The sequence below is a fragment of the Mucilaginibacter gossypii genome (assembly GCF_900100945.1).
Classification (GTDB): Bacteria; Bacteroidota; Bacteroidia; order Sphingobacteriales; family Sphingobacteriaceae; genus Mucilaginibacter; species Mucilaginibacter gossypii.
Window position 1 is genome coordinate 1 of record NZ_FNCG01000002.1, and the last position, 57,671, is coordinate 57,671.

Genomic DNA, 57,671 nt, shown 5'->3' on the forward strand with positions numbered 1-57,671 from the left:
GTTCACATTTAAATATAACAATAGAGGCAATAACCAGGTGTTTAACTTTTTAATTAACAAAATGGCTACTGCCTCTTGATGGGCTATTACTCTCTCAAGAGGGGAGCTTTGGAAACCTCAGGACCCTCTCCGAGAGACCCTGAGGGGACGAAAAATGAATGGAATGTAAGCGTGGACGCTTACTTCGGTTATAGTTCAAGGGAAGGACGCTTGAACTGGTGATATTTTAATTAAAAGAAATTGTCATTTCGATAAAGCAGAGGGGGTTGAGCGCAGGGGCGAAAGAGAAATCTTATACGGCATCCAGATTTGTAATGGATGTTGTAAAGTAGGGCGTATAAGATTTCTCCTCACGCAACCGCACATTCCCAATTGTTCGTCGAAATGACAGCCGGTTTTTGATTTTTACTATATTATGCTTAAAAAATCTATCATACTAATTGCCATAGCCTGTTTGTTCTTCGCATTTAAAAGCAATGAAACAACCATTCCGCGTTTAAGCATATCTACCAACCACCGCTATTTCATGGCCGGGCATAAGCCATTTTTTTGGCTGGGTGATACCGGCTGGTTACTGTTCTCTAAGCTGAAAAGGGAAGAGGCCGAGCAATACCTTGATGTCCGCAGCAAACAGGGTTTTAATGTGATTCAGGTAATGGTAGTGCACAGCATTAAAGAAACCAACGCCTACGGCGATTCAGCCTTAAGTAATAAAAATATCGCGTTACCAAAAACAACTCCCGGCAATACCTTTGGCAAAGGAAACGAATATGATTATTGGGACCATATTGATTGGATCATCACCAAAGCCGCCGAAAAAGGTTTATACGTAGCCCTGGTGCCGGTTTGGGGATCTGTTGTAAAAGAGAGTCATATCGGTGCGGAAAAGGCAAAAATTTACGCTGAGTTTTTAGCCAAAAGATACCGCGACAGTCCAAATGTGATCTGGATGAATGGCGGCGACATAGCAGGTTCTGATTCGTTGAATACCTGGAAGGCTATTGGTAATACTTTACATGATGTTGATGGCACACATCTGATAACTTACCATCCGCGCGGCCGCACACAATCATCAAAATGGTTTCATAATGAAAACTGGTTAAGCTTCAATTGCTTTCAATCCGGCCATCGTACTTATGCGCAGGATACTTCTAAAAAAGATTTAAGATACGGCGAAGATAACTGGCGTTATGTAGAAACAGACTATAATCTATCACCCATAAAACCAACGCTTGATGCGGAGCCATCGTATGAAAAAATCCCTTACGGATTACACGATACCAAGCTACCCCGTTGGGCAGCTGCCGATGTGAGGCGTTACGGCTACTGGTCGGTTTTTGCTGGAGGTTGCGGATATACGTATGGCGATAATGACGTGATGCAAATGCATAAGCCCACCGATAAAGACAGCGCTTATGGTTCCAAAGGATATTGGTATAATTCAATTAATGATCCGGGAGCAAAGCAGATGATTTATTTGAAAAAGCTGATGCTGTCACGCCCGTACCTTGATCGTGTACCTGATCAATCATTGATCGCCGGTAACAACGGCGTAAAGTACAACAGGCTGATCGCAACCCGCGGAAAAAGCTATGCTTTTGTTTATACCTATTCCGGCCGCGAGATCAATATCAACGCTGATAAACTGGAGGGCACGAAGCTGAAAGCATCATGGTTTAACCCGCGCAACGGGCAAACTACGGCTATCGGAACCTTCGCGAAAGCTAAAACAATAAAATTTAAGCCACCCGGCAAAGTATCAAATGGTAACGACTGGGTGCTCATTATTGACGCGATATAACAGTGAACAAAGGAATTAAACATATCACTTTACTATTTGCCATTGCGCTGGTGTTTTCATGCAAGGCCGGTAAAAGCGTGTACCTTTTTACGTCGTTTCACGAGCCGGCCAATGAAGGTTTGCGCTTTTTGTACAGTAATGATGCTTACCACTGGAATGCTATCGACCACATTTTCATTAAACCGGAAGTTGGCGATGCTAAGATCATGCGCGACCCATCCATAGTCCAGGGCCCCGACGGGGTTTACCATTTGGTGTGGACAACCGGCTGGAAAAACGACAAAGGCATAGGCTATGCCAGCTCGAGCGATCTGATCCATTGGTCGGCCGAAGAGCACATTGAGGTGATGGCTAATGAGCCCACCGCGGTGAATGCCTGGGCACCGGAGTTGTTTTATGACGAGGATAACAAATATTTCATCATTGTTTGGGCTTCAACCGTACCATTCCGCTTCCCGAAAGGGCACGAGGATGAAAATAACAATCACCGACTGTATTACACCACAACTAAAGATTTTAAAACTTTCAGCCCCTCACAGCTTTTCCTTGATCCGGGTTTTAGCGTAATTGATGCTGAGATCGTAAAGCGGGCCAAAAATGATTATGCACTGGTGATGAAGGATAATACCCGGCCTAACCGTAATATCCTCGTGGCCTTTAGTAATAATCCTCTGGGGCCTTATAGCAATTATACTCCGCGATTTACCGAACCTTTCAGTGAAGGCCCCAGCATGACCAAAGCCGGTGATAACTGGCTGATTTATTATGATTCGTACCGTTTAAAAAGATATGGCGCCATGCGTACAACCGACTTTAAAACTTTTACCGACCTGGCCGATAGCGTGAGCATACCGGTAGGGCACAAGCACGGCACCATATTTAAGGTTACCAAAAAACAGCTTGCGCAGCTTTTACAGGCAGCCGGGCAAACCAAAGCAGCTAAACATGAATAAGTTCATCAGCATATTGTTTTTTATATCGATGGCCGGGATAGCCAGTGCACAGGATACCGTGCATTACAGCGGCAATACGGTGGTCAATGTCGATTATCATCACGGGCAGTTAAGCCCGGTGATAGGCGTGCACAGCAAGCAGATATTCAGGGCTAACCGTGAACATCCGGAGCTTGCCGATGGGTTTGGTTTTACCTACAACCATGCGCCTATGCTGGCCTACTGGAACAATACTTTTTATGTAGAATACCTGAGCGATAAGGTAGGCGAAAGCCTGCCGCCAGGCCAAACCCTGCTCATGACCTCGAAAGATGGTGACGCATGGTCAAAACCTACAGTAGTTTTTCCTAAATATAAAATACCTGATGGCACTACCAAAGAAGGACACCCAGGTATGGCGAAGGACCTGTATTCGGTAATGCACCAGCGTATGGGTTTTTATACTTCCAAATCAAAACGCTTACTGGTACTGGGCTTTTATGGGATTTGTTTGGATGGCCGTGATGATCCGAATGATGGCTTAGGTATTGGCCGTGTAGTGCGTGAAGTATTGCCAAACGGCGAATTCGGGCCGATTTATTTTATCCATTACAATCTAAAATGGAACGAAAATAATACCTCATTTCCTTTTTACAAAACCAGTAAGGATAAAGGTTTTGTACAGGCCTGCGATGAGCTGATGGCCAACCCACTGATGATGATGCAATGGGTGGAGGAAACCGACAGGAAAGATCCCTTAATTCCGCTGCATAAAGATTATAAAGCATTTAACTTTTATCACTTACCCGATGGCCGCGTGGTTGGCTTATGGAAATACGCGCTTACCGCTATCAGTACTGATAACGGCAAAACCTGGCCAGCAAATGCCGCCCGCGCGCCGCGTTTTGTAACCGCCAACGCCAAGATCTGGGGACAGCGCACATCCGACGGTAAATACGCTACGGTTTATAATCCTTCGGAGTTTCGCTGGCCGCTGGCTCTGTCAGTTAGTAAAGACGGATTGGATTATACTAATCTGTTGTTAGTTAACGGCGAGATCACCACCATGCGTTATGGCGGCGCTTATAAATCATACGGGCCACAATATACACGCGGCATTGAAGAGGGGAATGGCACCCCGCCCGATGGTAAGCTTTGGGTTACTTACAGCATGAACAAGGAGGATATCTGGGTATCGTCCATCCCGGTGCCGGTTACCGAAAAAGCGGATGCGCATGCCAATGAGGTCTTTAACGAACTGCCAGTTGGTAAGGAATTGGAAAAATGGAATACTTACAGCCCGCAATGGGCTCCTGCCGCTATCGACAAGTCACCTGATGGCGAACGAGCCCTAACCCTAAAAGACAGCGACCCATTTGATTTTGCCAAAGCAGAACGTGTTGTGCCTGTTTCTAAAAAATTAATGACCGATTTCACCATCACTGCAGGGCAAAACAATGCAGGTATGCTGGATATTGAATTTCAGGATGAAAAAGGTATTGCTGCTATCAGGCTTACGCTTGATTCTGCCGGTCAGTTCAGGACCAAGGCCGGCTATCGCAACAAAAATTTCATGAAATATGAGGCCGGTACGCAATATCATATTGTGATAAAGCTAAATACTGATACCCGCTTTTACACCGTGAATGTTAACGGCAAAGATGTGCTTACAGGCCTGTTTTTTGCCCCGGTGCTAAGCGTAAACCGGATAGTGTTCCGTACCGGGGATATCAGAAGGTTCCCGGATGCTGATACGCCTACCGATCAGGATTTCGACCGGCCAAACGCCGGGGAAGCCGCGAAACAAGCTGTTTTCTATATCAAATCATTTAAAACAAGTAATTACTAATGCTACTGCGCCTGATAAAATATTGTTGGTTGACGATCTGCCTGCTTAGTTCTGGGATTGCCGGCGCGCAGGTTGTTTTGCCTAAAATATTGGGCAACAATATGGTATTGCAGCGTAATGCACCTGTGCCTGTTTGGGGTACCGCATTGCCGGGTGAAAAGGTTACTGTAAAGTTTAATAGCCAAACAAAAACAACTATAGTCGATGCCTCAGGCAAATGGATAGTAAAGCTTGATGCGATGCCCGCATCAGCCAAACCCGCAACGCTGACCATATCAGGAAAAAACACTATCCAACTGCAAAATATACTGGTTGGCGAGGTATGGCTTTGTTCGGGCCAATCAAACATGCAGTATGAAATGCGCAAGAATAGCAAAGTGAAAAAGCCGGATACCAGTACGACAAATTCGCCTGTTGATGAGCTGGACCGCGCGCATAACCCACAGATCAGGATCTTCCTGGTTACGCAGAAAAATATGTTGAAGCCAGATTCTACCCATTCGGGATGGAGTGTGGCCGAAGATTCGGCTTTGAGGGCTTTTTCGGCGGCGGGGTATTTCTTCGCTAAAAACCTGCAGCATGATCTGAAAGTGCCGGTAGGTATTATTTCATCGGCAGTAAGCGGCAGCAGGATTGAGCCCTGGGTATCGCAGGAAGGTTTTGATGCCATCCCATATTTCAAGGCCAACAATATTAAGATTGATGGCGATCCAGGTAAGTTTTATGCCAAAATGATTGAGCCTGTCGCTCCGTTTGCGCTAAAAGGTTTTTTATGGTACCAGGGTGAAAGTGCCTGTTTTTTAGGCGAAACCATCAGCTATACTTACAAAATGGAAGCGCTGATCAATAACTGGCGTAAGCTTTGGGGCGATAAAACATTGCCGTTTTATTACGTGCAGATAGCGCCCTATTACTATACCCATGGAAAAGGCCCTGTAACCTATACTCAGTTTACAGAGCCCGAATTGCGCGAGGCCCAGGCTGCAGCCCTGCAGATCCCGCATACAGGCATGATCATCACTACCGATCTGAACGATGACCTTAAAAATATTCACCCGCCATTTAAATGGGAGGTAGGCAGGAGGCTTGAACTACAGGCGCTTGCCAATACCTACAAACAACGGGTAGTTTTTTCGGGCCCCGTGTATAAAAACATGAAAATAAATGGCGACAAGATCATCCTTGAGTTTGATCACGTAGGTGCCGGCTTGGTAAGCCATGACGGTAAACCACTTACTGATTTCACCATTGCCGGTGCCGACGGAAATTTTGTCGCGGCAAATGCAGCAATAAAAGGGAATACGGTTGAAGTATCGGCCGAATCGGTTGCTAAACCTGCAGCCGCACGTTTTGCCTGGTCAGAGGCTGCTCAACCTAATTTTTATAATAAAGATGGTTTGCCTGCTGTTCCCTTCCGCACGGATAACCCGTTGAAATTTACTTTAACTGCTAACTGAATATACTAATGAGATCTGCCTGCTTTAAAATATGGATTGCTTTGCTGTTTGTCATCAACTGGTCGGTAAGCCATGCCCAGGAAACACAAAAGCTATTCCTGTCGGGTACAGGGAGCGACCATACTGTAAACTGGCAGTTTTATTGCACCGCGGGCAACAATTCAGGCAAATGGACAACCATTCCGGTGCCGTCAAACTGGGAGTTTCAGGGTTTTGGTATGTACAATTACGGTCTTGCTAAGGATAGTTTAAGAGGCAAGGAGCAAGGGCTTTATAAATACGAGTTTAACATGCCGACATCATGGCAGGGCAAGGCTGTCAATATTGTTTTTGATGGCTCCATGACCGACACCGAGGTGAAGCTGAACGGCAAATCCGCCGGGGCAATTCACCAGGGATCATTTTACCGTTTCAAATATGATGTAAGCGCTTTGCTTAACTACGGCAAATCCAATCTGCTGGAAGTAACGGTATCTAAACACTCTGCCAATGCATCAGTAAACGCAGCCGAACGTAAAGGTGATTTCTGGATCTTCGGCGGCATTTTTAGGCCGGTGTTCTTGGAGGCTGCCCCTAAATCGCATATCAGCTATTTTGCTGTTGATGCCAAAGCTAACGGTAATTTAAAAGCACAATTGCGATTGGCATCTGTAAAAAGCGGCACGGTAACAGGGCAGGTGTATACCATGGCAGGGCAAAAGTTTGGTGTTCCTTTTTCCGTAAAAGTTAATGGAGGCGATACCGTTGCTAATATCAGCACGAATATTGTTTCACCAAAATTATGGTCGCCGGAGTTTCCTAACCTGTACAATGTGGTATTTACGCTGAATGAAAATGGTAAGCCCGTTCATATCGTAAAGCAACGCATCGGCTTCCGTACGGTTGAGCTGAGGGAACACGATGGCATTTATGTAAATAACGCTAAGATCAAATTTAAGGGCGTAAACCGTCATTCGTTTTGGCCAACTACGGGCAGGGCCTTAAATAAAAAAGTAAGTATCGGGGATGTTCAACTCATGAAAGATATGAACATGAACGCGGTGCGGATGTCGCACTACCCGCCCGATGATCATTTCCTGGACGTATGCGATTCATTAGGTCTTTTTGTACTGGACGAGCTTACCGGCTGGCACCACGCCTATGACGACGTGGTTGGTTCGAAATTAACTAAAGAAATGATCGAAAAAGATATCAATCATCCATCCATTGTGATCTGGGATAATGGTAACGAAGGTGGTTTTAATTTCAACCTCGATCATTGGTTTGATGAATTGGATATTCAAAAACGTCCCTTGATCCATCCCTGGGGCATCTTCCGCGGAACAAATACACAACACTATATTAATTATGACTACGGCACCAATACAGGTATCAACGGTCACGATATATTTTTCCCGACCGAGTTTTTACACGGCTTGTACGATGGCGGCGGCGGTGCTGGGCTGGATGATTTCTGGAAACAGATGTGGCACACCCCGATTTCGGCAGGTGGTTTTATCTGGGATTTTGCTGATGAAGCTGTGGTTCGCACAGATAAAAACGGCGAGTTGGACAGCGATGGTGACCATGGCCCCGACGGCATTGTAGGCCCTTACCACGAAAAGGAAGGCAGCTATTATGCTATTAAAGAAATCTGGAGCCCGGTTTACCTCGAACCCCGCGAAATAACGCCCGCGTTCAACGGTACACTGCGTTTAGAGAATAGATATTCCTATACAAATCTTAAACAATGTACATTCAGCTATAAGCTGACAACGCTCAATGGCACTGCTTCAACAAGTAAAACCGGTACTATAGCTTCGCCGGATGTTGAGCCCGGACAGTATGGGAACCTGCAGTTACAGTTGCCTAAAGACTGGCAAAATTATGATGTGCTATATGTTTCAGCTTTTGACGTAAATAAGCATGAGCTGTTTACCTGGAGTTTTCCGGTAAGTAACCATGATAAGATCACAAACCGAATTATTACAAAAACAGGTGGAAGTAAAGCTGTAATTACCGAGACCGATTCGCTGTACAAAGTAAAAACCGGCAACGGGATCGAGCTGGCGTTTAACCGTAATTCGGGCATATTGGTTAGTGTGAAAAATGCTAAAGGTGATATTCGTTTTAACAACGGGCCTGTTTTGATTGAAGGGCAAGATCAAACGGGTTTTGAAAAGCTCACCTATCATTATGAATTTGATAATCTGGTGGTTGAAGCAGTATTCCCGCCCAAAAAATCTGAACCGTTATTGAAGTGGACTATCTACCCATCGGGCTGGGTGCAGCTTGATGTTAAATACTGGCCAATAGGGGAGGATGCTACATTAATGGGCATTAATTTCTCCTTCCCCGAAAAAGATATTAAAGGCATTACCTATATGGGTGATGGCCCTTACCGGGTGTGGAAAAACCGCATGAAAGGTACATCACTGGGCGTATGGGATAAAACCTACAATAATACTATAACCGGGCAGGGTAAAGTTGTTTACCCGGAATTTAAGGGCTATTACTCCAACCTGTACTGGATGAAACTGCAAACTACCGGGCAGCCGGTAACTATTGTATGCAATAGCCGGGATGTGTTTATGCGCCTGTTTACTCCGGCTAATCCCAAAAATGTATACAACACGGCCCCGGCTTTCCCATCGGGTGATATCTCGTTTATGCATGGCATAACGCCGATAGGCACCAAATCACAAAAGCCTGAAAAACTGGGTCCGGGTGGACAAAAGAACCAATATTTTAATTACGACAGGAATATAGAAGACGCGCTTTCGCTGAACCTGTATTTCGACTTTTCGGGTAAATAATTGATGAAAGGGTTAGTCACACATATCGGTTTGGCTGTGGTGGTTATTCTAACTTGCCTGGGCAATTGCTATGCAGACGCGCGTATCGGTTTACAAAACCTGAAATGCGAAATGCTGAACAATCCTTTGGGGATTGGCACCGCTAAACCCCGGCTAAGCTGGCAGATTACCAGCGATACACGGAATACCAACCAGGTAGCCTATCAAATTTTAGTAGCCTCAACTCCCGAAAAACTAACAGCAAACCAAGGTGACCTGTGGGATTCGCACAAAGTGAATTCAACTGAAACCATCATGGTCAACTATGCGGGCAAACCGTTGAGCAGTCGCGCCGAATGTTATTGGAAGGTTAGGGTATGGACAAATAACGGTACAAGCATATGGAGCCAATCGGCTAAATGGAGCGTGGGCCTTTTGAACCCGGCAGATTGGAAAGCAAAATGGATAGGTTATGACCGTGGGTTTGCCTGGGATAGTGTTTCCAAATTTTCCCGGCTTTCGGCAAGGTATTATCGCCGTGGGTTTAGTTTAAATAAAACGATCAAACGCGGCACTGCTTATATAGTTGGTTTGGGTCATTATGAGTTATATATTAACGGACATGCTATCGGCGATCAGGTTTTGGCTGAAGCACCTACTGACTATACGCAGTCAGTTAAGTACAACACCTTTGATGTTACAGATCGTCTGAAACAGGGCGATAATGCCATTGGAACGGTATTGGGCAACGGCCGCTATTTTACCATGCGACCAAAATATAAGCCTAAAAAGATCAAAGAATTTGGGTTCCCCAAAATGTTGCTACAACTGGAAGTTGAGTATACCGACGGATCAAAGCAAACTATCATAAGCGATAACAACTGGCATTTTACAGCCGATGGCCCCATCCGCACCAATAACGAGTACGATGGCGAGGAATATGACGCCACCAAAGAGTTTCCGGGATGGAACAGTGCGGGTTTTGACGACAGCCAATGGCTTATAGCCGAGCTGGTGCCGGCTCCCGGTGGCAAGCTTGACGCGCAGATGAATGAACCGATCAGTGTGATGGATACCATTAAACCTGTCAGTATCAGTCAGCTTAAAAAAGATGTATGGATATTGGATCTGGGCCAAAATATGGCAGGCTGGTTGCAGATGCGGGTAAAAGGAAACCGGGGGGATAAAGTAACACTTCGTTATGCAGAGACACTGCAGCCCAATAATGAACTTTATGTAGCTAACCTACGTGATGCCAAAGTAACCGATGTGTATACGCTTAAAGGCGGGGCGGAAGAATTATGGCACCCGGTATTTGTGTATCATGGTTTCAGATATGTGGAGATCAGCGGTTATCCAGGTAAGCCCGAGTTGGCTGATTTTGAAGGACAGGTGGTTTACGATGCCTTGCCAACCATCGGCCATTTTGAAACATCTAACGCTATCGTCAATAAGATTTATCATAACGCTTATTGGGGGATCCTGAGCAATTACAAAGGGATGCCGGTTGATTGCCCGCAGCGTAACGAGCGGATGCCATGGCTTGGCGACAGGGCGGTGGGCTCGCTTGGTGAAAGCTTTGTATTTGCTAATAGTAATTTCTACGTCAAATGGCTGGATGATATCGCACAGTCGCAAAGGCCGGATGGAGCCATCCCCGATGTAGCGCCCGCTTACTGGAATTATTACAGCGATAACATGACCTGGCCCGGTACTTATATCCTGGTGGCCGATATGCTTTACCGTCAGTTTGCCGATAAAGCGCCGATTGAAAAGCATTACGCCTCCATGAAAAAATGGATGGATTACATGAGGGTCAAATACATGAAAAATACCATCGTCACCAAAGATAAATATGGCGACTGGTGTGTACCGCCCGAATCGTTAGAGCTGATCCACGCCAAAGATTCATCATTGAATACTGATGGACAACTGATTGCCACAGCCTATTATTATCATTTATGCGGGTTGATGGAAAAGTTCGCGACAATGCTGCATAAACCTGCTGATGCGCAGTTTTTTGCTGCCGCTAAGCAGACTGTAGGCAAGGCATTTAACGATAAGTACTTTGATAAAACCACATCAAAATACGGCAACAATACAGTCACCGCCAACCTGCTGCCATTGTATTTCGGGATCACGCTATCTGCCAATAAACAAGCTGTATTTAAAAATGTAGTAGCTAAGATCAACGAGGCCCATGACCATATCAGCACCGGCGTTATCGGTACACAATGGCTTATGCGTGGCCTTACCGAATTTGGCCGCCCAGATCTGGCCTGGAAAATTGCATCTAACACCACTTACCCAAGTTGGGGCTACATGGCCGAAAGGGGCGCTACTACCATCTGGGAGTTATGGAACGGCGACACCGCTAACCCGGCAATGAATTCCCGTAACCATATCATGCTTCTGGGCGATCTGATTGCCTGGTTTTATCAGGACATAGCGGGGATAAAAACAGTTAATGCCGGTTTTAAGCAACTGGTGATGCAACCGGCGGTTATCAAAGGGCTGGATAGAGTCAATGCCTCGTACCAAACAGCTTATGGTCTTGTGAAAAGCAGTTATAACAATACTACGAGCAGTTTTAACTGGCATGTTGCCATACCGCCAAACAGTTCGGCACTGGTTTATGTGCCTGCAAAAGCTATGGATGAAGTAACCGAGGGCGGGAAGAAAATATCCATTATAAAATATATTAAACCGGTTAAAATAGAAAACGGGAAAGTGGTGCTCAGCATTGGTTCTGGCGATTATGATTTTGAAGTAAAATATTAAAGCAACATTGATATGAAAAAATTAAATAGGACGGGTGCAATGCTGATAGCTTTACTATCGCTGTCGGGCACATTGAAAGCCCAGGAACAACAGGCAGCTAAAGCAGTTGCATCTCCCGAAGCACAGGCCAAAGCCGATGCCGAAGTGGAAAAAAAAGCTACGGATTGGGTTGCCTCATTATCGCTTACTGATACTGCAAAGGCTACCCGCGTAAAAAATGTAATAGCAACGCATCTCAAAGCCATCCGCGACTGGAATAACAGTCATTCGTACGAGTCAGTACCGGCAGGTATTGATCCGGCTACGGGTAAAACTTTGAGCACCATGGACAGGCAGGTCATCATAAACTCTTCGCTGCCAAAATCGGTACACGAAAACCTGATGACCGGTTTGCGTAAAGACCTCACCGAAGAACAGGTTGAAGCCGTACTTGATAAATACACCATCGGCAAAGTGGCCTTTACGCTGGCGGGTTATAAATCTATCATCCCCGACCTGACTCCTGTTGAAGAAGCGACAATCCTCGCTAATCTGAAGCAAGCCCGTGAACAGGCTGTCGACTTTAAAAATATCAAACAGGTATCGGCCATTTTTGAGATCTACAAAACCAAAAACGAGCAATACCTCAACAGTAACGGCCGTAACTGGCACAAGCTATACGGCGATTATACCAAAGCCATCATCGCAAAAAAAGCTGCTGATAAAGCAGCAAAGGATAAGGCTGCCACTCAAAAATAATTGTACTATGCTAAGAAAGATCTTGTTCGCCGGTGCAGTAAGCTGCTTATTTATAATCAACGCCTTTGCCCAAAATCCATGGCGCAAGGGGATTGTGAAGGATGAGTTTATATACGATAAAGCGCCATACCCGGAATGCCATGCAGCAACTATAGCCGAAACCCCGACCGGCCTTGTTGCCTCATGGTTTGGGGGCACCAAAGAGCGCAATCCCGATGTATGTATCTGGGTGAGCCGTTTTGTTAATGGCAAATGGACAGAGGGTATCAACGTAGCCAACGGCATCCAGAACGATACTTTACGCTATGCCTGCTGGAACCCGGTGTTGTACCAGGTGCCCAAAGGCGAATTACAGCTTTACTACAAAATAGGCCCAAGCCCGGCAAAATGGAAGGGTTTTATAAAAACATCTAAAGATGGCGGCATCACCTGGTCGGAGCAAAAGGCTTTGCCCGATGGCTTTTTAGGGCCGATCAAAAACAAACCGGTACTGCTTAAAAACGGCACGCTGTTAAGTCCGGTAAGTACCGAAGGCAAAGCCTGGCAGGTGCATTTTGAAGCCACCAAAGATTTCGGCAAAAACTGGACAATGATAGGCCCAATCAGCGATGGTAAAGATTTGAAAGCCATACAACCCAGTATTTTAACTTATAAAGATGGCCGGCTGCAGGCCCTTTGCCGCAGTCAGAACAGGGCGATATTAAGCACATGGTCTAAGGATGGCGGACAAACCTGGTCGCCTTTGGAAAAGACCAGTCTGCCCAATAACAATTCCGGTACCGATGCTGTGACTTTGAAAGATGGCCGTCAGTTATTGGTTTATAACCACGTTTTGCCGCCAGGAAACCTGGCTAAAGGAGCCCGTACGCCTTTGAACGTAGCTGTTTCTAAAGATGGTGTGACCTGGTACGCAGCGTCGATCCTGGAGGATTCACCTATCAGCCAGTATTCTTATCCATCGGTCATCCAAACTTCGGATGGGATGGTGCATGTGGTTTATACCTGGCGCAGGCAAAAGATAAAACATGTGGTTATTGATCCTTCAAAATTAGAGATGGAGGAAATAAAGGATGGTATTTGGCCAAAGGTGGATGGTTATACGCCGCCGGTACCGGTTGGGGAGACTAAGGATTTGTAAGTGAAATAGACTCTGAGGGGCAAAAAAAGCGTCATGCCGAACTTGTTTCGGCACCCCACAGGACAGGTAGTCGATTTGCTTAGCATGATCGCTTAGCGAGTGGGGTGCTGAAACAAGTTACCCATGACCATGATTTGGTTAATTGTTTCAATGTAGAGACGCATAATTGCGTCTCTCGTAGGACAAGCCGGCTAAAAGGGGGGAACGCTTGATTTGCATGCGGGAGACGCAATTATGCGTCTCTACAAAATAAATAAAACAATGAAAAAACTGATCTATATACTGGTAACCTGCCTCATCGCCATGAGTTTCACTGCCCATGCGCAGCAAACTACCGATGCCATGTACAGGAAAACCCTGAAGGAGGTGCTTGATGAAGTGCAGGACAAATATCATGTAAAGATCAAATACACCGCTGCTCAGGTTGAGGGTAAATGGGTTAACTATGCCCAATGGCGTTTCAGGCCCAATGTGGATACGACCCTGGCCAACGTTCTTACCCCGCTTGATCTGAAGGTGAATAAAGAAGCTCCCGGCAGGTATAAGCTCAAAGAATATGAATACTTCCGCTGGTCGGTAAGCGACGGCTGGAAGGAGCTTGACAGGATAACCTCCCAATACCACGACCGTGATACCTGGGAACAACGCAAAGCCATGTTAAAACCTGAGCTTTATAAAGCTTTAGAATTATCGCCTCTGCCTGCTAAACCAGCTTCAAAACCAATCATCACCCCCAAAAGGGTTTTTGACGGTTATACAGTTGAAAATATCGCCATTGAAATACTGCCCGGTTTGTACATCAATGGTTCGTTGTATAAACCGCTGAAAATTAAAGGTAAGATCCCGGTGGTACTAAGTCCGGATGGGCATTGGGAGCACCAGCGTTACCGTGCCGATTGCCAGATCCGTTGTGCATCGCTTGCGCGGATGGGGACGATGGCTTACAGTTACGACCTTTTTGCCTGGGGCGAATCTTTGCTGCAATTTAAGGATGAGGATCACCGCCGCAGCCTGGCGCAAACTATCCAGGCACTTGGCGCTATCCGGATCCTGGATTATGTGCTTTCGCTTAAGGAAACCGACCCTGAGCGGGTAGGGATCAGCGGCGGATCGGGTGGAGGGAGCCATACCGTTTTAATGACCGCCATGGATGACCGGATCAAGCTTAGCGCTCCGGTGGTGTCGGTGTCGTCATATTTTTATGGAGGATGCCCTTGCGAAAGCGGAATGCCTATCCATCAATGCGGCAACGGAACAGATAATGTAGAATTGGCCGCTATGGCTGCACCGCGGCCGCAATTGCTGATCTCCGACGGGCAGGACTGGACCGCTAATATGCCCGAGCATGATTTTCCTTACCTACAAAAGATCTATGGCTATTATGGGGTTACAAACAAAGTAGAGAATGTACACTTGCCCAATGAAGGCCATGATTTCGGTCCGTCAAAAAGGGCTGCGTTGTATGCTTTCGTAGCTAAAAATTTCCACTTGGATCTTAATAAAATTAAAGACAGCAGCGGCAATTTCGATGATAATAAAGTCACCATTGAAAAAGAACCTGCCATGTATGTATTTGGCAATAAGGGCGAAAAACTCCCTGCCAATGCCATAAAAGGTTTTGATCAGTTAGAGAAAGTATTTGAGCAGGCCACAAAAAAATAAGTTATGAAAAATAGGTTGATATTAAGTTTATGGATAGTGATAATGGTATGCACCCTCTTTATTCCTGCAATGGCTCAAACCTCATCAAAGCAGCGCTACAAAGTAGCGGTAGTTGATTTGATGATCCTTAAACGGCAAAAGTTGGGTGCATTTCAACTGGCTAAGGAGATTGGTGCAGATGGCGTAGAAGTAGATATGGGGGGGCTTGGTGATCGCGAAACTTTTGATAACCAGCTGGCTAATGATTCAATCAGAAAAGTGTTTTTAAGCAAGGCGAAAGAACTAAGACTGGAAATTCCGTCCATGGGCATGACCGGCTTTTTCGCCCAATCATTTGCCGAACGGCCAACCGCAATTAAAGCGGCTACCGATTGTATCAACACCATGAAACAAATGGGTGTTAAAATTGGCTTTTTACCGATGGGGATCAAAGGCGATCTCGTGAAATTTCCTGAATTGCGCCCGGCTATTGTTTCCCGCCTGAAAGAGGTAGCTAAAATAGCCGAAAAGGCAGGTGTAATAATAGGTATTGAAACGGCGCTGGATGCCAAAAGTGAATTGCAGCTATTGAAAGATATAGGCTCGCCGGCCATCAAAAGCTATTTCAATTTTGAAAACGCCATCAGAAACGGCCGCGACCTGGATAAGGAGCTTCAAATATTGGGTAAAAAATACATCATTCAGATCCATTGTACAAATGATGATGGCGTTTGGCTGCAAAATGACCCTAAAATCAATTTGGAACATGTAAAAGCCACTTTAGATAAAATGGGTTGGACAGGCTGGTTAGTGATTGAACGCTCGCGCGATGCCAAAGACCCACGGAACGTTAAGTGGAATTTCAGCGCCAATACCTCATACGTAAAATCAATTTTTCAGGCTAAGTAATTAACGTAAATGAATATCCGCCGCATAGTTGTTTTGATATTGCTGTTAAATGTTATTTTGACAGGTAGCCTCTTTGCGGCCGAAATCTGGGTAGCACCTAAAGGCTCCGATACCAACACGGGCACCCGCGAGCAACCGCTGGCAACCTTAGCGATGGCCATCAGGAAAGCCCGTGAACTGAGGCGGTTAAACGATCCATCAATAAAAAGCGGTATTCATATCAAAGTCGCGGCCGGACTTTACAGGTTAGATGAACCATTATTTATCCGCCCGGAAGATTCAGGTACTGCTGATAGTCCAACCATTATAGAGGGTGAGGGCATTGGTAAAACTGTTTTAAGTGGTGGCATTAAGGTAAGTGGATGGCGTAAAGTAAATTATGCCATCCCCGGTTTGCCGGCAGAAGCTAAAGGCAATGTTTGGGTTGCCGACGGGCCCATTATAGGCGATGAGCCATTACAATTCAGACAACTATGGGTGAATGATGAAAAGGCTGTTCGCACCCGGGATACCGAAGCTCCGCTCATGAACCGCATCCTTTCCTGGGATCATAAAACCCAAACCTGTGTAATCCCATGGTCTGCTTCAGCCGATACCGCTCACCTTAAGGGTTTGGAGATGTTTATTCACCAGTGGTGGGCTATAGCCATTTTGAGGGTTAAAGCAGTTAAGGTAATGGGGGACAGCGCGAGCTTATCATTTTATCAACCCGAAAGCCGCATCCAGTCAGAGCACCCCTGGCCAGCGCCCTGGATCTCCAAAAAAAAGGGTAACTCAGCGTTTTATCTCAGCAATGCTATCAGCTTTTTGAACAAGCCCGGCGAGTGGTTTCACGACCGGAAGGCTAATAAAATTTATTACATCTCTCGCAAAGGCGAAGATCTGCAAACAGCTACGGTAACCGTTCCGCAATTGGAAACCCTGGTTAAAATGCAGGGCTCTATCGATGCAACGGTTAGCTACTTCAGCTTTAAAAATATCAGCTTTGAACACAGCAGCTGGCTTCACCCGTCAAAAGAAGGTTTGGTGCCGCATCAGGCCGGGATGTACATGGTGGATGCCTACAAATTGAAAACTCCCGGCACACCGGATAAAAAGGGATTGGAAAACCAGGCATGGGTAGGTAGACCAAAGGCAGCGGTTGAGGTGGCTTACGCGTCGCATATTACCTTCGATGGTTGCGGTTTTGAACATATGGCTTCGACTGGCTTGGATTTTCAGCGCAGTACACACCATGATGTGGTTAAAGGCAGCCTCTTTAAAGACATTGGGGGGACTGCTGTACTTGACGGCGTTTATTCCGACGAGGCACAGGAAGTTCATCTGCCCTACAATCCAACTGATAAACGGGAGATCTGTACCAACGATACCATCACCAATAATTTAATTACCGATGCAACCAATGAAGACTGGGGTTGTGTTGGCATAGGCGCGGGCTATGTTAAAGGTATCAGCATAACACATAATGAGGTTTGCGAAGTAAACTACTCCGGCATCAGTATGGGCTGGGGATGGACTAAGACTATTAACGCCATGAGCGATAACCGCATCATAGCCAATAAAATCCACCATTACGCCCGCAATATGTATGATGTGGCGGCCATCTACACGCTATCGGCACAGCCCGGCTCGGTTATCAGCAATAATTACGTGGATAGCATTTACAAAGCACCTTACGCACATGACCCACAGCATTGGTTTTACCTGTATACCGATGAGGGATCGTCATACATAACCATCAAAAATAACTGGTGCCCGGCAGATAAATTCCTGAAAAATGCCAACGGTCCCGGTAATGTTTGGGAAAATAACGGTCCGCAGGTTGATGCAGCCGTAAAGCAATCAGCAGGTATAGAACGGCCTTATCAGTATCTGTTTCAATATCGTCATGTAAACCGGGGTAACTGGCCCATCAATCATAAAACAGAATGAAAATATATAAAGCATATATAGTTTGGTTTACGGTGATTTTATTATTGCCTGCATTTCATGTAAAGGCAGCTTCAAATCCTTATACTATTGTTGAAGTGACTGGTCCGCAGGGTAAGCAACTCGACTACGCCCCGTTGTTGCATATTGCCCGCAAGCAGGGATTACCGGCTTCGGCGGTTTACGGTTGGGGTAACCATCTCATTGTTTATGGCAAGCATTTAAATTCAGCATCTATCCAAAAAAGCGCTCGGGCAGCATACCCTTCGTGCCAGATTACGGTTTATAGTAATCCATTTTATGATTTCGACCGCAGGCTTCGTTGTGGTGGTAAGAGCATTGCCAAACAATGGGACAACATTATACTAACAGCAAACCTTGTTGCCGATGAGCACCTGCAACAGGAATATATCGATTATCACGCCACGCAGTTTAAAAACTGGCCCGAAGTTTCTAAAGGTTTCTGCAATGCCGGCTTTCAGCAATTACTGGTGTTCAGAAACGGGCGCCGCCTGATGCTGGTGATCAGTATCCCGAAAGGAAAAAAGCTTGAGGAACTCAATCCTAAAACTATCGAAAATAATCCGCGGGTAAACGATTGGAACAGGCTGATGAAGAAATACCAGGAAGGTGTTCCCGGTACCCGGAAAGGTGAGGTATGGGTATTTTTTAAACAGGTAACGGACAATAGCGACATTAAAAGATCATTATAAAATGAAAATAGGAATATTAGGATTAGGCGAAGGGCGCAGCACCATGTCGGCAGTATTGAAAAGCGATATGCTTGAACTAAAAATGGTATGCGATATGAATATTGAAATGTGCAAACACCGCGCGGAGGAGTTTAACTTTCATAACTATACCACCAGCTACCAGGATATGCTCAATGATGCCGAAATAGATATCATTGCCATTTATACGCCCGATCACTTGCATGCTGAACACGTTAAGCTGGCTTTATTGCACGGCAAACATGTGGTATGTACCAAGCCTTTTATCGATGATTTGAGTAAAGCTGCCGAACTGCTCGAACTGGTTGAGCAAAGCGGTAAGAAAGTATTTGTAGGTCAAAGCTCGCGCTTTTTTGAGCCGATGAAAAAGCAGCGTAAAGATTACGAGGCTGGTTTAATAGGGGATTTGATTACTGTGGAGGCCTATTACCATGCCGATCATCGCTGGTTTTTAGAGAAACCATGGTCGCTACAACAAGCCTTTAAGTGGCTATACGGCGGCTTAAGTCACCCGGTTGATTTTATTCGCTGGTATTTGCCGGAGATCGAGGAGGTGATGGGCTATGGCATGCTAAGTGCTAACGGTGCCAAAGGCGGTTTGAAGAACCCGGATACCATGCACTTTATTTTCAAAGCTAAGGACGGCCGCATTGCCCGGGTAAGTGGTTGTTACACTGGTCCGGTGCAACCCGCTACCCGCGACAGCGAAATGAGCTGTATTTTACGCGGTACTGAAGGATGCAGCCAGGGCGATTACATGGACCTGCGTTATGCAATTACCGATAATACCGGCGAAGAACGCATCATTACCTGGGAACATAAACTGAAACACTATTTCAGGTTTGAGGGCAAAAGCCATCATGCCGGGGAGTATCAAAATTACCTCGAATACTTTGCCGATAGCATCACCGAAGGCTATACCGCTTATCCCGATATTAAAGAAGGTATTGGAACTATCGCCTTGCTTCAGGCTATGGATCGGTCATTACAAAGCGGTAAACCCGTAAAAGTTGATGAGATCCTGACCGAGTTTAATTTAACCGTAAATGAGTTAAGCGCATGATATTGAGCATGAGCAATATCGTATCACGCCTCACACTGTTGGATTACTCGGTGGTTGCCGTGTACCTTGTTATTTTAATGATAATTGGGTTCCGGGCCAGCTTTAGTAATAAAAACAAAACAGACGAAACCCTTTTCCTCGCCAATAAATCTTTAGGATGGGCCAGTATTGGCTTCAATATGTGGGGCACCAATGTGGGGCCTTCCATGTTGCTGGCCTTTGCCAGTATAGGCTATAGTACGGGTATAGTGGCGGTCAATTTTGACTGGTATGCCTTTGTTTTCCTGATGCTGCTTGCCATGGTTTTTGCGCCTAAATACATAGCGGCCAAGGTATCAACCATGCCCGAGTTTATGGGTAACCGTTACGGCGATTCAACCCGTAATATTTTGGCCTGGTACGCGCTTATCAAAATGCTCATCTCGTGGTTGTCGTTAGGTTTGTTTGCCGGTGGATTTTTAGTAAGACAGATCCTTGGCATCCCCATGTGGCAATCTGTTATTGTGCTGGTGTCATTTGCTGGCTTATTCGCATTTACAGGTGGCTTAAAGGCTATCGCCAAAGTAAATGTTTTCCAGATGTTGCTGCTCATCGGCGTATCGCTCACATTAACCGTTTTAGGTGTAAGCAGGGTCGGCGGGTTATCAGCGGTATTCCATCAAACGCCTGCAAATTACTGGAACCTCATCCATCCGGCAAGCGATGTTAAATACCCATGGTATGCTATATTATTGGGCTACCCGGTATCGGCTGTGGCCTTTTTCTGTACAGATCAGGCTATGGTACAATCGGTATTAGGTGCTAAAAACCTGGAGCAGGGACAGCTTGGTGTTAACTTTATTGGCTGGCTTAAAATATTATCGCTGCCCTTATTTATCCTCACGGGTATTTTGTGTTTCATCCTGTTCCCGCATCTGAGTGATCCTGCATTAGCTTACATGACTATGGTTACCAATCTTTTCCCTCCGGGAATGAATGGGTTAATTATTGTGGTATTGATAGCGGTTTTGATAGGTACCGTCGGCTCGTCCTTAAACTCGCTGAGCACAGTGTTCACCATGGATATCTATGCCGAAAAGATCAACCCTAACGCCACTAATAAAGATCTCATCAGGGTAGGGCGTTACACCGTAATTGGCGGTTGTCTGTTTGCAATAGGTATGGCCCTGGCTATCGATAGTATCAAAGGCCTTAATTTGTTCGATGTATTTCAATCGGTATTGGGTTTTATTGCGCCGCCATTGGCCGTAGTTTTTTTGCTTACTGTTTATTGGAAACGTACTACCCGAAAAGCGGTAAATATTATTCTTTCGGCGGGTTCTGCTTTTAGTTTGGGTACCGGTGTGGTATACCTGTGGGTATTACCGCCCGATAAGTATAGCTTTTGGCCGCATTACCTGATGCTGTCGTTTTTCATATTTGTTTTCCTGGCGGTATCTGCTGTTTTGATCTCGCTGCTTGATAAAACACCGGCTGTTTACGTGGCCGAAGAATCGGAAACAGAAAATACTGCAAAACCTACCCGGCGTGTAAAAATAGCCTGGCTGCTGCTCTCGATAGTCATGATTGCTTTATACCTCATTTTCAACGGACATTAAAAATGAATAAAATCACTACTCATATAAGATTCAATAAGGCTCGTGTATTTATCGCGCTGCTAAGCTTTATGTTTTGTGCTGATATGGCCAAAGCACAGCAAGCAACCTGGATCTGGTACCCCGGCGATTACGAGGTATGGTTAAGTAACCGGATGCAAAACCGCCGTACCGAGCGCGGGGCATTCTTTCCGCCATTCTGGAAACTGGACAGTCATTACGTATTGGTTGATTTTCACAAGGATTTTACGCTTGCCAATTCCGAAACCGTTGAACTGGCGGTTGAGGGGCAATACAACGTAAAGCTTGATGGTAAGGCATTGGCAGGTTATCCAAAAAATATACATGTGCCGGCTGGCAGGCACAGGCTTAGTCTCAAAGTTTATAACCAGGCTGCTGCTCCGGCCATTTTTGTGAAGGGGCAGCAACTGGTGTCAGATACCTCGTGGCTGGTAACTTATGAGGACAAAGAATGGATTGATGAGTCGGGTAAAACTTCGGATGTATCGGCCACCAAATATGTGAACGCCGGTAACTGGAACTTTGATTCGGCGGATAAGTTGCCTTCTGCATTTCGTTTGCCTACGGAGGAGCATAAGCCAGCAAAAGCCGAACGAAAAGAACATTCCATTTTGGTTGATTTTGGCAAGGAAACATTTGGCTACGCCAAGCTTATCGGCCTAAAAGGCAAGGGCAATATTAAATTCTGTTACGGAGAATCAAAAGAAGAAGCTTTATCTCTAACCAATTGCGAACTGTTGGATAGTGTTTATATCGATCAGCTTCAGAAAGCCGATTATACTATGGATGGTTCGCGTGCTTTCCGATACATTAATGTATTGTTTGATGATCATGTGAGTGCCGATGATGTGTCCATGCTTTACGAATATTCGCCGGTTGAGCAGCGGGGGAGTTTCAAATGTTCGGATGAGTTGATCAACAAGATCTGGGATGTTTCGGCCTATACCCTGCACCTGAATACCCGCGAATTTTTTATCGATGGCATTAAGAGGGACAGGTGGATCTGGTCGGGCGATGCTTATCAAAGCTACCTCATGAATTATTACCTGTACTTTGATTCGCCAACAGTAACCCGCACCCTGTACGCCCTTCGCGGTAAAGACCCTGTAACCAGCCATATCAATACCATTATGGATTATACTTTTTACTGGTTTATGGGTATTTATGATTACTACCAATATACCGGCGATAAAAGTTTCATTAAACAAATGTACCCGCGCATGCAAAGCCTGATGAGCTATTGCCTGCAACGCCGTGATAAAAATGGCCTCATGGAAGGCTTGCCAGGTGACTGGGTATTTATTGACTGGGCCGATAAACTCAGCAAAAAAGGTGAAGTAAGCTTTGAACAGTTACTGCTCTGCCGCAGCCTGGAAACCATGGCTTTATGCGCCAATATTATGGATGATAAAAAGGGCAACGATCAATATCAAAAACTGTCCGCCGATCTGAAATCCAAGATCTTTTCCCTGTACTGGAATAGCGATAAACATGCCTTTGTGCACAGCCTCGTTGATGGTAAGCAAAGCGATAACGTGACCCGCTATACCAATATGTTCTCGATATTTTTCAACTACCTCAACCCAGGTCAGCAGCAGGAAATAAAAAAGTACGTGCTGCTGAACGATAATATACAGAAGATAACCACCCCATACATGCGCTTTTATGAACTGGAAGCCCTTTGCGCCATGGGCGAGCAAAGCTATGTACTCAAAGAGATGAAGGATTATTGGGGCGGGATGCTCAATTTAGGCGCAACCTCTTTTTGGGAAGAATACAATCCGGCTAAAACAGGCACCGACCGCTACGCCATGTACGGGCGACCATTTGGTAAAAGCCTTTGCCATGCCTGGGGCGCCAGCCCGATATACCTGTTGGGTAAATATTATCTCGGCGTAAAACCAACTGCGCCGGGTTATCAGCAATATGTCATCGAACCTAAATTGGGTGGTCTGCAATGGATGGAAGGCAGCGTGCCAACTGTTGATGGGGATATCAAGGTATCATGCAGTACCAAACAAATTAAAGTGAGCAGCAATACCGGAACTGGCCTGTTGCGATTTACCAGCACCTCCAAACCGGTTTGTAAGGAGGGTGAAATAACCGCTAAAGGAAACGGAACCTATGAACTTACCATCCAAAAACAAAAACAGTACACCATAAACTATAGCGCAAAAAAATGATGAAACGGCTCTTATCTATCCTGCTTTTAACAGCATTTTCATCAACAGGGCTTTACGCGCAACTGGTTGATAAAACGCCCGCGCCCATCCCTAACGTGCCTACGGTTTATGATGCCGAACCTTGGGAAAATCCTTTGGTTGATGGCATAAACCGGGATGCGGCACGCGCTACAGCATATTCATACAGCAGTATCAAAGATGCATTGGCTGGCGATAGGGAAAAATCAGGCAGGATGTTATCCCTGAATGGTTACTGGGATTTTAGCTATGCCGCCAAACCTGCCGATGCGCCGAAAGATTTTTATAAAAGCCGGGTAAGCGGTTGGAAAAAGATCATCGTTCCCTCAAGTATTGAAATGCAGGGTTATGATAAACCCATTTATAAAAGTGCGGTTTACCCGTTTCGCCCGGTTAACCCGCCTCATGTGCCGAAGGATTATAACGGCGTTGGCAGTTATCAGCGTACGTTTACATTGCCCGCCGGTTGGAAAGATATGAACATTACCCTGCATTTCGGCGGGGTAAGTTCGGGCTTTAAGGTTTGGCTCAATGGTAAGTTTTTAGGTTATGGCGAGGATAGTTTTTTGCCGTCAGAGTTTAATATTACCCCATACCTGCAAGCGGGCGAGAACGTGATATCGGTGCAATTGATCCGATGGAGCGATGGTTATTTTTTGGAAGACCAGGATCAGTGGCGCATGAGTGGCATCCATCGCGAAGTAATGCTTTTGGCCGAGCCGAAATTACGGATTGCTGATTTTCAATGGCAGGCCAAACTGGATAAGCAATATAAAGACGCCATTTTCAGTATTCGTCCACGGATCGAAAACCTGACAGGTAAGGCTGTACCCGGATATAAAATTGAAGCAAGGCTTTTCGACAGCAATAATAAAGAGGTATTGCAAAAGCCTTTGGAAAGAAGCGTTGAAAGTATCATCAACGAGATTTATCCAAGGTTGGATAACGTGAAATTCGGCTTACTGGAAACTACACTGAAAAACCCCGAAAAATGGAGCGATGAAAAACCAAACCTCTATACGCTCACTTTATCTTTAGTTGACAGCACTGGCCAAACGCTGGAAGTTAAAAGCTGCAAGGTGGGCATCAGGAGCATTGAGTTTAGTAAGGAAGATAGTAAGCTGCTCATCAACGGCAAAGTAACCTATTTGTACGGCGTAAATCGTCCCGATCATGACCCGGTAAAAGGAAAGGCGCTATCCCGCGAAGATATCCTGAATGATGTGCGTACCATCAAACGTTTCAATTTTAACTGTATCCGCACCAGCCATTACCCGATGGATCCGTACCTGTATGATCTGTGCGATGAGTATGGGATACTGGTCATAGACGAAGCCAACCTGGAAACCCATGGTCTTGGTTCAAAGCTAAGCAATGACCCCATGTGGACCGGCGCTTACCTCGACAGGGCTACCCGTATGGTAATGCGCGATAAAAATCATCCGAGCATTATTATTTGGAGTTTGGGGAATGAGGCCGGCAGAGGGCCAAACCATGCGGCAATGGCCGGCTGGATCCATGATTTTGATATTACCCGTCCGGTACATTATGAGCCTGCACAAGGTACGCCACAAGCCGAAGGATATATCGACCCGACCGATCCGCGCTATCCTAAAACCAATGATCATTCGCACAGATTACAGAACCCTATAGATCAGCCTTATGTAGATATTGTAAGCCGGATGTATCCCGGCATTTATACTGCGCCCTTGCTGGCCAATCAGCAGAATGGCGATAACCGCCCGATATTTTTTGTAGAGTATTCGCACGCGATGGGTAACTCCAATGGAAACTTAAAGGAGTTTTGGGATCAATGGCGTTCAACCAAACGGGTTATTGGCGGTGCCATCTGGGAGTTTAAAGACCAGGGACTATTAAAACATGATTCGACAGGTAAGGCATACTATGCCTATGGCGGTGATTATGGTGAACGTTATTTTGACAATTTCACCATCAAAGGCATTGTAGCATCTGATGGTCGCCCTAAACCTGCTATTTACGAATGCAAGCATGTTTTTCAGCCGGCGGTTTGTGAATTGGTTGATGCCGATAAAGCAACTATCCACATCAAAAACTGGCATAGTGTAGCTTCACTGGCCGATTATAATGTTAGCCTGCAGTTGAGGGAAGACGGCAATATCATCCTTAAAAAACAAATTCCCCGTATCAGCCTTGCAGCCGGGCATGATACCACAATCAGCATTAAACAATGTCTGCCCGGTTTAAAACCCAACCATGAATATCTTGCCGATATTCACTTTACCCTTGCCGAAGATAAGCCTTGGGCAAGCAAAGGTTACGGAATAGCAAGTGATCAGTTTCAACTAACGGCGCTTAAAACATCCACTGCAAACGCTGAACGTAAGCACTATCCGGAAACAAAACTGGTTGAAGATGATAAAGCTTATCATATCAGCGGGAAAGATTTTGAGATTGGCATCAGTAAAAGTAACGGTGCTTTAAGCTCATACCTGTACAAAGGTAATCAGCAGATATTTGCGCCTTTATTGCCACATTTCACCCGACCGGTTACCGATAATGATCATCGCGGCTGGAAGATGGAAAAGAAACTGGCGGCCTGGTTTAAAGCGTCACCTGTTTTGAAAAAACTCTCGAGCCAAAAAACTGAAGATGGTGCGGTTGTAATAACAAGTATTTATTCCATGCTTAATGATAGTGCTTCGGTACAGGTGAACTACACCATTTGCGGCGATGGCTTGCTAAAAGTTGCGTATGTGTTTGATGCTAAACCGGGTTTGCCAAACCTGCCAAAGGTTGGTATGCAAATGGGTATTGCGCAGGCCGATAGCAATGTCAGTTATTATGGCCGCGGTCCTTATGAAAACTATATCGACAGGCGTACAGGCTCGGAAGCGGGCGTATATTCGCGAAGCATTAACCAATTCATGGAACCTTACGTAGTTCCCCAGGAAAACGGCAACCGTACCGATGTACGCTGGATGCTGCTGCACCATACAACAGGTGGTTTGCTGATCACCGCCGATAGCCTGCTGAGCATGAGTGCCTGGCCTTATACCGAAGAGAATATTCAAAAGGCGAAGCATACCAACAAGCTAAAGGATGCAGGTTTTATTACGCTGAATATCGACCTGATACAGATGGGCGTAGGCGGCAACGATAGCTGGTCGGAAGTGGCTGAGCCTTTGGAACAATACCGTATTCCGGCCAAAAAATATCAATATAGTTTTTACCTGAAACCTTACGAAGGTAAACCCGACGCTGCAGGTAATACGGCATACCAGATTAAATTTAACAGGAAGCCATGAGGAAATACGTTTTTATAATTTGCTTTTGCTGCCTGTTGTTACCGGGGATAGCCCAACAGCGTAAACTATCTCTTAAAAATGATGATTTGAAGGAGGCCTTCCTGCATCCGCCCGAATCTGCAAAGCCCTGGGTTTTTTGGTACTGGATGCAGGGTGCAGTAAGCCGAGAGGGCATCACTGCTGATCTGCAGGCTATGAAGCAGGCCGGAATAGCAGGGGCTTATTTAATGCCCATTAAAGGCCCGGCTAATCCGCCGTTTATCACTCCCTCAATTAATCAGTTAAGCCCGGAGTGGTGGGCAATGGTAAAATTTACCATGCAGGAAGCCGACAGGATAGGCCTAAAACTGGCTATGCACGACAGCGATGGTTTTGCGCTGGCTGGTGGGCCGTGGATAACACCGGAGCTTTCCATGCAAAAGGTGGTATGGTCAAAAATTGAGGTTGAAGATGGCAAAGTTTACCATGATACTTTGCCTATCCCCAAACACTATAAAAACTATTATAAGGATATCGAAATATTGGCCTATCCATCGCTTCCGGGCGAAGGGATAAGCAGTTACGACGAGCATCCGAAGGTAACTGCCAGCTTGCCTAATACCGACGTACAATATCTTGCTGAAAAAGGAAATCCCAAAAGCTTTACAAGCAACGAACAGTGCTGGCTGCAGCTTGAATTTGAAAAGCCCTTTACCTGCCGCTCGCTTGTTATACATACTTCGGCAAGTAATTATCAGTCGCAACGGCTGTTGCTTGAAGTGAGCGATGATGGTAAAAGTTTTCGCTCATTAGGTAGGTTGGAATCTCCACGCCACGGCTGGCAGGATGGCGATGCGGAGATCACCCACGCCATCGCACCTACAACAGCAAAATATTTCAGGTTTACTTATGATAAAGAAGGTTCTGAACCGGGAGCCGAAGACCTTGATTTTGCAAAATGGAAGCCAACGCTAAAACTATCGCGCATTGAGTTGTTGGGTGAGCCCCGCATCCATCAATATGAAAGTAAAACTGGCGAGGTTTGGCGTTTAAGCAAGCAAACTACAGATGTTCAATTACCGGCTGATCTTTGCGTAGATAAAAGCAAGGTTATCAACCTTACTGATAAATTAGGAGTAGATGGTAAACTGAACTGGCAGGCACCTGCCGGTAAATGGACTATCATTCGGATCGGTCACACTTCAACCGGGCATACTAATGCTACAGGCGGTGGCGGCATCGGTTTGGAGTGCGATAAGTTCAATCCCGAAGCGGCTAAACTACAATTTGATAACTGGTTTGGCGAAGCGATAAAACAGGTTGGCCCGGACCTGGCTAAACGGGTTTTAAAGATTTTTCATGTGGATAGTTGGGAGTGCGGAAGTCAGAACTGGTCGCCGGTTTTTGCTGCTGAATTTCAGAAGCGGAGGGGATATGACCTGCTACCATATCTTCCATTAATGGCCGGTATACCAATGGAAAGTGCTGAAAAATCTGAAAAAGTACTGGCCGACGTAAGGCAAACGATAGCCGAATTATTGGTAGATAATTTCTACGGTACGATGGCTAAGCTGGCACACGAAAAAGGCTGCACATTTACAGCTGAAAGCGTGGCCCCAACCATGATGAGCGATGGCATGCTGCATTACCAAAAGGCAGATATCCCGATGGGGGAATTTTGGTTCAGGAGCCCTACGCATGATAAGCCCAATGATATGCTGGATGCCATTTCGGGCGGGCACATCTACGGTGAAAATATTATCCAGGCCGAGGCTTTTACCGAATTACGGTTATTATGGGACGAACACCCCGGTATGCTTAAAACTGCTGCCGACCGCAACTTTGCCCTTGGCATCAATCGTTATGTTTTCCATGTAAATGTGCATAATCCCTGGCTTGACCGTAAGCCGGGTATGACGCTGGATGGTATCGGTCTGTTTTTTCAGCGCGACCAAACCTGGTGGCAGTCTGGTAAGGCTTGGTTTGATTATATCAGTCGCTGCCAGGTCATGTTGCAACAGGGACATCCGGTTGCAGATATCGCTGTTTTTACCGGCGAGGAAACGCCGCGTCGCGCTATTTTGCCAGATAGGTTGGTTAGTACTCTACCGGGAATTTTCGGCACGGAACGGGTAAAACTGGAAGAGGAACGTTTAGCAAATAAGGGCGTACCCATCATTAATTCGATTGAGGATGCGAGCCATTCGGCTAATATGGCGCTGCCCGAAAACTGGATAGACCCGCTGAGGGGCTATGCCTATGATTCTTTTAACAAAGACGCGTTACTACGTTTGGCTACAGTAAAAAACGGCAGTATCATTCTACCCGGAGGTGCAAGTTATGCCATGTTGGTAATACCCGGCGTAAGCCAGATGTCGCAGCAGCCATGGCAGTTATCGGCAGAGGTCGTAAAAAAACTTCAGCAACTGGTAAATGAAGGCGCTACTGTTTTGTTGGACGTTCAGCGGATGAAAACTACTTTATCTAAAGGCCCTGCGGGCAAATTACTCATTGGCCCTTATCAAAAAGGAACCTTTGATGAAGTAGGGGTAACCCGCGATCTGATAGCGACAGACTCGGTTGATCAGCCGGCAAAGGATCTTGCCTGGGCACATCGTAGTTCAGCTAATCTTGATATCTATTTCATTTCTAATCAGCAGGCTTTAAATCGCACCATTAATTTATCATTGAGGACAGCAGGGCGTGCCCCTGAACTATGGGATCCTCTAACCGGTGAGATCAGGCAATTGCATAATACGGGTAAATCATCCCGTACAAATATCAAGCTTGAGTTGGCGGCCAATGGCTCTGCTTTTATCGTTTTCAGAAATGGTTCTTCTACTGCCAAAAGCGAGGATAATAAGCCATCTCATTTTAAAACGGTACAAACTTTCACAAACTGGCGGGTACAGTTCGATCCTCAATATGGAGGCCCTGTAAAGCCGGTTATGTTTAATCAACCTGAAGACTGGTCGCAGAATGCTAATGATAGTATTAAGTATTATTCGGGCACTGCGGTTTACAACCATACATTTCAGTTTACCGCAAAAACAGGAGCCAAAACCTATCTACATCTGGGCAATGTATCCAATCTCGCCGAAGTATATCTAAACGGCATCAATTGCGGTACAGCCTGGACATTTCCGTACCGGGTAGATATTAGCAAGGCCATCAAACTTGGCGAGAATAAACTGGTAATCAAAGTAACCAACACTTGGGCTAACCGCCTGATGGGTGATCATGCACTGCCCGAAAATAAACGTATTACATGGACAAACGCGCCTTACCGTTTGGAAGGGCGCTCATTGTTGCCGGCCGGCTTGTTAAGCCCCGTGAAGTTGCTTACTTATATCCCTTAATGATATGAAATGGATTTGTAAATATATTGGAATAGCATTGTTGTTAAGCTGCACATTAAAACTATCTGCACAAAACAAAGCCCTGGTAAACACCAGTAAAAGCAGTTACGCCAAACTAAGCAGCCTTGATATGGGCGCAGTACAGTGGACAGGCGGCTTTTGGGCCGACAGGTTTAAGGTTTGTCGTGATACCATGATCCCCAACCTGTGGCGTGTTTATACCGATCCAAAGATCAGTCACGCTTATCGCAATTTTGAGATAGCTGCGGGAATTGACACCGGATCGCACGAAGGTCCGCCATTTCATGACGGTGATTTTTATAAGCTTTTTGAAGCTGTAGCCAGCATGTACGCGGCTACTCATGATCCTAAATTGGATGTATTGATGGATAAAACCATAGCCGTTATCGCTAAAGCCCAACGGGCCGATGGCTACATCCACACACCAACCCTTATTGAAGAGCGTAAGAATAGTGGTAAGGAAAAGGCTTTTAATGATCGCCTTAATTTTGAAACCTATAACCTTGGTCACCTCATGACTGCCGCCTGCGTGCACTACCGTGTTACAGGTAAAACAACTTTACTAAAAGTAGCTGTCAAGGCAACCGACTATCTCTATAAGTTTTATAAAACGGCCTCGCCCGAGCTGGCGCGAAATGCCATTTGTCCTTCGCATTATATGGGCGTAGTGGAGATGTACCGCACTACCCGCGACCCCAAATACCTGGAACTGGCTAAAAACCTGATAGACATCCGTGGCTTGATGAAGGATGGTACAGACGACAACCAGGACAGGACACCTTTCCGGCAGCAAACACAGGCGATGGGGCACGCGGTGAGGGCCAATTATCTTTTTGCCGGTGCTGCCGATGTTTATGCCGAAACCGGCGATACCACGCTCATGCACACCTTAAACCTGATGTGGAACGATGTGGTGAACCGCAAAATGTATATCACCGGTGGCTGCGGCTCGCTTTATGATGGTGTTTCTCCCGACGGCACGTCTTACAACCCCAACGAAGTGCAAAAGGTACATCAGGCTTACGGGCGCGATTATCAATTGCCAAGTTTCACCGCCCACAATGAAACCTGCGCAAACATAGGCAATGTACTCTGGAACTGGCGCATGCTGCAGGTAACCGGCGATGCCAAATATGCCGACGTGATGGAACTGGCGTTGTACAATAGCGTACTTTCGGGGATTAGTCTTAACGGTCGTAACTTTTTATATACCAATCCGTTGGCTTATTCGGATAGTTTGCCGTTTAAGCAACGTTGGTCTAAGGATAGGATAGGGTATATCAAACTTTCTAACTGTTGTCCGCCCAATGTGGTGCGTACCATTGCCGAGGTAAGCGATTATGCGTACAGTACATCTGATAAAGGCTTGTGGTTTAATCTGTATGGCAGCAATACTATCAGCGCTAAACTGAAAGATGGTACGCCTGTAAAGCTAACGCAAACTACTAATTACCCCTGGGATGGCAAGATCAGCATTAAGTTTGACGAAGTACCTGGCAATAAAGCATTTTCGGTATTTTTAAGGATTCCTGGCTGGTGTAAGGGAGCGAGTATCAAACTCGAAGGTCAGCCGGTGCCGCAGTTAGATACTACGCCAGGAACTTATATGCAAGTTAACGCTGTTTGGCGCAAAGGAATGACGATTGATCTCGACCTGCCAATGCCGGTTACTATGATGGAAGCAAACCCGCTGGTTGAGGAAACCCGCAACCAGGTAGCGGTAAAACGCGGCCCGGTGGTTTATTGCCTCGAATCGGCAGATTTGGCTAAAGGGCAAAAGGTTTTCAATGTGGCTTTATCTGCCAATAGTCAACTCAAACCTGAAATGATCCGGATAGATAACAGCGAGATCATGAGCCTAATAGGTAAAGCTGATCTTCGCGATGAAAATAATTGGAGTAACCAGCTTTATAAAGAAATATCGGCACCCAAACAAAACGCTGTTGATATCAGGCTGATCCCGTATTATGCCTGGGGTAACCGGGGACATGTGGATATGGAAACGTGGATGCCGTTGGATAGGTGATTTGAGGTTAAAGGGTAAAGGCCAAAGGTTAAAGGTGAAAGGCAAAAGGTAAAAAAAGCTCCACGCCGCCGCTCGGTTCCCAGCCGGGTGGCAACTATCAGGGCGGCCTCTGGCCGCCGGGACTAAAGCAGCCTTTTGTTCTTACACTTAAAACTTCGGCCGGTAATTGGTGGCGGTTGTTTTTTGTCCCAATATGTGTTAGCTGAGCTTCAGCCGGATGGCATGAAATATCGATACTCACCCCCGCAATTTTGGTGGCATTATTTTGTCAGTGCTATTTATAAATGAGGTGATCAATTCCAAAAAGCCTAAAAACCTTTAAAAAAACAAGAAATAAAAAAGGGTTTTTTACCTGTCTTTGAAATAAGGAAAGTTTACTCTTTAAAGTTTTAGTCATTGGTAATCAGGTATTTAATGGTGTTTCGGGTGAATTGTTATCTATTTGATTGTCAGTGTGTTTTATTTTTAAGGTGTTCCGCGTTTTCACTCTCAAAAAATGGAACAGTCTCTTTTTACAAAAAAGAGCAGCGGGAGTTTTTTCAATTTTTTTTTGAGAATCAAAAAATTGGGACACCCTTTTTGTTACAAATGAACGAGGGAATTATTGGGCTAACATCATTGTAATATCCTTCCTTCTATCTTCGGGGAGAACTTTTAAATCAACCATCTTTCCATCCTTTAGTGTGGCCTCAACAGTGGTATTATAAGGCGCATGAAGTTTAAAATGCACATCCCAATCCTTTGGCCAGGCGGGGAACAGCAGGATCTTTTTATCGTCTACCTGCATCAGCATTTCCTGCAGACCGATCATGCCTGAGCCACCCCAGTTATGGTCGGGTGTCCAGTCGAAACCCGGCCCCCAAAATGCCGGGAAACGCCTGCCCGAGTTTTTGAGTTTGAAGGTGGTTAGTTTGGCAGCCTCATCTGTCAGACCTAAGCGGGCCGCAAAAATATTATCCTGTTTCCAGCCAATGCCGCTTCTGAATCTGGCTACAAGGGTATCCAGCCTCCATGTATTTAAAGCTGTCTCTAATTCCGGTTTACCTAAGCCATAAATGCCCCATGGAAATACCGGGTAAAATTGAGTGTTCTCTTCATTGTTAACCCGCTCCCATGATTTTGCAGGCGTAAGGGTTTTATGACCGTCAATTTCGCCAAACGAAATAGGAGGAATGCGTTTTAAAAAGCCTTCCAGTTTGCCGCGCTCTTCTTTGCTCAGGTAACTATCAGGCAGTGCCAGCATCCGTTTGGTGATAGTTTGCAGGGCCGCTATGGTTGAGTTGGAGTTATAGGCCATTTTGAAAGTCTCGGCAGATGAGCCGGGATAGAGCACAAGATGCCCGTTGCCGTCCAATGCTTTGGTGCTACGCTTGCGGGAAAGGTATTGATAATGTTCATCAAAAAAAGTGAGGCAGCTTTCAATAAAGGGGATGTATTGATGGATGTCGTCGCCTTTGTACCGTTCTGTTTCCATCATCATGAGGCAAAACTCAAAAACGGTATCCCAGGTATATTCCAACCAGGCGTTGTACTCTAACCCTTTGTCAAAATCGGCAGGGCGCTTCCAGGTGTACTCGGCACTATTCGGTAGACCGAAATTTTCTATTTGCTCAGTAAAGTAGGCGCCATTGTGGCCCCAGTAAACCTTGCTGCGTAATTCGGCGTTTTTCAACGAGCGCAGATAAAACTCAAACTCCGGCTTCATCATATCAATATCGCCGCTTTTGAGCATCGGGAAATAAACCAAACGCTGGTTTTGGGCAGTCATCAAGCCTCCGCCCCAGTTGCGGAAATCAGGCGTAAAAGCGTATTGAGGATTGACGAAAACGGGATCGTAGGTAAACAGGCCGCCGTTAAATTTAGTGGGCGCTTGTCCATAAGCATTGCAGCCCAGCATATACCTGAAAAGCTGATAGTTTTTACTTGTTTGCCAGGCAGCGGTATCATTGCCAGGCTTTTTATTATTGATGTAGATGAAACTCCTGTTCCAATATTGTTTCCACCAGTCGGCTGTTTTTTGCCATGCGGTTTTGGCGTTGCTTTCAGCTTCTTTAAGTACTTTGTTGAGGCCTTGCTGCCATTCATTTACCGAGGTGGTTTGTTGAGTATAAAGAGAGATTTCAAGATCCTGATTGGTGGCTGGTTTAATGCTCTCCAATTTCAATCCTTCAAAATCGGTGTTGAGGTATTGCCCTTTAGTGTTGCCTACAGGTTTTAGATTTTTACCCTGCATCAGCCCGCCAAAGGTTAAGTTTTTAAGCGGATTGTACATTTGATCCTTAACCGCATCCATACCCTGCTGCTTTACCGTAACATCAAATATGGTTGAATCGAGATTATGATGATAGAACTGGATAGCATTGCCTTTAAAGCTGATGTTATCCTTTAACGTTTTTACATCATTACGCGGGGCGAATTTCCATGAGCCTTCATTTTTTTCGAGGCCTTTAACTTCCCTGTCGCGATAACGCCAACTTTCAAAAATAGCTTCGGCTTTAATGGCTTTATTGCTGCTGATATTAACATGGATCACCGGGCGGTAAACATCAACCCAAAGCTTTATTTCAGCTTTTAAATCGCCGTTTTTTCCGTTGATGACTACCGAGCCATTTTGGAGTTTCAGCTCCTGTTTAAAATCGTTGCCGTCAAAAGGGTTGGGCGATAATTTAATCCTTACCCGGCCGGGTTTGAGCATGGCGTTGTTCTCGTCAAAAGTGCCGCTTCGGGCGATGTAAAAAAGCAGCTCGCCTTTTTCAACCCATACATTCAGCCCGATATCACCGCCTCCGCAGGGCATGGACTGGCCAGAGTTTTGACTCTGGCTGGTCCACACTTCGTTGTATTGTTCGATGCCTTTATTTTGAGCTAACGCGATATTGATATTGCAGTACAGGAAGCAGAGCAGCAGGAGTTTTTTCATAATTACCAGTCGTCGGTTCTGAATGAGGAAACGGGGAGCCCGTTGGTGCCGAACAGGTCGCCCACAACAAAATCTTTGAAGGCGTAACGCACGGCCACAGGCTCTTTTACCAAGGGTGAAGATACAATTATTACGCTGCCCGATATCATTGCTTGCGCAGGGTAAAACATTTTGTCTTTACCGGCTATTTCAAAGTTTTGGATGGGTTTATTAAACGAGGTCAATCCGTTTTCGGCATGTTCAAACCTGATGGTGGCCCGGTCGCCGTCAATAGTCATTTCTTTATACAGCGGACTTGCATAATCGAAACCTTTAATACCATAAGTTTGCGCCAAGGCCAGGTAGGCTAACCTTGTACCGATAGGCTCTTTGCGCGGAGGGTGGATGAGTGCCTGCTCGCCAACGTCAAGCGAAACGGCCATATCGCTGTTACGGATTGTTTTGAGCGATTTTCGTTGAGCATCGCGCAAATAGGCCGAATTGTATTTGCCTCCGCTATTATAAGGCGGAAGCTGTGCGTAATCATACGGGGCTATTTGCACAAAATAAAAAGGGAAATCACCTTGCTGCCAAAGCTCACGCCAGCGTTTTACCAGGGCCGGAAATAGTTTTTCGTATTGATCAGGCCGGTCGTAGTTCGATTCACCCTGGTACCAGATGCAGCCTTTAATGCCGTAACCAATCACCGGGTTCAGCATACCGTTGAACAGGGTGGTAGGTGTGCGTGATACAGCTTTAATGGAGTCTGTTTTGGCCGGGATTTTGATCTCCGGAAAATCTTTCAGTCCGTCAGCATCCATCCAGGCTTCGGCGTTCGAGCCAGCGTAACAATCGCTGATTAAACCGATAGGTACATGAAGTACCTCATTTAATAATCTGCCGAAATAATAACCTGTAGCACTAAAGTTGGAGACAAATTCGGGGGAGGCCACATGCCATTCTGATGGTTTGCTATTGTCCTGTACTTCGGTTACTGATGAGTGGGGAACTGTGTAAATATGGATGTTGGCGTTAGATGATTTAAGTATAGCATCAACAGAACCGCTTATTGGCTGGCTTTTATACCCCTTCATAGGGATCTCCATATTTGATTGCCCTGTGCAAAGCCAAACTTCGCCAATAAGCACGTTGTTTAGTTTGATGGTATTACCATCGCTGATAGTAACGGTATACGGGCCACCGTAAACCGGGGTGCTTACTTTAACAAGCCATTTGCCATTGGCATTTACTTTAGCTTTGTAACTTTTTTTGTTCCATGAAGTATTGATGGTAACCGTTGAACCAGCCTTGTCCCAACCCCAGATTGGGGCCGCACTTTGTTGCTGCAGAACTACGTTGTCGGTAAAAATGGATGCCAGTTTTACTTGTGCCTGCGATGATATAAACAGGAGCAAACACAGGCCTGATGAAAGTAATTTTTTCATTGCTATAAATTATTTGGTAAGCTTTCCGGCTCGCTTAGCCTCAATCCATCCGCTGAAAAGGAGGTTTTTATTCAACTCGGGTTTAGGGAAAAACAAGCTGGCCACATAGCCTACTATGATTACCACCAGGTGACTATACACCCCGAGCATGTATTTATGCTGATTGAAATTGTACCTGCCTAAATCAAGCAAGATGTGTTTGTCCGTACCCAAACCAATTTTAGTTGATGTTAAAAAAGCATAGCCCGTAAACAGGATACAGGCAATAATACCAATGTTCACCCCTTGGCGATTGGCGCGGCTGCTGAACAAGCCCAATAAAAATATCCCGGCAATACCGCCTGAAAATATCGCGTAAAGGGTAAAAACAATGCCCAGCGCACCTTCGTCGCCGGCAAGCAGGTAGAGGGTGGCTATGCCCATCGCTCCAAATCCGGCCAGTACTACTATCCATCGTCCTGCTTTTAAATATTCTTTGTCCGATTTATCAGGCCTGAACTTTTTATAGTAATCTTCCACGCCAATGGCCGAAAGGCAGTTGAGATCGGCCCCGAGGCTGGAGATCGCCGCCGAGATCAGCGCAGCTAATATCAATCCTACAACCCCGGTAGGCAATTTACTCATGATAAAATAGGGGAAAACGGCGTCGGCTTTAATGCCTGCTGGTAGGGGATTTTGTTGGTAGAAGGCGAATAAAGCCGTGCCTATGAACATGAATAATGCCCATAGCGGTACTGTGAGCGCTACACCTAATATGGATGCTTTTATAGCGGCCTTATCGGTTTTGGCTGTAAGATAGCGCTGCACCATAGTTTGATCGGTACCGTATTTCTGGATGGCATAAAACACGCCGTTTATAGCCATTACGATGAATGTGAGTTTTTTGAAATCCCAGGAGTAAGGGCCAAAGTTGTTTTTGTGATTTACGCTGGCAATATGCCAAAGCTCGGGAAAGCCGCCTTTGATTGAACAGATGAGGATGATAAATGAGGCTATACCGCCGCCTATCAGCAAAAAGCCCTGTACCACATCTGCCCAGATCACGGCCTCAATACCGCCGATAAGTGTTATGACAATGATCACGAATCCTATCACCCAAATAATGGCGAATGTGTTGGTATTGGTCATGTTCGAGAGTGCCAGTGCCAACAGGAAAAACACAGTACCCATTTTTGAAAAATGGGTTAATACGAAACTGATAGAGCTGTAAAAGCGGGCAAACAGGCCAAAACGCTTTTCAAAGTATTCATAGGTGCTTACGCCTATCACCTCGCGGTACAAGGGCACTATGAACCAAACCATTAATAATAATACGATAGGTACCATTAAGCCCTGAACCAGCAAGATCCAGTTAGAGGCAAATCCTTCGCCTGGGTAGGCCAAAAAAGTTACGCTGCTGATGAGCGTTGCCATTAGTGACATGCCTATAGCCCAGGCCGGGATAGAACCGCGCGATACAAAATATTTTTTGGTAGAATTTTGTCCTTTTGAAAACTTAAGACCGATGGTTAATGAAATGGCCATTGCCAGGGCTATGATGATATAATCTGCCAAGTGCAGGGTTTCATGTTTCATATGCAGGTATAGTTATTGGTTGCCCAAACGGGTGCAGGCCAGGGGTAGCTGCCGGGTTTTAAAGTTAAACATAATTGGTTATTGCCGGCTACGCGCATATGAATAACTCCGGGAGCTATTAGTTTTGAGGGATATAATTTTTCGATGTTTAAACGCTCAAGTATGGCCCAGGCTGTTGCCCCGCCTTCAATCAGCAATTCGTGAAGATCGGTGTGGTCGATGACCTGTTTTACAATAGCAGCCATTTTGTGGCTCAGCAATATCGGGTCTACCTTTATATCCTTTATAAAATCGGGATTTATGGCGATGATGGCATTGTTGCCTGCAATAATACTGGAGGCTACATGACTGGCAAAAAGGCCATGCACATTATCGCCGCTGGTTTCGGCACAGATGGTTGCAGCCGGAACATAATGCACAGGGATATTGTTGTGCCTGCCATCGTTAAGATTTAGTTTGCCCTGGTAAAAAGTACTGCCAAATACAAATAACCGTCTGCCCGTTGTTTCCGGGTCGGTGGTTTTAACCTTTTGAGGAGTTGTTAAAGATTCAAGCAGCGTAGTAAATAAATTTGCTGAGCCCGCTAATAGCGTGTTGTTATCTGTTTGGCTGATCCAGTATTTAAGATCGTCCTCATTTTCGGCTGCTCCTATAATAATTCCCGTAGATGGAAATTTGTCTTCTTTTTTTATTAATGAGATACTTTCATCAGCTCTCAATAATTCAACAATATTTGAGCTTAAGGCGGGGAAGGTTGGGTCGTTGGCGAAATCACTCAGGTGAATAGGTTGGCCATTGTAGTGAAATGTATCGCCTATGAGCTTTTTTGAATGGTGAGGATTACCGGGTACAATCAGCGCTCTTTTCAATCCTGATGCTGCCAATTGGCTTTGCAGTTCCTCAATAATGTGCCCTCTTAAAACTGAATCTATCTTTTTGAAAAGAAAGCGGGGCTTTAACCGCTGTAATTGGACGGTAAGATTATAAACTATATTCGTCGCTTTATTTACAGCGAGTGAGCGGGTGTCGGTAGCTATAATTAGCAGATCTGCATCGCAGTGTTCATCAACAGAGGTACTCACCTCGGTTCTCAATCCGTGATTGAGACCTATACCCGCCAATTCGGCGGCTCCTGTTAAATCATCTGCAATTACAGCGATCATAGCTTATACTTTTATCCGGTTTTTGCTCAACTGCACCGCCGATTCGATGGCCAGTAACATGGCATCGCTGCTGGCAACGCCTTTGCCTGCAATTTCAAAGGCAGTCCCATGGTCAACCGAGGTGCGGATAATAGGCAGTCCCATAGTGATGTTAACGCCCTTTACGCTATCCATTTGGTGCTTTTCGGCATTCCATTTAAAACCGGTAAGCTTAAAGGGGATGTGGCCCTGGTCGTGGTACATAGCTACCACACCACCATAATATCCAGTTGATGCTTTTGAAAATAAGGTGTCGGCAGGTACAGGGCCTTCCACATCGTAACCTAATTTTATAGCTTCCTGTACAGCGGGAAGGATCTCAAAATCATCTTCGGTACCAAACAAACCTGAGTCACCTGCATGCGGGTTAAGCCCGGCTACACCAATCTTCAGGTTTTTTTCTCCAAGGGAAATAAGGCCATCCTGTAAAAGTTCGATTACTTCAATAATGCGGTCTTTTTTAACAAGGTCACAAGCTTGTCGTAGTGATACGTGGGTGGATACATGGATCACCTTCATGTTATGCTCAACCAGTAGCATGGCATATTTTTTTGTACCGGTATAATGGGCATAAATTTCGGTATGTCCGGCAAAATGATGCCCGGCTTCGTTAATTGATTTTTTGTTGATAGGCCCGGTTACTGTGGCATGTACTTCGCTATCAAGCGCCAGGTCAATTGCTTTTTTAACTGCTTCAAACGAGGCATTGCCTGCCATAGCCGAGATCTCACCAAAACGCAGCTGTTCCATATCTACATTTTGCAGATCAAATACATCGGGCCTGCCAAACTCAAAATTTGCGTTGCGGATATCTTTTATCGAGTTGATGCGTGCATCGAAGCCCAACCGTTTTACGATATCGAAAAATACACCGGTATCGCCAATAATCACCGGGCGGCAGATGTCGTATAATCTTTCTGTTAACAATGCTTTAACGGCTATTTCAGGGCCAATACTGGCCGGATCGCCCATGGTTATGGCTATGATCGGTTTTTCGGCTGTCATTGGTAAATCGGTAAGCTAAGATTTTCAACATTAAGCATACGCTGCAGTTTTCTTTGCAGATCGGCAGCTTCGGCTTCAGTAACCTGCAATAAAGGCGGCATCATGTAAGTACGGCACAATCCTGCGCTTTGCATTAGTGATTTTAATGCTGCCAATGATTCGCCCAGCAGGCGTTTGCCCTGGTAAATATCACCTATCAGGTTGGAATGCCTTTGTAGTTGCAGCGCAGCGGCTTCGTCGTTATTATCTGCAGCAACTATCATTTTGTAATAAATATCCGGGAACAGGTTTCCTGTACTTGGCACCAGGCCGTCGCTGCCGGTAAACAGCGCGTGGGCAGATTGCGCCCCCCAACCCAAAAAGTGGCTAAAATCGGCCCTGTCGGCCCATAGTTTAAGCGAATCTTTTAAACGCTCGTGATTCCGTTCCGAATCTTTAGTCCCAACAATATTTTCGTGGTGACTTAATTCGTCGAGAAGATTTAGGTTTATCGATACATTGGTTGTAGCCGGTATGTTGTAAACTATCAGGGGGATAGGTACTTCGTTAGCCAGCGTTTCAAAGTATGTTTTAATTTCGTATTCAGTTAAAGTGAAATAGGCAGGCAGGTGAGCTACAGCAACATCAATACCTTCGTCGGCACAGCGTTTGGCAAGGTCAATTGAATCGGCAAGGCAGTTTGATGAAATACCTGCATAAAGCAACCGGCCCGGCTGCCTTACTGATGTGGCCAGTTTAATAAAATCAAGCTTAACATCGTTTGGCAATGAGGCAGATTCGCCGGTGGTACCCAGTATAAAAGGTACACCACCATAGTTGAAAATATTGTCAAATATTTTTTCAACTGCTTCGTGGTCAAGTTTGTAGTTGTCGGTAAGTGGCGTAATTGATGGCACCACCAGGCCATTATATTTCTTTTTTAGTTTCATTAGTATGTTTTAATAAGCAGCCTCGTAAATGCTGATAGCGTCATCTATGTTTATTGGTCGCGGGTTGTTTTTAAGCAAGCGCGTAATTTTCATGGCATCGGCAGCCATTTGCGGTATGGTATTTTTATCTATGTCTATTTCTTTTAAGCTTGCAGGGATTCCGCATTCGCTGATCAGCTGCCTGATCTTTTCAACACCGGCATAAGCGGTTTCAAAATCATTGATACTACTGTTACAACCCAATGCACGGGCAACGGCAGCATATCGCTCAGGTGCGGCAGGGATATTATACTCCATTACTAACGGCAGCAAAAGGGCATTGGATAGGCCGTGGGCAATATGATACAGGCTGCCCAACGGATAGGAGAGTGCATGTACGCCCGCTGTGTTAACCGGGCCTAAACAAAAACCACCCATTAAACTGCCAATGGCCAATTGCGTACGGGCATCTTCATTAGTGCCGTCATTTACTGCTTTAACCAGGTTATCAGCTATAAGCCTGATCCCTTCAAGTGCATACATATCTATAAAAGGATGTGCGTATAGATTGGTATAAGCTTCAAGGCAATGAGTTAAAGCATCAAGTCCTGTAGCTGCAGTAACCTCTGCCGGCAGGCTGATCATCAAAGCCGGATCAATGATCACTACATCCGGAACCAGGTAAGGGCTGATAATACCTTTTTTCTGGTTGTCTGTATCATCTATCAATATAGCATTGGGGGAAGCTTCACTACCAGTTCCGGCTGTTGTGGGTACACAGATCAGTTTTTTAGATCGCTTTTTAAGCAAACCAATTCCCGTGATATCTGCCAGGGTTTGGTCATTATCAATCTGCGCAGCTATGAGTTTAGCCACATCAAGCACACTGCCACCACCAATACCTATGATCACATCTGCTTCAGTATGTTTTACAGATGCAAGCAAATCTCCAAAATCCTTGAACGAAGGCTCCCGTACTATGGAGGTATCAACACGAGCGTTAACTCCTGCTTCTTTAAATTGAGCTAAAAGTGGTTCAAGTTTATTTAATAGCGGACTGATGGTAATAATTAAAGCTGATTTATACCCGCCGCTGATAACATCACCGGTTAATTTAAAAAGCGAGTTTTTGCCAACAATTACCTGGCCCGGAAACCGGATAGTGATGTCGCGATAAGGATGTTCAGTTTGCGGCATATACTTATATTAATAATAGCTGGCCCTGGTTAATTGGTTTTGATATAAAACAAAGATGGATAATGCCGCCTCCCATTTTTATCCAACCGTTATCCAATTATTATACGATATTATCAAAAGGGATACCTGCCGGTAAGTTATTATGATATGATCTGCCTGTAATTGGCTTTAATAGGTAGTTGTTATAGTAAATAATCAATAAAATACAGGGAGACGGGGCATGACAGTTCTGTAACTAAAGGCCGGTAACTTAGCAAAAAGTTGAATATGAGGTTATAGGGCCAAGTTTATATGGGCTGTTTATCTTTTGATACTTTTATTTATCGGTGGTTAAACTGCTGCATCCTAATTATAAATCATCCGGCTAAACCTCGGTATTTTTTAATATTTCCGTTAACCAATTAAATATACATCCTCATGAAAAGCGTGAAAACCTTAGGACAATTTATTATAGAGAAACAAGCTGATTTTCCATTTGCCAAAGGCGAACTGTCAAGGCTTTTGAGGGATATAGGCATTGCAGCTAAAATTGTAAACCGCGAAATCAGCAAGGCCGGGCTTATTGATATCATCGGCGAAACCGATTCCGTAAACTCACATGGCGAGCGGCAGAAAAAGATGGACGTTTATGCCAACGAACAATTCATTGCGGCATTACGTAGCGGCGGCGAATGCTGTGTTGTTGCCTCTGAAGAAAATGACGAGCATATCCTAATAGAATCAGAAATCTCAAAACATGCCAAATATATTGTGGCGATTGACCCGCTTGATGGCTCATCAAATATTGATGTGAATGTAAGTGTGGGCACCATATTTTCTATTTATCGCCGTAAGTCTCTTGAAGGCAAAGCTATACTGGATGATGTACTGCAGAAAGGTACTGAGCAGGTTGCCGCCGGTTACGTTATTTACGGTTCGTCAACCATGCTTGTTTATACTACGGGCAAAGGGGTTAACGGTTTCACGCTTGATCCATCAATAGGGGAGTTTTGCCTGTCGCATCCTGAAATTAAAATGCCTAAGGATGGCTATATCTACTCAATAAACGAGGGATACTATACCCACTTTCCTTTAGGGGTAAAAAAATATATCAAGTACTGCCAGGTTGAAGATGTAACTACCAGCCGTCCGTACACTTCAAGATATACAGGTTCAATGATTGCCGATATTCATCGCAACCTGATCAAAGGCGGAATCTTTTTATATCCAACTACTGCGCAATATCCAAATGGCAAACTGAGATTGGTCTACGAATGTAACCCGATGGCCTTTATTGTTGAACAGGCAGGCGGTCTGGCGTCGACAGGTTATGAGCGGATCCTGGATCTGGATGTTAATGAGCTTCACCAGCGCTCGGCTATTTTTATCGGTTCGGAGAATATGGTTAAGCGTGCCGAAGATTTTATGCTGGCCTTTTCTTCGCAGCAACCATCTATAACTCAACATAAACAGGTTATTTAGTCATTAAGAACTTCTGTTCATAGTGCATCTGTTATTTGGATTGATATATGAGTAATTTTATATGTATTATTATAAAAATTAGGTAAGACTAATTTTTTTTATTTGTTTTGTATATTATTTATGATGTGCTAAAACGAATGAAAATATTATCTCTACTATTCTTTTTATTAATGCCTGTGATGGTTTTCTCCCAGCGTGGTTCACTTAGGGGCAGGTTAACAACCGGCAGCGAACCGCTCTCTTTTGCTACCGTTGCACTTTCAGGAACTTCTATCGGGGCTACTACCAATGATAAAGGCTATTACCATTTAAAAAATGTTCCGGCAGGCACATACACAATAGTATTCTCTAACATTGGGTATGTTACTGAGCGCCATAAAGTGAGTGTAAAACCTGATGAAGCAATTTCATTGGATGGCAATCTTCAGGAAAGCAGCTCCAAATTAAATGAGGTGACGGTAACCGGCGTTTCACGCAAAACTGAGTTGAGGAGTAACCCCATTCCCATCGCAGTAATGACCAAGAAGGAAATGGATCAGAATGTGAATAATAACATTATTGACGCCATTGTGAAAGGAGTACCGGGTGTTAATGCGGTTACTACCGGGCCCAATATTTCAAAACCATTTATCAGGGGATTAGGCTACAATCGTGTTTTAACTTTGTATGATGGCGTGCGCCAGGAAGGGCAGCAATGGGGTGATGAACATGGTATTGAGATAGACCAGTACGGCATTGGTCGCGCCGAAGTAGTGAAAGGGCCGGCAAGTTTAACCTATGGCTCAGATGCATTGGCAGGCGTGATCAACATGATCCCTTACCTGCCGGTTGGCGAAAATAATGTTTTGAGAGGTGACTATACTGCCGATTATCATACCAATAACGGCATGATCGGTACCTCGTTAGGACTGTCATACAAAAAGAACGATTGGCGATACGCCTTCCGGGCAACTGCGAAAGCGGCGCATGATTATCATAATAGTGTTGATGGTTATGTGTATAACACAGGTTTCCGGGAGTTCAATTTATCGGGTATGGCCAGGGTTGATAAAAATTGGGGGTACTCGCAAATTGCCGCAACCGTTTATGATAACCGGCAGGAGATTCCCGATGGCAGCAGGGATTCGCTTTCAAGGCGGTTTACCAAACAAGTAGCTGAAAGCAGTACTGACAATATCAGGAACCGGCCGGTTGTAAGTGATGATGAGTTAAGATCATACAGTATAACCCCGCTGCACCAGCGTATTCAGCATTATCGAATTTATTCGCATAATGAGTTTAAACTTAGTGAAGGCAGCAGTATCAATGCTTCGCTTGGTTTACAACGAAGCATCCGTAAGGAATATAACCACCCTACATTGGCCGATCAGCCGGGCTTGTACGTGGTACTTAACACGCTTAATTACGATTTTAAATATAACCTGCCTGCTATTGCAGGGATAGAAAGTACCCTTGGTGTAAATGGCATGTACCAAACTAACCGCAGCAAGGCCGCAACAGATTTTCCGATTCCGGATTATAATCTGTTTGATGCGGGAACTTTTTTCTTCGCCAAAAAAACAATCGGAAAAGTTGATATTTCGGGCGGCTTGAGATATGATAACAGGCACATCCATTGGAATGATTTTTACGTAGGGCCAAACTCCAAAAACGGGTTTGAGCAGCATGTGAAATTACCGGATACCGCAGGCGCCCATTTACAGTTTCCGGCTTTTAGGCATGTTTATCAGGGTGTTTCGGGTAGTTTGGGAATAACCTATAATATCAGCGAACGCTTATTGTTTAAAGCCAACATCGCGCGCGGATACCGTGCCCCTAATATTACCGAAATCGGCTCAAACGGACTCGACCCCGGTGCTCATATCGTGTATTTAGGCAACCGCAGCTTCAACCCTGAATTTAGTTTACAGGAAGATCTGGGCTTCATCGCCTACCTGAAAGATGTTGACCTGATTGCTGAGCTGTTTAATAACCACATCAATAATTACATTTATCAGGCTAAACTTACTGATGCCAATGGCAATCCTGTGGTGATTGTACCGGGTAACAGCACTTATCAATACCAGCAAAGTAGTGCCCGCCTGTATGGGGCCGAGTTTACGCTAAATGTGCATCCCCAAGATGTTAAATGGCTGGCTTTTAACAACAGCCTGGCTTATGTAACGGGAATCAACGGCAATAAACAGCTTGTTGATGAATCCAATGGCGCGGCTAAATATCTGCCATTTATTCCGCCGTTGCATATCCGGTCGGAGTTTAAGGCGAGTTTGCAGAAAGCATATGGGGCTTTTTCTAAGATTTACTTTAAGGCCGAAATGGATGCTTATGCTACGCAGAACCGGTTCTATGCTTTGGATAATACAGAGACAGCTACGCCCGGCTATGCCTTGTTTAATATCGGAGCAGGCACTACCATCAAAAATAAATCGGACAAACCTGTTTGCGAGCTTTTTTTGCAGGTTGATAACTTGTTTGATAAAGCCTATCAATCAAACCTTAACCGTTTAAAGTATTTTGAGTATTACCAGTCGTCGCCAAACGGACACCTCGGCATTTATAATATAGGGCGGAATATTAGTTTTAAAGCTGTTTTTCCTTTTTGATTTATTTTCAATGAAATATGCCTTTTTTTGTTTTTATTGCCTTGAGTTTGTGAACATCATGTAAGCGTGCGATAATAACGTGCCATCAGGGTCTCTCGCAAAGGATCCTGATGTATACACCGAGCAAATTCGCCGTTCTGAATGCCCTCGAAGAAGTATACAACGCGGCTGAACCTCAGGGTCCTCTGCGAGAGACCCTGAGGGGACATGAAATGATGTCAAAACTTATTGGTCGATGTGCCTAAAACTCAGCAATCGTAAAAACAATCAAAGTAAATGATATATAAAACAAAGGTTTTCATTTGTGTGCTGCTGTGTGGCATATGCGGTGGGATGATAAGCGCTCAGGCACAATTGCAAGTGCCGGCTTCTTATGCTTTAATTAAACGGGTGGTGCCCGGTTATGAAAAGAATTTTATTGTTCAACCGCTTTCTGAAAATGAGGCCAAAGATGTTTTTGAAGTAGAGGGCGCTAAGGGCAAAATTGTACTCAGGGGCAATAATGGTATCGCAGTGGCCTCAGCCTTATATTATTACCTTACAGAATACGCTCATTGCCAGATCACCTGGAATGGTACAAATTTGAACCTTCCAGTAAAGTTACCTATACCAGCTCAAAAGGTTCATAAAACTACGCCTTACCAATACCGCTATTATCTTAACTATTGTACCTATAGCTACAGTATGAGCTGGTGGGACTGGAAACGGTGGGAAAAGGAAATTGACTGGATGGCCTTGCACGGCATCAATATGCCGCTGGCCATAACCGGGCAGGAGTATGTGTGGGATAAAGTTTATAAAGGTATGGGCTTTAGCAGTAAAGATATGCAGGACTTTTTTACCGGTCCGGCGTATTTTGGATGGTTTTATATGGGCAACATAGATAAATGGGACGGCCCGCTGCCCGCAAGCTGGATAACCAGTCACCGGGATTTGCAGATCAAAATATTGCAGCGCGAGCGCGAACTTGGTATAAAACCGGTGCTTCCTGCATTTACTGGTCACGTGCCGGCATCGTTTAAAACACATTTTCCCAATGCTAAACTAAAGCAAACCAACTGGAACAACGGCTTTGCCGATACTTATATCCTGGATTCGGAAGATCCGCTATTTGCAGAGATCGGTAAAAAATTTATACAGGAACAAACCAGGGTTTATGGTACAGATCATCTGTACTCTGCCGATACTTTTAACGAAAATGAGCCGCCCTCAAACGATCCTAAATTTCTTTCGGAACTAAGCGCAAGGGTTTATGACGGCATGAAAGGGGCCGACCCGAAAGCTGTTTGGGTAATGCAGGGCTGGCTATTTTTCAGCGATCGTAAATTTTGGCAAAACGAGCAGATCAAGGCATTGCTGAATGCAGTGCCCGATGATCATATGATAGTGCTTGACCTCAATACCGATTACGAACCAATATGGAAGCGTACTGAAGCATTTTACGGCAAACCCTGGATCTGGAATATGCTGCATAACTATGGCGGTAACAATAGTTTGTTTGGCAGGATAGAGGCGGTAGCAACGCAGCCGGCGCAGGCCCTTAATGATCCTAAATCGGGGCGTATGGTGGGAATTGGCTTAACGATGGAGGCTATTGAACAAACCCCTGTGCTTTATGAATTAATGACGCAGCATACCTGGCAAAACAAGCCGATTGACCTTGATCAATGGCTGCCGGAGTACTTATTTAATCGTTATGGTGTAAAAAGCAAGGATGCGCTTGATGCCTGGCAAACGCTACGGGGTACCGTATTTAATGGCAAGGATATCCGTGACGGGGCCGAGTCGATCATTACCGGCAGGCCAACGCTTGATTCGGCCGCAATATGGACCCGTACTCGCTTAAACTACAACCGGAAAGACCTGCTGCCGGCCTGGGATAAAATGGTAGCCGCCATACCTGCATGCAAACAAAGCAGCGGTTTTAACTACGACCTGGTTGATGTTACGCGGCAAGTATTGGCTAATTACGGCAGGCCGATGCAGCTAAAATGGATTAAGGCTTATCATGATAAAGATGAAAAGGCTTTTGATAAATATACTGCCGAATACCTTAACCTGATAACCGATATGGACAGGCTGCTTGCTACCCGTAAGGATTTTATGCTGGGCCCCTGGATAGCCGATGCCAGGAACTGGGGAGCTACTCCCGCCGAAAAAGCGCTTTATGAAAAAAATGCCCGTAACCTGATAACACTTTGGGGCGATGCCAATAGTCCGCTGCATGAATATTCATGCAGGCAGTGGAGTGGATTGCTCAATGACTTTTATAAAGTGCGCTGGCGAAAATTCTTTGATTTATTGAAAGGATCAATTAAAACCGGTAAAGAGCCAGACTTTAAACAATTTGACAAATCGATAAGTAACTGGGAATGGCAATGGGTTAATTCATCTAAAGTTTATCCCATTGTTCCTACCGGAGGCAGCGCTGCTGTTGCAAAACAGCTTTATGAAAAATACAGAACAAACATGGATAAGGATCTTAAATAATGGATACATCGACAGCTAAATCTGTAAATACTGTAGCGAAGCCTGCAAGATTGTTATCATTAGATGCCCTTCGTGGGTTTGATATGTTTTGGATCATGAGTGGGGAAGGGGTGGTGCATGCCCTCGCTAAAGCTACCGGCTGGCCACTGCTGGTGTGGATGTCGGGGCAACTACATCATACGGCATGGAATGGCATCACCTTTTATGATATGATCTTTCCTTTGTTTTTGTTTATTGCCGGGGTTTCCATGCCTTATTCAATAGGCAATAAAGTTGCCAAACACGGGGTAGCTTATCCATATCTGTTGCCGTCCTCATCCAAAGGCGAAATTTATCGTTCCATGATCAGGCGCACCATTATCCTGTTGTTTTTAGGTGTGGTTGTTAACGGCTTGTTTAAGTTTAACGGTTTGGAGAATACACGCTTTGCAAGTGTGCTGGGGCGTATCGGCCTGGCCTGGTTTTTTGCCGGTGTAATTTATCTCAATTTTGGTACTCGTGGACAAATTTTATGGTTTGGTATTTTGCTGTTTGGTTATTGGGCAGCAATGGAACTAATCCCGGTGCCCGGTTACGGGGCCGGGGTTTTAACCATGAACGGTAGCCTGGAATCCTATATAGATCGTTTGTTACTTCCCGGTCGCCTGCACGATAAGGTACATGATCCAGAGGGTGTATTATCTACCATTCCGGCTATTGGCACTGCTATGCTGGGGATTTTTACAGGCCAGTTTCTGAAGTTTGAATCTGCAAAATGGCCGATGTGGAAAAAGGGGGTTTGTTTATTTGCAGTCGGTGTTTTATTTATTGGCTTAGGGATGCTTTGGAATCTTGCTTTCCCTATCAATAAACGCTTATGGACAAGTTCATTCGTGATGTTTGTAGGTGGGTGGAGCCTGGTTTTCCTGTCGGTATTTTACCTGGTGATTGATGTTGCCGGATACAAAAAATGGGCATTTCCTTTTGTGCTTATTGGTGTAAACTCTATCCTGATCTATCTGGCATCAGAAGGGATGGTTGATTTTCAGCATACAGCCAATTTTTTCTTCGGGGGAATTGTTAGCCATCTCGCACAAAGCTGGCAACCGGTATGGGCAGCAATATTCATTGTGGTTGTACAGCTTGCTTTGTTGTACTTTTTATATCGTAATAAGATCTTCCTGAAAATATAAATATAAAGTAGTTTTTTGAATGTAGAGACGCATAATTGCGTCTCCCGCATGCAAGTTAGGGCGATTTACTCCGTTACAAGGTGGCCCGTCCTTTGGGAGACGCAATTATGCGTCTCTACATAAAAATATTTTAACCAAATTATCCAGTTACTCGGAATCACTTTTAATCGTAAGGCGATTGGAAAAAAATAATTGAGATAAAATCGTATTTAATTCGTTAATTGTTAAAATAACACTTAATATTGAATTGTTTTTACCTTTATTATGACCAAGCGCATACTTTTCTTTTTTACACTTGTTTTGATTGGCGCAGCTTCGCGTGCACAAAAGCAAATGATCCCAAATCCAATAACCGGGGGATACTTCGCCGATCCAACTATTGTGAAAGATAAAGGCCGCTATTTTATTTATGCCACAATTGATCCCTGGGGCGATAAAGAGCTGGCCGTATTGGAGACTACCGATTTTATTAAGTTTACGAGGCATCATATCAACTGGCCTACCAAACAAGCCTGCACCACTCCAACCTCGCTCAACGAAATGGTTTGGGCGCCATCTGTAGTAAAAGGAAAGGACAACAAATTTTACATGTATGTAGCTGTAGGCGGTGAGGTTTGGGGAGGCGTAAGCAATACACCGCTTGGCCCCTGGAAAAATTTAAAGAGCGACAATACGCCTATGGTAAAATCTACAGATTATCCGCAGGTGCATAATATCGATCCGGATTGCTTTATTGATAGTGACGGCAGCGCTTATTTGTATTGGGGATCGGGGTATAAATGGATCAACGGGCATTGTATGGCCGTAAAGCTAAAGGACGATATGGTTTCGTTTGACGGAGCGCCAAAAAATATCACCACGCCGCATTTTTTTGAAGGCGCACATATGGTTAAACGCAATCAAACCTATTACCTCATGTTTTCGGAGGGTAAAGCCATTGATGCAACCTACCAGGTAGGGTATGCGAAAGGAAATAGCCCGCTTGGGCCTTTTCAGGAGGATGAGCACCGGGTTATATTGAATACTTCTGCGGATAGTACCGTGATTGGCCCGGGCCACAATACCACTTTTGTTGAAAAAGGACAGCGTTATATTTTATATCACCGCATTTTTCCGCAAAAGGAATCATTTGTATTGCGGCAGCTGTGCCTTGACAGTTTAAATTTTGATGCCGATGGCAATATTAAAAAGGTAAGCACTAAAGGAGTACAAAAGTTCAATTAACCTTATAACCTGTTATGATGAAAAAGATAGCCTGCACAGCGCTGTTATCAACACTGGCATTTACCTGGCTTGGAGCCTCTGCACAGCAAAAAGGCGATGCCGCAAAGCCAAGAAAGATCAGTCCAGACCTTTTCGGGATTTTTTTTGAGGATTTAAGTTATGCGGCAGATGGAGGCCTTTATGCCGAGCTTATCCAGAACCGCTCATTTGAGTACAGCCCGGCCGATAACCGCGACTGGAATTCAATGACCGCCTGGAAATATCAAACGGACGGTTTTGGCTATGGTACCATTTCAGTAGAAACAGCTACCCCGGTACATCCCAATAATCCGCATTATATTTTACTTGATATCCAGGATGAAGGGCAAAAAGGAGTGGGACTTGAAAATTCAGGGTTTGATGGGATCCCTGTAAAGGCGGGTAAAAACTATAATTTTTCAGTTTTTTTAAATGCAATTTCAGATCAGTCTTTACCTGTAAAAGTAGCTCTTGTTGATCGGAAGGGTAAAGAATTAGGTTCTTCCTCATTTACAACATCTGATAAAGGCTGGAAAAAATACGCCGAACAGATTCATGTGAATTTTGATAACGATAGTGCTAAACTGGTATTGCTGTTTAAAGCGAAAGGGAAAATCGGGATAGATATGGTGTCATTGTGCCCGGAGGAAACTTTTAAAAATCATAACAATGGATTGCGTGCCGATTTGGCGCAGGTTATTGCCGATATAAAACCAAAGTTTATGCGTTTCCCCGGCGGCTGCCTTACTCATGGGGATGGCGTCGCCAACATTTATCGCTGGAAAAATACCATCGGCCCGGTTGAGCAAAGGGTAGAGCAACGTAACATCTGGAACTATCATCAGTCGGTAGGTTTGGGATATTTTGAATATTTCCAGTTTTGTGAGGATATCGGGGCAAAACCGGTGCCGGTGCTTGCGGCAGGCGTAAGTTGTCAAAATTCGGGTGGAACCTGGAAAATAGGAGGCACCGGACAAAAGGGTATCCCGGTGGAAGAAATGAAAGCTTATGTACAGGATGTACTTGATTTGATAGAATATGCTAATGGGCCGGTCACTTCTACCTGGGGCGCAAAGCGTGCCGCTGCAGGTCATCCTGCGCCTTTTAACCTGGAGTACCTCGGCATCGGCAATGAGGATAAAATCACTGGCGTATTTGAGGAACGGTTTAGGATGATCTATGATGCCGTACACAAGGCCCATCCCGAAATTAAAATTATTGGTACGGTTGGGCCAAGTCCGAAGGGCGAAGATTTTGATAAAGGCTGGAAGTTGGCCGATCAGCTTTCGGTTGGTATTGTTGATGAGCATTATTATGAAAAGCCGCAATGGTTTTTAAAAAATACCCAGCGTTATGATGCATACAACAGGCTCAGGTCAAAAGTTTATATTGGAGAATATGCTTCGTGGGGCAATACCTTGTTTAATGCCTTATCAGAAGCCGTGTACATGATCAGTTTAGAACGCAATGGAGACGTGGTTAGGATGGCGTCATACGCACCGCTTATTGCCAGGATAGGCCATGCATCATGGAACCCGAACCTGATATATTTTAATGGCACTCAGGTTTTCCCAACGGTAAACTACTATGTTCAGCAGCAGTTTGCCGTTAATTCGGGCAATGAGTATTTGCCGGGTGTAATAAAAATGAAAGGCGAAAAAACTGTATTGGATACCACGGCAGGTGTTTCAACCGTGCGCGACTCTGCGACTGGGGATCTGATCCTGAAAATTGCTAATGCCGGTAGTGTTCCCGTTTCGGGAGAGGCAGACCTGTCAAAAATTGGTCAACTACCCAAATCGGCAACGCTTACTGTTATTACAGGCAATCCGGAGGTGAAGAATTCTACCGACAATCCGCAAGCTATCGTCCCTCAATCATCAGTAATAAAATTGCAAAAAAAGTGGGCTTTCACTGTACCTGCCTATTCATTGACGGTTGTCAGAATTAGCAGCAGAAGTATGGAAAAGCACAAATAATTGTCCCGAATATTCGAAAATAACAAATCAATTATACATGAAAAAAATAGTTTTACTGGGCGTTTTAGTTAGCTTTTATACGGCGGTTATAGCGCAGCCGCATCAAAAATTCAGCGCCTACCTGTTTACTTATTTTACAGGCAGTAAAGGCGGCGAAGAAATTCGTTTTGCTTTGAGTAACGATGGGTATCATTTCCGTGCGCTGAATAACAATCACCCCGTTTTAAATTCAGCGGATATCAGTGCTACCGGCGGTGTTCGGGATCCGCATATTATGCGAGCTGCCGACGGTAAAACATTTTACATGGTTGCAACCGATATGAATACCGAAAAATACGGCTGGGGGCCGGATTATTCTATGGTATTGCTCAAATCAACCGACCTGGTACAATGGAGCTCGAAAACCATTGATATCACCAAACTTTATGAAAAGTTTGCAGGCGTGAACAGGGTATGGGCACCGCAAACCATTTATGATCCACAGAAAAAACAATATATGATCTACTGGTCGATGCGTTTTGGCGAAGAGGCCGATAAGATCTATTATGCTTATGCCAATAAAGATTTTACAGGTCTTGAAACCGAGCCTAAGCAGCTTTTCTTTAAGCCGGATGGCGGTGCCTGCATAGACGGCGATATTGTTTACAAGAACAATAAATATTACCTGTTTTTCAAAACAGAAGGATCGGGTGCAGGTATAAAAATAGCGGTATCAGATGAGCTAACTTCTGGCTATGTATTGCGTGATAAATACGTACAGCAAACCAAAGACCCGGTAGAAGGGGCAGGTACTTTTAAATTAAACGATGGTAGCGGTTATATTTTGATGTATGATATGTATACCCAGGGTAAATACCAGTTTACCAGGACAACCGATCTCGAAAACTTTAAACTGATTGACGATGAGGTATCCATGAATTTTCATCCGCGCCATGGTACAGTGATGCCAATAACTTCAAAGGAAGGGGCGGCATTAACTGCGAAATGGGAAACGCCTGAAGATGTCATACTTGCGCCGTTAAACAAGCAGATTAAAACCATCAATATCGTTTTAGATACGGCGAACCATAAAGTTCACCTGCCTGTAATACCGGGTACTAATTTAAAATCATTTGATCCCCGGTTTACCTTGTTCCCCGGCGTTACTATCAGCCCTATAAGGCCGCAGGATTTTACCAAAGGCCCGGTTAAATATTCGGTAACCATTGCAGGTAAAAAAACGCAGGTTTTTGAGGTTACTGCCCAGGAAACCCATAACCCGGCTATTGCTGGATACTATGCCGATCCGGAGATCCTCTACGCCGAAAAAACAGGCAAATTCTATATTTATCCTACCAGCGACGGCTTTGATGGTTGGTCGGGCAAGTATTTTAAGGCCTTTTCTTCGGATGATATGGTTAGCTGGAAAGACGAGGGTAAGATTCTTGATTTACCGCAGGACGTGAGCTGGGCTAAAAAGAATGCCTGGGCCCCTTGTATCATCGAAAAAAAGGTGGGAAACGAGTATAAATACTTCTACTATTTCGCAGCTGCACAAAAAATAGGGGTGGCAACAGCAAATGATCCGACGGGGCCATTTACCGATTCGGGCAAGCCTTTGGTGGCACAATTGCCTGAAGGTGTTAAAGGCGGACAGCAGATTGATGCTGATGTTTTTGCCGATCCGCAAACAGGCAAAAACTATTTGTACTGGGGAAATGGTTATATGGCTGTAGCCGAGTTAAACGATGATATGATTTCGTTAAAGCCAGGCACCACCAAAATCCTTACACCTTACGCTCATTATAACGAAGGCACCTATGTGTTTTACCGCAACGGTACGTACTACTTCATGTGGTCTGAAAATGATACCAGGAGCCCTAATTATAGCGTGCATTATGGCACTTCTAAATCTCCATTGGGGCCAATCGAGATTCCTCAGCAAAATACGGTTATTGCCAAAAATGCTGCTAAAGGCGTTTACGGAACCGGCCATAACTCAGTTATCCAGATCCCGGGTACAGATGAATGGTATATTGTTTATCACCGGTTCAATTATCCTAAAGGCATTACCATGGGCGATGCCGCAGGCTACAACCGCGAGGTTTGTATTGATAAAATGGAATTTGACGATAAAGGGTTGATTAAACAGGTTACGCCTACACATGAAGGCATTAAACCTGTACATGTGAAAAAGTAAACGCGGGTTATTGAATGATAATATGGCTGCCATGTGAACGAGTTGAAGGTTCACATGGCAGCTTTTGTTTTATATAAAATCTATGCAAATTAGTTAAACAGATATTGCCTTTAAGCTTTATGCCTTCCGCTTTAAGCTACTAAAAATATGTTCCGTTTTTTACAATTTGGGAACTTCGTTGTATCCTATATTTGTAATCATGGTTTTCAAAGAGCTGCTTCCGGAGCCAAGGCTACAGCCTTACATTAAGTGCTTCTATCTGTATGAATCAGATTCGGACAGAAGCTATGATGATATCGTGTTTCCGAGCGGTACCATGGAGGTGATTTTTAACCTCGGTGCCGGAAACTGGAAATCAAAAAAAGACGATACATTTTTCACCACTCCTCCGGTTGAACTTTGGGGACAGATCACAAAACCTTTGGCAATACAATCTGTAGGGCGAAATATTATGCTGGGTTTCCGGTTTTATCCGCATTCGGCTGCTTATTTCTTTGATGAAAAGGTATCAGAATTTAATAATGAAATTGTTGATGCCACGCATGTATTCGGCCCTAAATTAAGAACGCTTTATTTGAGGTTATTGGAAACTGCCGACCTGAACGCTAAGGTAGCCATGATTGAAGATTATTTGCGGAGCCGTTTATCGGCAACCGAAAAAAAGCATTCGAAGATCAAATTTATCGGGGATATTGTCAGCAGTCTTAAAAAGAATTACAGCGACGATAATATCCTGTCCATTTCCAGTCGTTATAACATTTCCTCACGGCACTTGAACACCCTTTTTTCGCAGTATACGGGTTTACCGCCAAAATTATTTTATAAAATAAACCGCTTTCAGCATAGCCTTAACCTGGTTAGCGCTAATGAAGAAAAGCTGACCAACGTAGCCTACAGCGCCGGTTATTTTGATCAGGCTCATTTTATAAAAGAGTTTAAGCTTTTTACGGGTTTTACGCCCAATTCCTTTGCCGCTCAGGCTTCGCCTATAAATCAGGCGTTAGCGGGCAGTTAATACTCTTCCGTTTTATACAATTTTGGGCTATTCGAGCCACATAGTTTTGCTGATATAAAAAAAACAACAAAATGAAATCAGCAAAAACACCACAGGAAGTGCACGCAGTACTTGCGGCCGCTTTTAACACCAAAGATGTAAATGTAGTTATGAATGTGTATGATGCCAACGGTATTATTTTTCCGGAACCGGGAAAAGAAGTATCAGGCAGGGCCCAGTTTGAAGAGGCTGTTAAAAGCATTTGCGCTGTGCCCGGAGTAATGGAAATCAAAACAGTTTACTGTCTGCAATCAGGCGATGTAGCGGTCGGCCGATCGGAGTGGAGCATTACCGACAATGGCAAAACACAGATTGCCGCAAAAGGGATAGAGTTAATGAAACAACAATCCGACGGCAGCTGGAAAATTGTCATCGATCATGCATTCGGAGCTGAGGCTAATCTCGTAGCCTGATTTTCTCTATCTGAAACAAAAAATGGCCGGATTTATCCGGCCATTTTTTGTTTCACCTTTCACCTTTCACCTTTCACCTTTCACCTTTCACCTTTCACCTTTCACCTTTCACCTTTCACCTTTCACCTTTCACCTTTCACTAATCTCTTCCGTTTTATACAATTTTTAGAAAAAAGCTCAAGCTAATTTTGAGCATAAAATAAAAACAAGAACATGAAAAATAGATTCAATGAATTTTTAGCCTTGCATCATCAAACCGAACCTTTGCAAATTGGCAATGTATGGAATGCACAAAGCGCCCTGGTTTATGATAAATTAAATTTTAAAGCAATCGGCACATCAAGCGCGGCTGTTGCCAGCTCATTAGGCTTTGCAGATGGCGAAGAGATGAGTTTTGAGGATTATCTTTTTGTTGTTAAACGCATGGCTGCAACAACATCAGCCATGCTAACAGTCGACCTTGAAGGTGGTTATGGCGAAACACCGGAGGCTATCTGCAGTAACATCACCAAACTATATAATATCGGTGTTGTGGGTATCAATATAGAGGATTCGATAGTGGTGAATGGCCAGCGAGGTATTGTTGATGCCGTAGGCTTTGCCACAAAACTTAAA

The 57,671-nt window shown here is 44.8% G+C and carries 35 protein-coding genes (1 of these 35 running past the window's edge); 28 read left to right on the forward strand and 7 right to left on the reverse strand.

Going from position 1 to position 57,671, the window contains the following annotated elements; genetic code table 11:
• Positions 1-415: 415 nt before the first annotated feature.
• The 18 genes from BLS28_RS03595 to BLS28_RS03680 all read left to right on the forward strand — a co-directional run bounded on the left by BLS28_RS03595 (position 416) and on the right by BLS28_RS03680 (position 32,232).
• Positions 416-1,801 (forward strand): glycoside hydrolase family 140 protein, encoded by a 1,386-nt coding sequence (locus BLS28_RS03595; protein ID WP_091162949.1) that lies wholly within the window; start codon positions 416-418, stop codon positions 1,799-1,801.
• Positions 1,802-1,803: 2 nt separating this feature from the next.
• Positions 1,804-2,754 carry a glycoside hydrolase family 43 protein gene (locus tag BLS28_RS03600; protein ID WP_256337336.1) on the forward strand — a complete coding sequence of 317 codons (951 nt, stop codon included), beginning with the start codon at positions 1,804-1,806 and terminating at the stop codon, positions 2,752-2,754.
• Positions 2,747-4,582, forward strand: a complete 1,836-nt coding sequence (locus BLS28_RS03605) for a sialidase/neuraminidase family protein (protein WP_091162950.1) — start codon at positions 2,747-2,749, stop codon at positions 4,580-4,582. The genes BLS28_RS03600 and BLS28_RS03605 overlap by 8 nt, the downstream gene beginning before the upstream one ends.
• Complete coding sequence (locus BLS28_RS03610) at positions 4,582-6,039, forward strand: sialate O-acetylesterase (protein WP_256337337.1); 1,458 nt, start codon at positions 4,582-4,584, stop codon at positions 6,037-6,039. The genes BLS28_RS03605 and BLS28_RS03610 overlap by 1 nt, the downstream gene beginning before the upstream one ends.
• A gap of 8 nt (positions 6,040-6,047) precedes the next feature.
• Positions 6,048-8,834: a glycoside hydrolase family 2 protein gene (locus BLS28_RS03615; protein ID WP_091162951.1), complete on the forward strand. Its 2,787-nt coding sequence runs from the start codon at positions 6,048-6,050 to the stop codon at positions 8,832-8,834.
• A gap of 3 nt (positions 8,835-8,837) precedes the next feature.
• Positions 8,838-11,594, forward strand: a complete 2,757-nt coding sequence (locus tag BLS28_RS03620) for an alpha-L-rhamnosidase (protein ID WP_091162952.1) — start codon at positions 8,838-8,840, stop codon at positions 11,592-11,594.
• A gap of 12 nt (positions 11,595-11,606) precedes the next feature.
• On the forward strand, positions 11,607-12,332 hold the full coding sequence (locus BLS28_RS03625; protein ID WP_256337338.1) for a DUF3826 domain-containing protein: 726 nt from the start codon (positions 11,607-11,609) through the stop codon (positions 12,330-12,332).
• A gap of 7 nt (positions 12,333-12,339) precedes the next feature.
• On the forward strand, positions 12,340-13,470 hold the full coding sequence (locus BLS28_RS03630; RefSeq protein ID WP_091162953.1) for a sialidase family protein: 1,131 nt from the start codon (positions 12,340-12,342) through the stop codon (positions 13,468-13,470).
• 261 nt (positions 13,471-13,731) lie between these two features.
• Positions 13,732-15,132: an alpha/beta hydrolase family protein gene (locus BLS28_RS03635; RefSeq protein ID WP_143020687.1), complete on the forward strand. Its 1,401-nt coding sequence runs from the start codon at positions 13,732-13,734 to the stop codon at positions 15,130-15,132.
• A 3-nt stretch (positions 15,133-15,135) separates the two neighbouring features.
• On the forward strand, positions 15,136-16,020 hold the full coding sequence (locus BLS28_RS03640) for a sugar phosphate isomerase/epimerase family protein (RefSeq protein ID WP_091162954.1): 885 nt from the start codon (positions 15,136-15,138) through the stop codon (positions 16,018-16,020).
• A gap of 9 nt (positions 16,021-16,029) precedes the next feature.
• Positions 16,030-17,952, forward strand: a complete 1,923-nt coding sequence (locus BLS28_RS03645; RefSeq protein ID WP_091162955.1) for a hypothetical protein — start codon at positions 16,030-16,032, stop codon at positions 17,950-17,952.
• A complete protein-coding gene (locus tag BLS28_RS03650; protein WP_091162956.1) occupies positions 17,949-18,662 on the forward strand; it encodes an L-rhamnose mutarotase in 714 nt (237 codons plus the stop codon). The genes BLS28_RS03645 and BLS28_RS03650 overlap by 4 nt, the downstream gene beginning before the upstream one ends.
• A 1-nt stretch (position 18,663) precedes the next feature.
• Positions 18,664-19,743 carry a Gfo/Idh/MocA family protein gene (locus BLS28_RS03655; protein ID WP_091162957.1) on the forward strand — a complete coding sequence of 360 codons (1,080 nt, stop codon included), beginning with the start codon at positions 18,664-18,666 and terminating at the stop codon, positions 19,741-19,743.
• An 8-nt stretch (positions 19,744-19,751) separates the two neighbouring features.
• Entirely contained in the window at positions 19,752-21,341 is a 1,590-nt protein-coding gene (locus BLS28_RS03660) for a sodium:solute symporter family transporter (RefSeq protein ID WP_091163464.1), read from the forward strand.
• Positions 21,342-21,343: 2 nt separating this feature from the next.
• Positions 21,344-23,542, forward strand: a complete 2,199-nt coding sequence (locus tag BLS28_RS03665; RefSeq protein WP_091162958.1) for an alpha-L-rhamnosidase-related protein — start codon at positions 21,344-21,346, stop codon at positions 23,540-23,542.
• Complete coding sequence (locus BLS28_RS03670) at positions 23,539-26,847, forward strand: glycoside hydrolase family 2 TIM barrel-domain containing protein (RefSeq protein WP_218134345.1); 3,309 nt, start codon at positions 23,539-23,541, stop codon at positions 26,845-26,847. Before BLS28_RS03665 ends, BLS28_RS03670 begins: the two co-directional genes overlap by 4 nt.
• The gene (locus BLS28_RS03675; RefSeq protein WP_091162960.1) at positions 26,844-30,185 is read left to right on the forward strand and encodes a glycosyl hydrolase; all 3,342 of its coding nucleotides are present in this window, start codon (positions 26,844-26,846) and stop codon (positions 30,183-30,185) included. The genes BLS28_RS03670 and BLS28_RS03675 overlap by 4 nt, the downstream gene beginning before the upstream one ends.
• A gap of 4 nt (positions 30,186-30,189) precedes the next feature.
• Positions 30,190-32,232, forward strand: coding sequence for an aceric acid hydrolase (locus BLS28_RS03680; RefSeq protein ID WP_091162961.1), 2,043 nt, complete (start codon positions 30,190-30,192; stop codon positions 32,230-32,232).
• Positions 32,233-32,833: 601 nt separating this feature from the next.
• Here the strand turns inward: BLS28_RS03680 and BLS28_RS03685 are convergent.
• From BLS28_RS03685 to BLS28_RS03715, 7 genes are read right to left on the reverse strand one after another with little or no spacing between them, the layout of a single operon-like run.
• Entirely contained in the window at positions 32,834-35,152 is a 2,319-nt protein-coding gene (locus tag BLS28_RS03685) for a DUF5703 domain-containing protein (RefSeq protein ID WP_091162962.1), read from the reverse strand.
• Positions 35,153-35,154: 2 nt separating this feature from the next.
• Positions 35,155-36,576: a sialate O-acetylesterase gene (locus tag BLS28_RS03690; RefSeq protein WP_091162963.1), complete on the reverse strand. Its 1,422-nt coding sequence runs from the start codon at positions 36,574-36,576 to the stop codon at positions 35,155-35,157.
• A 9-nt stretch (positions 36,577-36,585) separates the two neighbouring features.
• On the reverse strand, positions 36,586-38,151 hold the full coding sequence (locus tag BLS28_RS03695; protein ID WP_091162964.1) for a sodium:solute symporter family protein: 1,566 nt from the start codon (positions 38,149-38,151) through the stop codon (positions 36,586-36,588).
• Positions 38,148-39,314, reverse strand: coding sequence for a four-carbon acid sugar kinase family protein (locus BLS28_RS03700; protein WP_091162965.1), 1,167 nt, complete (start codon positions 39,312-39,314; stop codon positions 38,148-38,150). Before BLS28_RS03700 ends, BLS28_RS03695 begins: the two co-directional genes overlap by 4 nt.
• A gap of 3 nt (positions 39,315-39,317) precedes the next feature.
• Entirely contained in the window at positions 39,318-40,358 is a 1,041-nt protein-coding gene (gene pdxA, locus BLS28_RS03705) for a 4-hydroxythreonine-4-phosphate dehydrogenase PdxA (RefSeq protein ID WP_091162966.1), read from the reverse strand.
• Positions 40,355-41,287, reverse strand: coding sequence for a dihydrodipicolinate synthase family protein (locus BLS28_RS03710; protein ID WP_091162967.1), 933 nt, complete (start codon positions 41,285-41,287; stop codon positions 40,355-40,357). Before BLS28_RS03710 ends, pdxA begins: the two co-directional genes overlap by 4 nt.
• 9 nt (positions 41,288-41,296) lie before the next feature.
• Positions 41,297-42,463: an iron-containing alcohol dehydrogenase gene (locus tag BLS28_RS03715; RefSeq protein WP_091162968.1), complete on the reverse strand. Its 1,167-nt coding sequence runs from the start codon at positions 42,461-42,463 to the stop codon at positions 41,297-41,299.
• A 417-nt stretch (positions 42,464-42,880) separates the two neighbouring features.
• On the opposite strand from BLS28_RS03715, the gene fbp reads away from it, so the two are divergent.
• The 10 genes from fbp to BLS28_RS03765 all read left to right on the forward strand — a co-directional run.
• A complete protein-coding gene (gene fbp / locus BLS28_RS03720) occupies positions 42,881-43,924 on the forward strand; it encodes a class 1 fructose-bisphosphatase (RefSeq protein WP_091162969.1) in 1,044 nt (347 codons plus the stop codon).
• Between the two features lie 137 nt (positions 43,925-44,061).
• Positions 44,062-46,527 (forward strand): TonB-dependent receptor, encoded by a 2,466-nt coding sequence (locus BLS28_RS03725; RefSeq protein ID WP_091162970.1) that lies wholly within the window; start codon positions 44,062-44,064, stop codon positions 46,525-46,527.
• Positions 46,528-46,803: 276 nt separating this feature from the next.
• Positions 46,804-49,017: an alpha-N-acetylglucosaminidase gene (locus BLS28_RS03730; RefSeq protein WP_091162971.1), complete on the forward strand. Its 2,214-nt coding sequence runs from the start codon at positions 46,804-46,806 to the stop codon at positions 49,015-49,017.
• On the forward strand, positions 49,017-50,189 hold the full coding sequence (locus tag BLS28_RS03735) for an acyltransferase family protein (protein WP_091162972.1): 1,173 nt from the start codon (positions 49,017-49,019) through the stop codon (positions 50,187-50,189). The genes BLS28_RS03730 and BLS28_RS03735 overlap by 1 nt, the downstream gene beginning before the upstream one ends.
• Positions 50,190-50,453: 264 nt before the next feature.
• On the forward strand, positions 50,454-51,413 hold the full coding sequence (locus tag BLS28_RS03740) for a family 43 glycosylhydrolase (RefSeq protein WP_091162973.1): 960 nt from the start codon (positions 50,454-50,456) through the stop codon (positions 51,411-51,413).
• Between the two features lie 14 nt (positions 51,414-51,427).
• Positions 51,428-53,410 carry an alpha-L-arabinofuranosidase family protein gene (locus BLS28_RS03745; RefSeq protein ID WP_218134346.1) on the forward strand — a complete coding sequence of 661 codons (1,983 nt, stop codon included), beginning with the start codon at positions 51,428-51,430 and terminating at the stop codon, positions 53,408-53,410.
• Positions 53,411-53,447: 37 nt separating this feature from the next.
• Positions 53,448-55,589 carry a glycoside hydrolase family 43 protein gene (locus BLS28_RS03750; RefSeq protein ID WP_091162975.1) on the forward strand — a complete coding sequence of 714 codons (2,142 nt, stop codon included), beginning with the start codon at positions 53,448-53,450 and terminating at the stop codon, positions 55,587-55,589.
• Positions 55,590-55,788: 199 nt separating this feature from the next.
• On the forward strand, positions 55,789-56,604 hold the full coding sequence (locus tag BLS28_RS03755; protein ID WP_091162976.1) for a helix-turn-helix domain-containing protein: 816 nt from the start codon (positions 55,789-55,791) through the stop codon (positions 56,602-56,604).
• Positions 56,605-56,675: 71 nt separating this feature from the next.
• Positions 56,676-57,056, forward strand: a complete 381-nt coding sequence (locus BLS28_RS03760) for a YybH family protein (protein ID WP_091162977.1) — start codon at positions 56,676-56,678, stop codon at positions 57,054-57,056.
• A 213-nt stretch (positions 57,057-57,269) separates the two neighbouring features.
• Positions 57,270-57,671: the 5' portion of an isocitrate lyase/PEP mutase family protein gene (locus BLS28_RS03765; protein WP_091162978.1), read on the forward strand. Its footprint extends 387 nt past the window's final position; the window shows 402 of its 789 coding nt (coding positions 1-402); the start codon lies at positions 57,270-57,272; the stop codon falls past the right edge of the window.

What these genes read in the sequence shown, in the direction of transcription:
- BLS28_RS03650 (WP_091162956.1), top strand. Translation starts at nt 17,949, where the DNA reads ATGAAAATATATAAAGCATATATAGTTTGGTTTACGGTGATTTTATTA.
- BLS28_RS03690 (WP_091162963.1), bottom strand. Translation starts at nt 36,576, where the DNA reads ATGAAAAAATTACTTTCATCAGGCCTGTGTTTGCTCCTGTTTATATCA.
- BLS28_RS03715 (WP_091162968.1), bottom strand. Translation starts at nt 42,463, where the DNA reads ATGCCGCAAACTGAACATCCTTATCGCGACATCACTATCCGGTTTCCG.
- BLS28_RS03665 (WP_091162958.1), top strand. Translation starts at nt 21,344, where the DNA reads ATGAATAAAATCACTACTCATATAAGATTCAATAAGGCTCGTGTATTT.
- BLS28_RS03760 (WP_091162977.1), top strand. Translation starts at nt 56,676, where the DNA reads ATGAAATCAGCAAAAACACCACAGGAAGTGCACGCAGTACTTGCGGCC.
- BLS28_RS03615 (WP_091162951.1), top strand. Translation starts at nt 6,048, where the DNA reads ATGAGATCTGCCTGCTTTAAAATATGGATTGCTTTGCTGTTTGTCATC.
- BLS28_RS03630 (WP_091162953.1), top strand. Translation starts at nt 12,340, where the DNA reads ATGCTAAGAAAGATCTTGTTCGCCGGTGCAGTAAGCTGCTTATTTATA.
- BLS28_RS03625 (WP_256337338.1), top strand. Translation starts at nt 11,607, where the DNA reads ATGAAAAAATTAAATAGGACGGGTGCAATGCTGATAGCTTTACTATCG.
- BLS28_RS03680 (WP_091162961.1), top strand. Translation starts at nt 30,190, where the DNA reads ATGAAATGGATTTGTAAATATATTGGAATAGCATTGTTGTTAAGCTGC.
- fbp (WP_091162969.1), top strand. Translation starts at nt 42,881, where the DNA reads ATGAAAAGCGTGAAAACCTTAGGACAATTTATTATAGAGAAACAAGCT.
- BLS28_RS03595 (WP_091162949.1), top strand. Translation starts at nt 416, where the DNA reads ATGCTTAAAAAATCTATCATACTAATTGCCATAGCCTGTTTGTTCTTC.
- BLS28_RS03700 (WP_091162965.1), bottom strand. Translation starts at nt 39,314, where the DNA reads ATGATCGCTGTAATTGCAGATGATTTAACAGGAGCCGCCGAATTGGCG.
- BLS28_RS03640 (WP_091162954.1), top strand. Translation starts at nt 15,136, where the DNA reads ATGAAAAATAGGTTGATATTAAGTTTATGGATAGTGATAATGGTATGC.
- BLS28_RS03670 (WP_218134345.1), top strand. Translation starts at nt 23,539, where the DNA reads ATGATGAAACGGCTCTTATCTATCCTGCTTTTAACAGCATTTTCATCA.
- BLS28_RS03750 (WP_091162975.1), top strand. Translation starts at nt 53,448, where the DNA reads ATGAAAAAAATAGTTTTACTGGGCGTTTTAGTTAGCTTTTATACGGCG.
- BLS28_RS03735 (WP_091162972.1), top strand. Translation starts at nt 49,017, where the DNA reads ATGGATACATCGACAGCTAAATCTGTAAATACTGTAGCGAAGCCTGCA.
- BLS28_RS03710 (WP_091162967.1), bottom strand. Translation starts at nt 41,287, where the DNA reads ATGAAACTAAAAAAGAAATATAATGGCCTGGTGGTGCCATCAATTACG.
- BLS28_RS03740 (WP_091162973.1), top strand. Translation starts at nt 50,454, where the DNA reads ATGACCAAGCGCATACTTTTCTTTTTTACACTTGTTTTGATTGGCGCA.
- BLS28_RS03645 (WP_091162955.1), top strand. Translation starts at nt 16,030, where the DNA reads ATGAATATCCGCCGCATAGTTGTTTTGATATTGCTGTTAAATGTTATT.
- BLS28_RS03605 (WP_091162950.1), top strand. Translation starts at nt 2,747, where the DNA reads ATGAATAAGTTCATCAGCATATTGTTTTTTATATCGATGGCCGGGATA.
- BLS28_RS03685 (WP_091162962.1), bottom strand. Translation starts at nt 35,152, where the DNA reads ATGAAAAAACTCCTGCTGCTCTGCTTCCTGTACTGCAATATCAATATC.
- BLS28_RS03725 (WP_091162970.1), top strand. Translation starts at nt 44,062, where the DNA reads ATGAAAATATTATCTCTACTATTCTTTTTATTAATGCCTGTGATGGTT.
- BLS28_RS03620 (WP_091162952.1), top strand. Translation starts at nt 8,838, where the DNA reads ATGAAAGGGTTAGTCACACATATCGGTTTGGCTGTGGTGGTTATTCTA.
- pdxA (WP_091162966.1), bottom strand. Translation starts at nt 40,358, where the DNA reads ATGACAGCCGAAAAACCGATCATAGCCATAACCATGGGCGATCCGGCC.
- BLS28_RS03755 (WP_091162976.1), top strand. Translation starts at nt 55,789, where the DNA reads ATGGTTTTCAAAGAGCTGCTTCCGGAGCCAAGGCTACAGCCTTACATT.
- BLS28_RS03610 (WP_256337337.1), top strand. Translation starts at nt 4,582, where the DNA reads ATGCTACTGCGCCTGATAAAATATTGTTGGTTGACGATCTGCCTGCTT.
- BLS28_RS03675 (WP_091162960.1), top strand. Translation starts at nt 26,844, where the DNA reads ATGAGGAAATACGTTTTTATAATTTGCTTTTGCTGCCTGTTGTTACCG.
- BLS28_RS03660 (WP_091163464.1), top strand. Translation starts at nt 19,752, where the DNA reads ATGAGCAATATCGTATCACGCCTCACACTGTTGGATTACTCGGTGGTT.
- BLS28_RS03745 (WP_218134346.1), top strand. Translation starts at nt 51,428, where the DNA reads ATGATGAAAAAGATAGCCTGCACAGCGCTGTTATCAACACTGGCATTT.
- BLS28_RS03730 (WP_091162971.1), top strand. Translation starts at nt 46,804, where the DNA reads ATGATATATAAAACAAAGGTTTTCATTTGTGTGCTGCTGTGTGGCATA.
- BLS28_RS03655 (WP_091162957.1), top strand. Translation starts at nt 18,664, where the DNA reads ATGAAAATAGGAATATTAGGATTAGGCGAAGGGCGCAGCACCATGTCG.
- BLS28_RS03635 (WP_143020687.1), top strand. Translation starts at nt 13,732, where the DNA reads ATGAAAAAACTGATCTATATACTGGTAACCTGCCTCATCGCCATGAGT.
- BLS28_RS03695 (WP_091162964.1), bottom strand. Translation starts at nt 38,151, where the DNA reads ATGAAACATGAAACCCTGCACTTGGCAGATTATATCATCATAGCCCTG.